Here is a 57,497-nt window from a genome sequence, read left to right as displayed (position 1 = left end):
ACCGGTACGAAAGGCAGCGACATCGCCGGCAGCTTGCCATCGATCAACAGCAGGTCCTTGAAGTTGAGCGCCACCGCACGCACCGCGACCAACAGCGCGCGCCGGCCGACCGACGGCAACGGCACCGTCTTGCGCACCAGCTTGTCGAGCCCGAACCCGGTCATGTACCAGGCTTCAGTCATGTCGCCCATCTCGCATCTCCAACCTTGTTCGGGCTGTATTACCATTGCGCACTAAGCTACAATGATGCGAATTCGTCGGAAGATCGTTGCTGAAAGCTCTACAATGGGTCTGGTACCTGGCAGCCTTGACGGTGCCCTCGCCTTCGTCCAAGTGGTCGATGCGGGCAGCTTTACCGCCGCGGCGGCGCGGTTACGCCTGACCAAATCGGCCGTCGGTCGCAAGGTACTGCAACTCGAGCAGCGGCTGGGCGCGCGCCTGCTCAACCGCACAACTCGCCGCTTGAGCCTGACGGCCGATGGCGAAATCTACTACGAGGCATGTCGGCGCGCATTTGCTGGGCTCGGCGAGGCACAGGACCTCATTGCCGCCGGACGACAGGTGCCGGCGGGCGTCGTGCGGCTCACTCTGCCGCTCGCCTTTGGCCGCCGCTGGGTGGCGCCGGTGCTGTTCGGGCTAGCCAAGGTCCATCCGGCGCTCCGGCTCGAGATCGGCTTCGATGACCGCCGCACCGACCTCGTCGACGACGGCATCGACCTCGCAGTACGGGTCGGCCCTATCGAGGACAATGCCTCACTGACCGCTCGACGGCTGGGCACGCAGCGCTCGCTGTTGTGCGCCAGTCCGGCCTACTTGGCCACGGCTGGAACGCCTGCCGATATCCCGGGGCTGAGGCAGCATGCGCTGCTGGTCTACGGCCGGCGCGATTTCACCAACCCATGGCCACTGCCCGATGGCGTTACTGGAACCATGCTTTACCAGCCGCAACCCAAGCTAATGATCGGCGACGGCGATGCGCTGCTGCAAGCGGCGGTCGCCGGCTGCGGCATTGCCTTCCTGCCCGACTGGCTCGCGGGCGACAGCCTGCGTCTCGGCGAGTTGGTGCCGGTGCTGATGAGCTCGTCTGTGGAGACAGCGCCGATCCACCTGCTGTGGAGCGCCGGCCGCGTCGTGCCGCCGCGTATGCGGGTGATCATCGACACGTTGGTTGCCCACGCTGCTTTGCTGAAGGAAGGGATACGAACCGTCGCCACGCCTTCCATGCCGGGGTCTTGAGGCGCCGCCAGCGAAAAATGAGAACGCCCGTCACCGTGAGGCAGCGGCCCCCCTGGGACGCCAAATTGGCGACACCAATGAAGCGGCGGCGCTAGGCGTGGCGACAGTCTCCCGGCTCCCAAAATGGCGTGCTGGCAGCGGGCGGTCGGCGCTTTGCTCCTGGTCCGATTCACAACCCACTTCAATAATTCCGACCAGTGCGCGAACAAATTCGACCATATCGTTTGCCGTGATTGCTGCCTTGTCGGGACTTTGCCCAACGTTCTCGGCAGCTTCGCAACATGAGCGGCGAATGAGATCGTAGTGTAAATCCCTTTCATCCTCCGGCAACGCGGCCAATTTCATTGCCCTGCGATGAATCAATCGCAGCAATTGTTCGAGAGCTGTTCCGACACTCATGCGTTTGCTCCGCATTGGTCGAGCGTCCCGCGGCTCCAAGGGCGCGCGTTGGAACGTCGATGAGGAGGGTGTTCCCCGTCCCCATGGAGGAAAGGTTGCATCACAGCCGTTAATATATCGTTGCTGGCTAATATAAGACGCTCGTTCCATCGACCCGCGTGGGGCGGAGACTGATCTTGTTGATGAAGGTAACGTTGCAAAATCCGGGCCCGTCCAAACGCAACAACTGTGGTACACGCGGCTCTCCAAGCGAACTCGGCCCTGCAACGTGAGAATCCCATGCGAACAGTGTTGCGCACCCTCTTCCTCGGCCTCGCCGCGGCCAGTCTGTCGCCCGCCTGGGCCGCCGCCGGCGATTGCGGCGATGTTGTCGCCCTGGTGCAGCAGGCCTATCCCAAGGCCAAGAGGAGCGTCGACGGCGCTTCGCTGACACTCGAACCCCATATCAGCATCCCCCTGATGCTCACGGACTACGAAACCCCAGTTGGCCTGGTCTGCAAGATCTGGCCTGCGCATGATGACCTGCTTCTGGTCGCAGTGCCGCTGATGGACAGCGTTGAAGCCAGCGAAGACAGGCATGTTGGCGATATTGAGCTTCTGGTCGTCGACAGGAAGAGCCTGGGCGTGCGCCAGCGCCTGCTCCAGCCCGGCCTGATGACCGATGACGCCATCGCCATTCGCAACGTCGAATTCGATACCGGTCGCTATCGGTTGGCACCCGATGTCTCCGCCTTTGGCTTGCGTATCGAACTGGCAACCCATTCGCAGGTCACTCCTTTCGACGAAACCGGCCTGCGACTCTATGCCGTTGCCGGCGACACCCTGCGCTTGGTGCTCGGCGGCCTAGCCGTGGCCGGCCATGGCGGCGAAGGCGACGCGAGTTGCGCCGGATCCTTTCATTCCAGCCAGGTCAGCCTGGCGATGAGCGCGGCGAGCCACCACGGCTATCACGACATCACAGCGATCGAGCAGGCGGATACCGACGAACCCTTGCCCGACAAGTACGGCGAGTGCCAGTCTCATCCAGGCAAGTCCGTGAAGCGGACCTACCGGCTACGCTACGACGGCACCCACTATCCGGTTCCGGCGGCGCTCAAGGCAATGGAGCCGTGAGAAAGCCGCTCGCGTCGAGAAGGCCTGCTTGCACGCGGAGGGCCGCCGCGCGATAGATGTGTTGGTTTGGGAGGATACATGCGGAAAATCTTGGCATCGGCATTGCTGCTGGCGGTTGCGTCGTTAGCTCACCCCGCCCTGGCGCTGGACAGCAGCGGCACACCCGTCGTCGTGACGCCGCTGGCATCGCGCACGACGACCGCTTCCGGCCAGCCGATCACGCTGCCGCAGAAGAACGTGCAGGTTCTGGTGTCGACCTATGACATCGCACCGGGTGCGACCTTGCCGGTCCATAGACACCCCTTCCCGCGCTACGCCTATGTTCAGGCCGGGACACTGAAGGTCACCAATGTCGAGACCGGCAACAGCAACACCTACAAGACCGGAGATTTCATCATCGAGATGATCGGCCAATGGCACCAGGCCACCAACATCGGCGATGGTCCGGTCAAGCTGCTGGTGATCGACCAGGTCGAGGAAGGCGCCAAGAACACGGAGTTGCGCCAGTAGCGGCCAAGGCCGACGCGCCTTTGCTACAAGGTTAGCCCCAGGCGCCGACCATCTGCCGTGTCGTGGCGTTCAGCCGGTTGAAGGCATTGGCCAGGGCGATCTGGATGACCAGGGCGGCGAGCGCCTTTTCATCGTAATGCCGGGCGGCCTCGTCCCAGACGTCGTCCGGCACCGCGTCGGGCCGGTCGGCGAGCCGTGTGCCGGCCTCGGCCAGCGCCAAGGCCGCGCGCTCGGCATCGGTGAAGTACGGCGTCTCCCGCCATGCCGCGAGGGCAAAGATGCGCTCGTCCTTTTCGCCGGCCTTCTTCAACTCGCGCGCATGCATGTCGACGCAGAGGCTGCAGGCGTTGATCTGACTGGCGCGCAGATGGATGAGCTTGCGCGTCACATAGGGCAATTCGGCCGCTTCGGTCGACTTGTACAACGCCAGCAGCGCCTGCAGGGAGCCTGGAATGAGGATCACCGGATTCTTGATCCTTGCTTGCATGGTCTTTCTCCTTTTTGAAGGGTTTCGTCAGGGCGTGTCTCGGGCCCGGATGCCGCGCATCCAGGCTTTCTGAGTTCGGATAGTGAGATTAATAACCGTCCGGTTATGATTATTCCATAACTCAACGGTTATTTGACTGTCAAGCGCGGAGTTTGCCGTCTGGCCCAAATGGCCACGCGCTGTTCACGCTTTCGCGCCAACCGGCCCGATGCTAGGGCTTGCGGCGACATCATCGATTGGATTGCCCCTTGACCAAAGAAACTCGCCTGCCGCTGATCGAAATCTGCGTCGAAGGCATTGATGGCCTGCTGGCCGCGCAGGCGGCCGGCGCCGATCGGGTCGAACTGTGCGCCAGCCTTATTGAAGGCGGCATCACGCCGAGCCTCGGCACGGTGCGCGCCGCCCTCCACCAGGCGACCGTGCCGTTCCATGTCATGGTGCGGCCACGCGGCGGCGATTTTCTCTACAGCAAAACCGAGTACGCCTCGATGCTCGCCGATGTCGCAGCGCTGCGCGAGCTCGGCGTGCCCGGCGTGGTGTTTGGCTGCCTGAACGCCGATGGCACCATCGACGAGGCGCGCATGGGTGAATTGACGCAAGCCGCCGGCTCCTTGAACGTCACCTGCCACCGTGCCTTCGACATGACCCGCGACCCCGCCGAGGCGCTCGAAGCTCTGATCCGCAGCAAGGTTGGCCGCGTGCTCACCAGCGGCCAGCGCGACACGGCGGTCGAGGGCATGTCGCTGTTGGCGGATCTGGTTCGACAGGCCGGGGACCGCATCGTCATCCTCGGCTGTGGCGGGCTTGACCTCGGCAACATCGCCGAAGTGCGCAGAAGGACCGGGTTGTCAGAAATGCATTTCGCCGCCCTCAAGGATGTGCCGAGCGCCATGGATTACCGCAACCCGCATGTCGGCATGGGCGGCTCCGACCTCGACCGCGAATACCGCAACACCTTGACCGACACGAATCTCGTGGCGGCCACTATTGCGGCTGCCAAGGCATGAGCGTAACCGCTACCCCGATCAGCCTCGTATCGGCCGAAGACGAAGCGGCGATCCTCGCGCTCAACAACGAGCACGCAGCCGAACTATCATGGCTGGAGCCCGAACGGCTGTCTTTCCTGCTCGGCGAGGCGTTTTACACGCGGCGTATTGGCGATCTCGAAGCCTTCATCATGACCTTCGACCAGGACGCACGCTACGACAGCCCGAATTTCGTCTGGTTCCGCGAACGCTACCCCCGCTTCGTTTATGTCGACCGTGTCGTCGTGGCGGCGCAAGCGCGTGGCCGCGGCCATGCGCGCCGGCTCTATCAGGATCTGTTCGGCCAAGTTGAGCGCGCCGGCCACACGCTGGTCACCTGCGAGGTCAACACCGACCCGCCGAACCCCGCCTCGGATGCCTTCCACGCCGCGCTTGGCTTCGCGGAAGCGGGCGACGCCGTCATCCACGGCGGCAAGAAGGCGGTGCGCTACTACATCAGACGGATTTCCGACTGATACATCAGGCGAATCTCCGCCTGATCCCGCTGGCGCTGGCCACGCAAAGAAGCCGCAGCTAATATCAATGTTTCCGCCAACCGGAGGAAACGCGATGCCGAGCAACGTCTTCCGCTTCGACGAAAGCTGGCACATCCCCGAGGGCACGCCGCAGGAAGTCTGGGAGGTGCTCTCGGATGCCGAATTGCTGCCGCTGTGGTGGGGCGACGTCTACAAAGAGGTGGTTCCGCTCGACAGGAAGGGCAAGGCGACCATCGGTTCGCGCGCAAGGGCACGGGCTCGCGGCGCCCTGCCCTACGAGCTGAACTTCATCATCGAGGCCGCCGAACTCGAACCCGGCAGGCTGGTGGTGGTGAAAACCCTTGGCGATTTCGACGGGCTGTGGCGGGCGGAATTGTCGCCGTCCGGCACCGGCACCCATGTGCAATTGACCTGGCAGGTCACAGTGCTGCGGCCGATCCTCAAATTTCTCGCACCGCTGCTGCGGCAGGCCTTCGCCTGGAACGATCGCTGGACGACGCCGCGCGGCGAAGCCGGCCTCAAGCGGTATCTGACGGACAAGAAGCGTCGGTCGGCTTAGCGCCAACAGCGCCACGGCATTACCAGTTGCGGTTGAGCCATTCGCGTGCCGGTCGCTCGATGACGTAGTAGCTGCAGAGCGCGCAGACAAAGACCCCGGCCAGCATCGGGATCGGGGCGCTGCCTTGCTCATAGACGAATTTGTAGAACGGCTGCTGCCACAGATAGAGCGAGTAGGACCACAGCCCAAGCGTCGCCATCGGCCAGGAGGACAGCAATCCGGTCAGATAGCGCGGGCTGAAATCGAGTGCGTTGACGGCCAGCGCCAGCAGCGGCACCGCGAAGAGATAGTGGATCGGTGTCGGCACCGGATCGAGGAACAACAGAACGGCGCAGATCGAGGCCGCCAGCGCCACATGCTTGCCGCGGAACACCGCCGGCAGCCGGCCGTCGGCCTTGAGCAGGCAGATCGAGGCCGACAGCAGGATCGACGCGATATGCACATCGGTGCGCCAGTAGGTGGTTTCGTAGTCCATCCCGAACACCCAGTACGAAACCGCGCCGTTGGCCATAGCAAGCAAGGCGAGCGCCAGGAGCAGCACGACGACGCGAGAGCGGCTTGAGACGACGACGCTGATCAGCGCCAGGATGATATAGGCATGCTCCTCGATGCAGAGCGACCAGATATGGTCGAGCGCCCCCGCCCGCGTAACGAGAATGCCGGCATAATTGTAGGTGAATGTCAGCGCCGTCAGAGCCGCCTTCCATTTGAAGGCGATGAAGGTACCGGAGAGCGCAATCATCGCGACGATCACGAAGACCAGAAGCGCCGGATAAATGCGGGAGAAGCGGCGCTTGAAGAATTTCTTCAGCGGGTAGCGCTCGATGAACAGGATCTCGCCCATCAGCCGGCCACTGAGCACGAAGAAGAATTCGACGCCCAGCACGCCCAGATTGATTCCGGGAACGGGAAAGAAATGGCCGATCAGCACCAGGGCGATCGACAGGCCGCGCCAGCCATCGAGATAGGCCAGTCTTGTCCTGGCCGCTCTCTCGGCGGTCGATCGGGGCAGAACCATGCTGGTCGCGGAAATTTCGGACATGCCGATCCCTTCGCATTGGACATGCGAAAGGGCATGGCGGTACACGCTCCAAACCCCGTTCGCATTCCCGCCCGACCACATATTGCAGTGCGAGATAAATTTGTGCAAGTGCGAGATTGCCGCCGAAGCAGGTACAGGGAAAGTATGTGCCGGAATTGCTTCAAGCAAAAATGGTGGCAGGGAATTCCCTCAGGGACTGGACCGTTTGCGGTCGCCGCACGCGAAAAAGGGGCCGCTGTGGCCCCTTTTCTTGTCCGCGACTGATGGTGTCAGGCGGTGGCGGCCGCCACCGCGCGCTTGGCCATCACCGCGATCAGATTGGCGCGGTAATCGGCCGAGGCGTGGATGTCTGTCATCAAATTCTTCGCCGGTATCTTCACGCCATCGAGCGCCGCGGCCGCGAAATTCTTGGCCAGTGCTGCCTCGATCTCCTTCGAGCGGAAGACGCCGTCATCGCCGGCGCCGGTGACGGCGACGCTGACGCCATCCTTGCCCTTGGCCACGAACACGCCGACGATCGCATAGCGCGATGCCGGGTTGCGGAATTTTTCGTAGGCCGCCTTGGCCGGCGCGGTGAAGCTTACCGCGGTGACGATCTCGCCGTCCTTCAACGACGTCTCGAACAGACCCTTGAAGAACTTGTCGGCTGATATCTCGCGCTTGTTGGTGACGATGGTGGCGCCCAGCGCCAGCAGCGCCGCCGGATAGTCGGCCGCCGGATCGTTGTTGGCGATCGAGCCGCCGATCGTCCCCCGGTGGCGCACCGCCGGATCGCCGATCAGCGACGCCAGATGGGCAAGCGCCGGGCAGGCCTTCTTCAGCTTCTCGTCATTGGCAACGTCAAAATGCGTGGTGGCGGCACCGATGGTGACCGTCTTGCCCGACACCTTGACGCCCTGCAGCTCCTTGATCTTCGACAGGTCGACAAGGTCGGAGGGCGCGGCAAGCCGCGTCTTCATCGCCGGGATCAGCGTCATGCCGCCCGAAAGCAGCTTGGCATCGCCCGTCTTGATCAGCTTGGCGGCGTCTGCGACCGAGGCGGCGCGGTGATAATTGACCGAATACATTGCTTCCTCCTCAGTGTTTCGTCGTCGCGCGGATCGCTGCCCACACGGTGGACGGCGATGCCGGCATGGCAAGATCGTTGCTGCCGATGGCGTCGGTGATGGCGTTGATCACCGCCGGCGGCGAGCCGATGGCGCCGGCCTCGCCGCAGCCCTTGATGCCGAGCGGATTGCCTGGGCATGGCGTGTTCGAGGTCGAGACCTTGAACGACGGCAGGTCGCCGGCGCGCGGCATGGTGTAGTCCATGTAGCTCGCGGTCAGCAGCTGGCCGCTGTTGTCATAGTGGGCGCCTTCGAGCAGTGCCTGGCCGATGCCTTGCGCCAGTCCGCCATGCACCTGGCCCTCGACGATCATCGGGTTGATGATGTTGCCGAAATCATCGGCGGCGACGAACTGGATGATCTCGGTCATGCCGGTCTCCGGGTCGACCTCGACCTCGCAGATGTAGCAGCCGGCCGGGAAGGTGAAGTTCGACGGATCATAGAAGGCCGTCTCCTTCAAACCGGGCTCCATGCCGCCCGGCAGATTGTGGGCGGTGTAGGCGGCGAGCGCCATCTGGAACCATGGCACGTTCTTGTCGGTGCCGGCGACCTTCAGCGCGCCGTTCTCGATGACAATGTCGCCCTCGTCCGCCTCGAGCAAATGGGCGGCGATCTTCTTGGCCTTGGCCTCGACCTTGTCGAGCGCCTTGACGATGGCCGACATGCCGACCGCGCCGGAGCGCGAGCCATAGGTGCCCATGCCCATCTGCACCTTGTCGGTGTCGCCATGGACGATGGAAACGGAATCGAGCGGCACGCCGAAGCGCTCGTTTACCAGTTGCGCGAAGGTCGTCTCATGGCCCTGGCCGTGGCTGTGCGAGCCGGTCAGCACCTCGATCGTGCCGACGGCATTGACGCGCACTTCCGCCGATTCCCACAAGCCGACGCCGGCGCCAAGACTGCCCACGGCCGCCGACGGCGCGATGCCGCAGGCCTCAATGTAGCAGCTCATGCCGATGCCGCGCAGCAGCCCCTTCTTGGCGGCGGCAGCCTTGCGCTTGGCAAAGCCGGCATAGTCCGACGCCTTCATCGCCGCGTCGAGCGAAGCGGCATAGTCGCCGGCGTCGTAGCACATGATGACCGGCGTCTGGTGCGGGAACGAGGTGATGAAGTTCTTGCGGCGCAACTCGGCAGGTGAGACGCCGAACTGGCGCGCGGCGGTCTCCATCATGCGTTCCATGACGAAGGTTGCTTCCGGCCGCCCTGCCCCGCGATAGGCATCCACGGGTGCGGTGTTGGTGTAGATCGCCTTCACATTGGCGTGGATGGCCGGGATGTTGTACTGGCCCGACAGCAGCGTCGCATAGAGGTAGGTCGGCGTCGCCGACGAGAACAGCGACATGTAGGCGCCGAGATTGGCCTTGGTTTCGACCTTCAGGCCGAGGATCTTGTGATCGTTGTCGAAAGCCATTTCGGCATGGGTGTGATGGTCACGGCCATGTGCGTCGGTGAGAAAACTCTCGGTGCGGTCGGCCACCCATTTGACCGGCACCCCGGTCTTCTTCGACGCCCACAGGCAGACGATCTCTTCGGGATAGATGTAGATCTTCGAACCGAAGCCGCCGCCGACATCAGGCGCTATGACGCGCAGCTTGTTTTCCGGCGCGACATTGTAGAAGGCGCTCATCACCAGCCGCGCCACATGCGGGTTCTGTGACGTCGTCCAGCAGGTGTAGTGGTCCTCGGCCTTGTCGTAGTGGCCAAGAGCCGCGCGCGGCTCCATGGCGTTGGGCACGAGGCGATTGTTGATGATATCCATCTTGACAACATGGGCCGCCTTCCTGAACGCCGCGGCCGTCTCGTCGGCATTGCCGATATCCCAGTCGAAGATCAGATTGTTGTCGGCCTCGGGGTGGATCTGCGGTGCGCCCTTGTCCATCGCCTTCGAGGCATCGACGACGGCCTTCAGCTCCTTGTAGGTGATCTCGACCGCCTCGGCGGCATCACGCGCCTGCCCTTTGGTCTCGGCCACGACGATGACAACGGCATCGCCGACATAACGGACCCGGTCGAAAGCGAGTGGCGACCACGCCCCCATCTTCATCGGCGAACCATCCTTGGAGTGGATCATCCAGCCGCAGATGAGGTTGCCGATGCCGTCGGCCTTGAGCTCCTTGCCGGTCAGCACGCCAATGACGCCGGGCATCGCTTGAGCCTTCTTGACGTCGATCTTCTTGATCTGCGCGTGCGCGTGCGGGCTGCGCACGAAGGCTGCGTGCTTCATGCCGGGAACCACCATGTCGTCGACATAGCGGCCGGCGCCGGTGATGAATCGTTTGTCTTCCTTGCGCGCGACCCGAGCGCCAACACCTTCAATGCCCATCAGAAATTCCTCCCGAAATGCTGAAATAGTGAGTAGCGAATAGCGAATTGTGGTGAGTTGGCGTTTTGTCAGACCGCTGACTATTCGCTACTCCCTGTTCGCTACCCACTTCCTTCTCACGCCGCTTGCCTGGCCTTGCCCTTCGACCCCTTGGACATCGTCTTCGATGCGGCAAGGATCGCCTTCACGATGTTGTGGTAGCCGGTGCAGCGGCAGATGTTGCCTTCGAGCTCGGTGCGTACCGTCGCTTCGTCGAGGCCTTCGGGGTGACGGTTGATCATGTCGGTCGCCGTCATGATCATGCCCGGCGTGCAGAACCCACACTGCAGCCCGTGATGCTCCTTGAAGGCGGCCTGCACCGGATGCAGATCGGCGCCATTGGCCAGGCCCTCGATCGTCACCACGGTCGAGCCGGAGGCCTGTACCGCGAGCATTGAGCAGGATTTGACCGCCTTGCCGTCGACATGGACGACGCAGGCGCCGCATTGCGAGGTGTCGCAACCGACATGCGTTCCGGTAAGGCCGAGATTTTCGCGCAGGAAGTGAACCAGAAGCGTTCGATCCTCGGCAGCGCCGCTGACCCGTTTTCCGTTCACCATCAACGAAACGTCCGACATGCTTCCTCCCTGGGTATCAACCTTGGTCATCACGCTTCCGACGCGGTGTTGCCGCTTCGGCCATGGTTATTCGTACACTGCACAATGGACAAAAAACAGCGCGTCGCAAACTCGTTACATTGTACTTTCGGTCATGGGCTGGGCCCAAACGCGCGGCCCCGGTCGCCCATTGCCAAAACAGGGTTTGAGGGCAACAATGTTATCAGACGCCCGCGCGCCCGACGCGCATAAAACAGCGTCGGAGGAAATGCGGAGAACACCGCTGGCCAGTTCACGGACGCGCTATGCATGCGGCCTGTCGGCGCTCACCACGGATGAGCCCGACATGGACGCATTCGCCAAGGCGATCGCGTTGGAGGCCGCGGCAATCGACGCCGGCTTCGCGCTGCTGTTCTTTTCCCAGAGCCTGGTCGAGGCCGACACCCTTTCCCAGGCGCTCATGACCCACGCGCCGGCGCTTCATCACGCGGGCTGCTCGACCGCCGGCGAGATCACGCCGCAAGGTCTCGAGGATGGCCATGTGCTCGCCATGCTCCTTCCGTCCGCCGCGTTCACCGCCGTCAGCGTGATGGTCGACAATCTGTCCTCGTCGGGCATGGACAGGATCACCGGTGAGGTCGAGGCTTTGCGGCGGTCGCTGCGCGCGCGCCTGGGTTGCGACCGCACCAAAGGCACCTTCGCGCTCTGCTTCATCGACGGGCTTTCCTATGCCGAGGAAGCAGTGAGTTCGGCCATCCATTGGGGCCTCGACGACATACCGCTGCTCGGCGGCTCGGCCGGCGACGACCTGAAGTTCGAGACGACGCGCCTCATCTCGAACGGCGACGTCACCTCCGACAGCGCCATCATCGTGCTGATCGCCACCGAAATCCCTTTCCACGTCTTCAAGACCGACAATTTCGTTCCCACCGATGAAAAGCTGGTGGTGACGGCGGCCGATCCAGATCACCGCATCGTGCGCGAGTTCAACGCCACCAATGCGGCGGAGGAATATGCCGCATCCGTCGGCATCGTCGCGCAGACACTGACGCCGCTGAGTTTTGCCTCGCATCCGGTGGTGGTGAAGGTGGGCGGCGAATACTATTGCCGGTCGATCCAGAAGATGCATCCCGATGGCTCGCTGTCGTTCTTCTGCGCCATAGACGATGGTGTCGTCCTGTCGATCGCCCAACCCAAGGATATGGTCGAATCGACGCGCGCGGCGCTCAGGGATGTCGAGGAGCGGCTTGGCGGCATCGACTTGATCCTCGGCTTCGACTGCGTGCTGCGCCGCCTGGACGCGCGCAACCGCCAGGTGTTTCGCGATATCTCGGAGCTCTACCGGGTCAACAATGTCATCGGCTTCGGCACCTATGGCGAACAATATCGGTCGATGCATTTGAACCAGACCTTCACCGGTATCGCCTTTGGCGAACGACAGGCGGCGGAATAAGATGCCGCTCAGGGACATAAACGATCTTGAAAAGCTGAAGAAGATCAATGCCGCACTGGTCAGCCGCGTCGAGCGGTCGATGGACCAGCAGGGTAATGCCTTCTCGCTGTTCCAGACCGCGATTTCGCTGGAAAATCGCGTGCGCACGCGCACCGAGGAGCTGCATTCGACCTTGCGCCGGCTGGAGCAGTCGAACATCGACCTCAGCGCCGCCAAGGAAAACGCCGAACTGGCGAACCTGTCCAAGACCCGCTTCCTCGCCGCCGCCAGTCACGACGTGTTGCAGCCGCTGAACGCGGCCCACCTCTCCGTTTCGGCGCTGGCCGAAGTACAGACCAGTGACGAGGGCAGGAAGCTGGTGCGGCAGGTCGAGCGCTCGCTGGAGACGATGGAGGACCTGCTGCGCACCCTGCTCGACATCTCCAAGCTCGACGCCGGTGTGGTGCAACCCGACATCGGCGACGTCAGCCTGGAGGCGCTGTTCTCGTCGCTGCGCTCGGATTTCCTGCCGGTGGCGGAACTGAAGGGATTGTCGCTGAAATTCCGGCCGGTCAACGCCGTGGTCCGCTCCGACCGCACGCTGCTGCGCCGCATCCTGCAGAACATTCTCTCCAATGCGCTGGGCTACACACGCTCGGGCGGCGTGCTGGTCGGCACCAGGCATCGCGGCGATACCATCCGCATCGACGTCGCCGATACCGGCTGCGGCATTCCCGAAGACCAGCGCGAAGCGGTGTTCGAGGAATTCCATCGCGGCACCTCATCGGCCAATGCGGAGCTGGACGGCGGCGGGCTCGGGCTTGGGCTTGCCATCGTGCGCCGCATGGCCAGCGCGCTCAGCCATCCCGTGACATTTTCATCCAAGGTCGGGCGCGGCACGATCTTCCACATCGACGTTCCGGTCGGCATCGGCGCCCGGGCCGACGCCATCGCCAGCAGCGCCGACATGGAACGGCCGCGCGGCTACGGCCTGTTCGGCACCAAGGTGCTGCTGATCGAGAACGATGTCGAGGTGCTGCAGGCCATGACCTTCCTGCTCGAACGCTGGCAATGCCTGGTGCGGGCCGCGACCTCGACCGACGACGCCCTCGACATGCTGGGTGATACCGACTGGGTGCCCGACATCGTCATTGCCGACCAGCATCTCGACGGCGGCGATCTCGGCACAGCCACCATCGCCGAGGTCCGTGACTATCTCGGCCGCGCCGTGCCGGCGCTGATCGTCACCGCCGACAGTTCCGAAGCCGTCGCCAAGGCAGCGCGCGCCGGCGGCATCGAACTGATGCGCAAGCCCCTGAAGCCGGCACAATTGCGCGCCCTGCTGGCGCATTTGTTGGCTTAGCCCTTCTCCCGCATTGTCGGATCGTCTGAAGGGAGCCGCGCCCCGCAATAAATCTGTGGATATTTCAATTGTGACGATCTGGTGTCGTATCGCCAAAGTGAAGGAGGAGTATCTGTAAGCAATTGGGTCGGGGGAATTCATGAACCGGTTGCTTGTTGGCGCGGCTTTTCTTGCCGCTGGTGTATTCGGCGCGGATGCATATTTCGCCTCGTACGTTAGCAGAAGTGCAGGGATAGACGCTCTTGCGCAAGAGACGCAAGTCACTTCGCCTCAACCTGGTGCGTCCACGGGCTTCGGCAATGGTGGAGCAGCACTGGGCAACGGGCAGCCGGCGGACGACGCGTCAACGTTACCCGCCTCGGCACCCGCAACGGATGCGCCGGGAGATGCGGCGACAGCCGGGGCCGATAGCCCGGACGCGGCGGCCAAGGTCGGCACCGAGCCGACGGATGCCGCCGCAACCGACAGCGCGGCAGCGCCCGAGGATCCGGCCACGGCACAAGCGGCAACCGCTACCGCTCAAGCCGAAAGTGGCGATCCCGAGGCCGTCGGCGCGCCGAAGGCGGACCTGCCGAAAGCCGGCGGCAACGGCAATCTCGGCTACTCCATCGGCATCGATGTTCCGGACTTTCATGGCATCGAGCCGCAGATCGCCTTGAACTACAACTCCTCGCGCAAGACCAAGCTTGGTGGTCTCTATCAGGGCTGGCTTGGCTATGCCTGGGGCCTTGACGGCTTCGATGTCATCGAGCGGGCAAGCCCGGGCTATGGCATGCCGGCGTTCGACGATGCGACCGATGTCTATCTGCTCGATGGCCAGGCCTTGGTCGCCTGTGTCGCTGGCATGGTGTCTCCGTCCTGCTCGACCGGCGGCACGCATGCCACCGAAAATGAATCCTATCGCCGTATCACGCGCGTCGCCGCCACCAATCAATGGAAGGTGACCGATCGCGACGGCACTGTCTCGACCTTTAGCTCGGTGGCTGCGGTGGCCAACCTGACGCCAGCTGCCGGCACGCCCTATGACCTTGCCATGCGTTATCGCTGGCTGCTGACCTCTGTCACCGACACCAACACCAACCACAACACGGTCACTTACAGCTACACTTGCCCGGCCAGCCCGACCAGCCCGGCCAGCCCGGTCTGCTATCCGCAAAGCGTCAGCTACAACGGTGTCTCCGTCCTGTTCTATTACGAGGCTCGGCCCGACCCGATCCTCATGGGCAATGGCCGTGATATCTCGGTGACCAGCCAGCGCCTCAGGACGATCGGCGTGACGGTCGACGGAGTGGTGCGCGGCGCCTACAAATTGACCTACGATCAGGCGCCATTCTCCAACACCTCGCGCCTGATCCAGGTCACCCGCTACGGCACCGACACCACCGGCACTACCGACGGCACCATCACTAGCGGCACCGCAAAAGTCCTCGGCCAGATGACCTATCAGGACACAGATGGGGCCTATGGGACGATATCGCCCGCTTCGTTCGCGGTGGGCGATGTCGAAACCCCCCAAGAGGTCGGTGATCTCGATTTCGATGGCAGGGATGAGATTTTTGGGAACGGGGTACACCACTACCAAACCGGCGGCGGCCACGATGGTAGCCCGACGGATTGGTGGGACAGGACAAAATATCTCTACAAATTCAGCTCGGCTGGAGTGCCCGCTGCAGCCGTAACGTTGCCGCTCGATTCAGTATCACAGTCGGATCCGGAGTACTTCTCGCAATCTGGAAGATTTCTTTCGACAAAGAATACGTCAGATTTTGCTGAATCGGTAACAACTGCATATACCAATGGAAACGGTAATAAAACATATACGACAACAAAATCTATTGTTCAGACAGATGGTCAATTGGCGCTTACCAAAACAGGGTGCGAGCCGACTGCGCCAACCGGTTACCAAGCAGTTTGCAACGCTCTTTTGGATGGCCCAGGGGCTAACGCCATTGCCGCGGATGCGGATGGTGATGGCGTCGATGAACTCAATTCTGGAAGCCGAACTGTCGGTGTCGGTGACTTCCTCGGCAATGGCCGTCAACAGCCTTTGTTCTGGAGCAGCGGTGGAACCGTACGGAAGGGCGCACTTTCAAACAACGTATGGCAGCCAAGCGGAACGTCGTTCTCGATCGGCTGCCCCACGGCGCCAACCTTGGGGCTTGGCACTTGCGTGCTGGGCGATATCAATGGCGACGGTGCCTCGGACATCGCCCTCTATAACAGCAACAACAACAGTGTTGCGATCTGGCTGTCGACCGGAACCGGCTTCAAGAGCTATTCGGTTTCCTCGGTAACGGGCACATCCGCCATCCTCCGCGACTTCGACAATGACGGCAAGATGGATATCATCACCGTTGGTGGAACCTTAACCAGCCAGCCGCACAGAACCGGCCCGATACAACCTTTTTCCCTGCGCTTGTCCTCCACGACGACGACGATAACGTCGGCACGGTTCGTGCTGCCGTCCACGATCAGCGCCGGCACGATTATCGGTGACTTCAACGGCGATGGTCTGCCTGATTTCACCAACTACAGCAGTATGTTCATCTCGGACGCCAACGCTGGCAACCCGAACCTGCTGCGCAGTGTTGTGACCGAGTTGGGCGGCACGGTCGCTGTCGAGTATGCGCCGTCATCGACCTGGGATAACAACTACCTGCCGCAGGTTGTGCACGCGGTGTCGAAGCTCTCTGTGGGCGATGGTCGCAGTCAGACGGCCGTGAGCACCTACACCTATGCCGGCGGCACATACGATCCGGTGGCGCGCAAGTTTTTGGGCTTTGCCTCGATCGTCGAGACCAGGCCGCTGGCCAATGGCGAGACGGCCCCCTCGAAGATCGAGACAACGTATCGCCAGGACCTGGCCAGCTACGGCCTGCCATCGCTGACGCTATGGAAGGATGGTGACGACGTCGTGCACAAGCGGGTGGCCGAGACCTATGCGGTCAACACGGCAAGCAAGCCTTATTGGGTGCAGAACTGGGCCACTGACACGACGCTGACCGAGAACGGCACGTTGACGACCAGGGTCGAGCGGGGCTTTGACACCTATAACAATATCACCGGCATCAGGGACTATGGCCGCACCGATACCAGCGGCGACGAGACCTGGACGGAACGCTTCTTCTCGCCAAACACATCAGCCTACATCGTTTCGGCCTTGATCGCGGAGCGCACCCATGACGGGCTCAATGGCACGGATCCCTATGTCGCCTACAAGCACAATTTCTACGACGGCAACACGACCAATATCTGGGCGGTGCCGACCCAGGGCAAACTTACCTGGGTACAGACCTTCACCGACCCAGGTTTGACCAAGGCGATAAGCCAGTATTTTGCCTATGACGGCTTTGGCAACAAGACTGCGGCGACTAACGACCTCGGCCACAAGACCGAGTGGGATTATGACGCCAAGCACCTCTATCCCATAACCGAGCGGGCGCCGAAATATTTCGCGACGGGCGGACAGACGGCCGACACGCGATTTGTCTCCAGGGCGACCTACAATTATACGTGCGGACAGCCGGCGACCAAGACCGACTTCAACGGCCAGGTCAAAAACTTCACCTATGACGCCTTCTGCCGGCCTCTCCAGGTCTCGCAGACCTGGCCCGGCGGCGATCTTGCCTACGTCAGGACGCAGTTCTTTAACGAAGGCGATCCGACATTACAGCGGCTGATCAAATACACACCGCTGCCCAATGGCGCGGGTGAGGACTTTACCGTCTCCCGCTATGATGGGCTTGGCCGGGTCTATCGCGTGGAAACCCCCGGCGACAAAGCCGGTGCGGCTAGGCGCTTCACCGAGACCGACTACGATCTTCGCGGCAATGTCCTGCACGCCTTCTTCCCGCATTTCGACAACGAGACGGCGCAATGGACCACCAACTTCTATGACTGGGCCGACCGGCTGGTGGAGACGATCAATCCGGATGGCAGCCACCGCACCTATGACCAGGTTCTCAACGGTTCGACCGGGATCACGAACCCTCGCTTCCAGGGCGTCCTTGCGACCGACGAACTCGGCCACAGGACCGACACCTACAATTGGGTGCATGGCGAGACGGTGGCCATCGCGCGCGATGGCACCGGCCTCACGTTGGTTGAACGGCGCAACTACGACCCGTTTGGCCGCCTGATCGGGGTCACCGATCCCGGCGGCGCGGACTGGACCTACACCTACGACATGCTTGGCAACCGGTTGTCGGCCTCGGATCCGGATCTGGGCACCTGGACCTATGTCTATGACGGCGCCAACCGGCTCATCAAACAGACCGATGCCAGGGGCGTGGTCACCAATCTCAGCTACGACCAGATGGACCGGCTGAAGGTGAAGACGGCAACGGCGCCGCTCGGCACCCCGGTGACGCTGACAAACAACACCTACGATGAGGCAGCGGCCGGCTACTACAACGTCGGCCAGTTGACGACCTCCACCAATCTTGCGGCGACGCAGAGCTACAAATATGACCGCGTCGGCAAGGTCGCGTGGCAGGATGCCACCATAGGCACGCTTACCCACACCACGACGACGGTCCGCGATGTATCCGGGCAAACACTGGCGACACAATACCTGCCGGTGCAGCTCGACTTCGGCACCACAGCTGCACCCTTGCAATACACCGCCGGCAACAGGCTCTACGCGGCACCCGGCTTCATTGCCTCGACCGTTTACGAAGCCGACGGCCAGACGAAGGAGATCACCTACGTCAACGGTGTGAGGACCACTTTCACCTATTCGACCCGCCGATGGCTGACGCGCGTCAAAACGGAAAAAGTCGTCACCGCCACCGTCCTACTCGACGATCGGTATACGCGTGACAATCTTGGCCGCATCACCGCCATCACGGGACCGACGACCGCCGACAGTTGGACTTATGGCTACGACGGCGCCGACCGGCTGACCTCATCCAACAATGCCGGCAACAACACGCTCGACGAGACCTTCGCCTATGCCGCCAACGACAATCTGACCTCCCGCACGCGTGTGGCCGGCACCTATGTCTATCCCTCGGGGGGCGCAACTCGTCCGCATGCGCCAATTTCGGTCGGCACCAAGTCGCTGGCTTATGATGCCAATGGCAACATGGTCTCCGATGGCAGCCGCACACTGGTCTGGGACGAGGCCAACCGGCTGAAGACCGTCACGCTCGCCAACAACACCACCAACCTCGCCTACGGTCCCGACGGCGCGCGGGCGAAGAAGACCTCCGCTTTCGCCACGACGCTCTATCCCGACGCGTCGGTCGAAATCAATCCGGCAACGCCGGGAGCGGAAATCTACACCCGCTATCCCCATCCCGACATCAAGGTCGTCAACGGCGTCAAATACTTCCTGCACCGCGACCACCTGGCCTCGGTGCGCATGGTCACCGATGCCTCGGGCAATATTGTCGAGCAGACCAACTACGCCAGCTATGGCGAACGCCTCAACACCGGCTTCCAGACGCAGAAGAGCTACATCGGCGAACGCTTCGATCCCGAGACCGGGCTGATGTATCTCAATGCACGGTATATGGATCCGGTGCTGGGGCGGTTTATTTCGCCGGATGATTGGGATCCGATAAAGCCCGGCGTTGGCACCAACCGATATGCGTATGCCCAGAATGATCCGGTCAATAGGAGCGATGCGAATGGACATGCTGGTCTAGGTGGGTGGGATCCTCAAGACGCATGGGATGGCGACGTTGATGACGATGGCGTCCCCAACGGCTTCGATAGGCATCCCTACACGAACGATCGTGCGTTCCAAGAAGTAAATCCCATAGGAAATGCTTTTGACACCCCAAACGTCCGGGCCGGTGGTTTTTCGAAGGCAACAACAAAAGCAATAGTCGAGCGATTCAGCCAAAAGGTCGACCCAAGCTGGGCCGGCAAAATTCGAGGGACTGCACAAAAAACTGGCAAGGACAGTTGGCATGCTGATGCCAGCTACAAGAAGGCGGTAGAATATGCCAAGGACCCGAACGTCGCATCGGTTAGCCTGAATCGAAGCATTGACGCCGCATTGGGGACCAATACGGTATCTAAACAGAGGCCCGATATCACGGTTACCTTCAAAGACGGTACGTCCGTTCACATTTGCGAATGCGTTTCCTCAACTCAAAGCAAGAGATCGCAGGACAATAAAAACAACGCAAACGCAAAAAAACTTGATGGAGCTGGCTATAAGGCATCCACTGAAACTGTAGAGCGCGGCGGCGGTAATGACCCAACTGGCGGAAAAGCTACAGGGGAAGCCCCGACAAAAGGGGACTTTGGCGGATTGTTCGGAGGTTTGTTTGGTGGATAACTCAGATAGATATAGTCAATATACAGAAAATAATATGGTCCGATCACTAGTTATATACGATTGGATCAGAGATAAAAGCACGGTTGAGTCGAGAGAGATATTTGATCAAATAATTAGTGCAGTCGGTCGCCCACCTGATATCGCAACCGTTGCAGATGAATCAGACGGAAAAGACTACCTGTACGGTTTTTTTGTAAAGCGTGACGTCATAAAAAAGAAAAAATGGCTCTCATTGGGGTATCTATGGAAGCGCAGCGAAACCGTGCTTTCAGATTTTGCAATTGATCTGAGCATTTCTCCCATTAACTTCAAATGCTTCGAGATTCATATCGATCATTCGGCTGTTGACAATATCGACGAAAAAACTAGGAAGATAGTCGGGCTCATAGCTAACAGCCTCGAGCCAATATATGGTATCGGCTATGACATGCCTTACTATTATGGGCCAAGAGCATTTGCTCAGGGGAGCTCGTCTTCCCGTTTCGCCACATCTGACAAGTCGCTTTACAGATCGCCGGCGCGGATGCGGGAACAGTCATTCGCGTTCGGACCAACATTTCGAGCCTCACCATCAAAACGAGGTTTAAACGTCTGTTTTCGCGATATTTTCGAAATAAATTTTATTTCCGAAGGTCATCTAAATCGTCAGATTCATGGTGTTACTCTACAAAAATTCATTGTTGAAAATGGATTTGGTAGCCTAAAACAACTGACAGCTGTCACTTGGATGTGGGGTGTGCCTCCTTCGGATATCCAAAGAGTCAGGAAAATCATGATCGAGGCGGAATTTACGATTGTGAAGGAATAGGGAACATATTCGCTTTGGGGATCAGCGACACTCAACGCGCATTTTCTAGATTTTCTCGGCTTGTGGCTCGATGGACTGCGAAAGACCACGCTCCTCCTCAAAACCCGGCCTGATCCCGAAACAGCTCCGCATTGTCCAGCTTCGACACCTCGATCACCGCTTGCGTACGGCTATACACATTGAGTTTGCGCAGGATTTCGGAGACGTGCGCCTTGACCGTGGTTTCGCCGACCTGCAGCTCGTAGGCGATCTGCTTGTTGAGCAGGCCCTGGCGCAGCATCTGCAGCACGCGCAATTGTTGCGGCGTCAGCGTCGACAGGCGCTGCACCATGTCGGCGCGGTCGACGCTGTCGGCGTCGGGCGTGCGGGCTTCATAGGTTTCCGGCACATAGATCGCGCCTTCCATCACCGAGCGTATGGCGGCGGCGAGGTCGCTCTTGCGCGCCGATTTCGGAATGAAGCCGGCCGCACCATAGGACAGAGCCTCGGAAATGATCTTCGGTTCCTCATAGCCCGAGACGATGACCACCGGCAGGCGCGGATAGCGGGTTCGCAGCTGCAGCAGCCCGTCGAAGCCGTGCACGTCGGGCATGCTGAGGTCGAGCAGCGCCAGATCGAACGGCTTGGCGCCGGCCAGAAGATCGAGCGCCTCGCTGATCGAGCGCGCCTCCACCGTGTCGACTTCCGGATAGGCCATCTGCACCGCGCTGTGCAGCGCCTCGCGAAACAGCGGATGGTCGTCGATGATGAGGAACCGGGCGCGATCGTGGATTGCGGTCATGGGGTTCATTTCGGTTCAGGGGCGATTAGAATAGCCTCGCGACCATGGCCAGATTATTGCCAAATAGTACATCGCTATCTCCGTCGGAAAGCGCGGCCGCGCCTTCTCGACCCATTCGCCTTGCCCGGGCGCCCAAATCGGACGAATGTTCCGGCAACCAAGCAGAGACCCACATGACCGCCTTCGTCCTACCCTCGCCCGCGACATCATCGGTGGCCGTTGCAGATTCGCCCGAGCGTTTTGCGGTGCGCCGCCTCTTCTGCGTCGGCCGCAACTACGCGGCGCATGCCCGCGAATTCGGCAATGACGAGCGCGATCCGCCCTTCTTCTTCACCAAGCCGGCCGATGCTGTGGTCGATTCCGGCGCCACCATCCCCTACCCGCCCCTGACCGGCAATCTGCACCACGAGATCGAACTGGTCGCTGCGATCGGCAGGTCGGGCTTCCGCATCGCGCGTGAGCAGGCCCTAGATCATGTCTGGGGTTATGGCGTCGGCATCGACCTCACCCGTCGCGACCTGCAGGATGAAGCCAAGAAGACGGCGCGGCCCTGGGACTGGTCGAAGGCGTTCGACCGCTCCGCGCCTTGCGGCCCGCTGATCCCTGCGGCGAAATCCGGCCATCCGCAAAAGGGCCGCATCTGGCTCGCCGTCAACGGCAAGGTCAGGCAGGACGCCGACCTCGCCGAGCTGATCTGGCCGATCGCCGATATCGTGTCGATCTGCAGCGAGGCGGTGGAACTGGAACCCGGCGACCTGATCTTCACCGGCACGCCTGCCGGTGTCGGCGCGGTTCGTGCCGGCGACACGATGACTGGCGGCGTCGACGGCATCGGCACGATCGAAATCACCATCGGCCAACCGAAGTGAGCGCATGAGCGACATCGTCCTGCACAACTACTATCGCTCCTCCACCTCCTATCGGGTGCGGATCGCACTGGAGATGAAGGGGCTGAGCTATGACTATGTCCCGCATCACCTGCGCCATGGCGAGCATCTGGAGCCCGCCTATCTCGCGGTCAATCCGCAGGGTCTGGTGCCGGCGCTGATCCTGGACGACGGAACGCTCTTGACGCAATCGCTGGCGATCATCGAATTCCTCGACGAGACCACCCCAGAACCACCGCTGCTGCCGAAGGACGCGGCTGGCCGGGCGCGGGTCAGGATGCTGGCGCAGATGATCGCCTGCGACATCCATCCGGTGAACAATCTGCGCGTGCTGACTTCGCTGCGCACTTTGTTCAGCGCCGGCGACCAGGACATCACCAACTGGTTCCGCCACTGGGTGAACGAAGGCTTCCAGCCGCTGGAAAAGATCCTGGCTGCCTCGGCCGAGACCGGAGCATTCTGCCATGGCGACATGCCGGGCCTGGCCGACATCTGCCTGGCTGCGCAGGTCACCAGCAATGCCCGCTTCGGCGTCGACATGACGCCCTACCCGACGATCGCGCGCATCAACGCCGCCTGCATGGCACTACCCGCCTTCCAGAGAGCGGCGCCACAGAACCAGATCGATGCCGAGTAAGGCCGCCGACGCGTAGCCTGCCTTGGCGGAATCGATTTCCGCTTGACCGCACAGGGAATCGGCTATCGTTTCCTGCAGGCCGTTTGAAGGTTGGGAGTTGCCAATGAAAGCCGTCGTCTTCGAGAAATTCGGCGAAGCGCCGACGATCCAGACCGTTCCCGATCCGAAACCGGCTGCCGATGGCGTCGTCATCAAGGTCGAGGCGACCGGGCTGTGCCGCAGCGACTGGCATGGCTGGATGGGTCACGACGACGGCATCCGCCTGCCGCATGTGCCGGGTCATGAGCTGGCCGGTGTCGTTGTCGCCGCCGGCAAGCAGGTGACCCGCTGGAAGGCCGGCGAGCGCGTCACGGTGCCGTTCGCCGTCGGTTGCGGCCATTGCTTCGAATGCACCTCGGGCAATCACCAGGTCTGCGAACATCAGACGCAGCCCGGCTTCACTGGCTGGGGCTCGTTCGCCGAATATGTCGCCATCGAACACGCCGACACCAATCTCGTACGCTTGCCCGACGAGATGGAATTCGCCACCGCCGCCAGCCTCGGCTGCCGCTTCGTCACCTCGTTTCGCGCCATCGTCGACCAGGGTCGGGTGACGCCGGGCGAATGGGTGGCCGTGCATGGCTGCGGCGGCGTCGGTCTGTCGGCGATCATGATCGCCAGCGCCATGGGCGCCAATGTCATCGCCATCGACCTTACCGACGAGAAGCTCGATTTCGCCACGAAGATCGGCGCCGTCGCCACCATCAACGCGTCGAAAACGCCGAATGTGATCAAGGCGGTCAAGCAGATCACCAATGGCGGCGCGCACATGTCGATGGACGCGCTCGGCCATCCTACCACCTCGTTCAACTCGATTGCCAACCTTCGCCGTCGCGGCCGCCATGTGCAGGTCGGCCTGATGTTGGGCGAGCACGCCCGCCCGCAGGTGCCGATGGACAAGGTGATCGCCTTCGAGCTGGAAATCCTCGGCAGCCACGGCATGCAGGCCTATCGCTACCAGGCAATGATGGAGATGATCCGCAACGGCAAGCTCAAGCCCGAACTTCTGGTCGGCAAGAAGATCAGCCTCGACGAGGCGCCCGCGGCCTTGATGGCCATGGGCGGCTTCGAAGGCATCGGCATCGGGGTGGTGACGAAGTTCTAGGGACAGGAGCCGCCGCCCCGAGACTATCTCGCGAATTTCTTCGCCCCGAACACGCATAGCACCACGCCGAGCGTGACGACGACCATCAGCGAACTGACCTGCTCGTGCAGCAGCGTCGCCGCCAGCGCCAGGCCAAAGAACGGCTGCAGCAACTGCAACTGTCCGACGGCGGCGATGCCGCCTTGAGCAAGGCCGCGATACCAGAACACGAACCCGATCAGCATGCTGAACAGCGAGACATAGGCGAGCCCGATCCAGGCGTTGGAGCCGACGGCCGCAAAGGATGGTGGCAGCGTCGCGAAAGTCAGCACCAGCATGATCGGCAGCGACAGCACCAACGCCCAGCAGATCACTTGCCAGCCGCCGAGCTTGCGCGACAGCGCGGCACCCTCGGCGTAGCCCAGGCCGCAGACGACGATGGCGGCCAGCATCAGACCATCGCCGACCGGCGAGGCGGTCACGCCCTGCATCAGGGCAAAGCCCGCGACCAGCGCGCTGCCCACGCACGAGAACAACCAGAACGCAGGGCGAGGACGTTCACCGCCGCGCAGCACGCCGAAAATTGCCGTCGCCAGCGGCAGCAGGCCGACGAAGATGATGGAGTGGGCCGAGGTGACGTGCTTGAGCGCCAGTGCCGTCAGCAACGGAAAACCGACCACCACGCCGAGCGCAACGATTACCAGCGACAGCAGATCCCCCCGCTCCGGGCGCTTTTGGCGGAACACCAGCAGCAGCGCGAGAGCAAGCAGTCCGGCAATCGCCGCGCGGGCTGATGTCACGAAGGTTGGATCGAAATCCATCACGGCGACGCGCGTTGCCGGAAGCGAACCGCTGAAGATCAGCACGCCAACGAATCCGTTCACCCAGCCGCTCGCCATCTTGTCCATCAAAGGCTCCGTTTGTTTCGCCCTCTATCGGGCCTGCGCCTATGGCGTCGCCAGAGACAAAAGGGTACAATTTCGCAAAACTGTAATGGTCAAATAGGCAGTACAGATGACGGTAGCAGCGCTGGAGACTGAAGACGCGGTCACTTTGGTCGAGAGCGTGATGGCGACTGTCCGCCAGCGGATCGCCGCGCGCAGCCTGACGCCGGGAGCGCGATTGCCGTCGATCCGCGCCTTCGCCAAATCCATGCAGGTTTCCAAATCCACCGTGGTCGAGGCCTATGAGCGGCTCGCCGCCGAAGGCGCGATCCGTTCCCGGCCGGGCTCAGGCTTCTATGCCGCCGGCTCGCTGGCTCCGCTGTCTCTGGCCGAGATCGGTCCCCGGCTCGACCGCGCCGTCGATCCGCTCTGGATCTCGCGCCAGTCTTTGGAAGCAGGCGATGACAGTCTGAAACCCGGCTGCGGCTGGCTGCCGGCCGCGTGGATGCCCCAGGCAGCGTTGCGCCGTGCGCTGCGCACGGTGGCGCGTGCAGATGATGTCGCGCTCGCCGACTACGGCACGCCGCTCGGCCTGCCACCGCTGCGGAACCTACTGGCGCGGCGCATGGCCGAACATGGCATCGAAGCCTCTCCCGAACAGATCATGCTGACGGAATCGGGCACGCAGGCCATCGATCTCCTGTGCCGGTTCCTGATCGAGCCCGGTGATACGGTTCTGGTCGACGATCCCTGCTACTTCAATTTCCACGCTTTGCTGCGCGCCCACCGCGCCAAGGTCGTCAGCGTTCCCTATACGCAGTCAGGGCCGGACATCGACCTGTTCGCGCAGGCGTTGGCGGAGCACCGGCCTCGCCTCTACATCACCAATTCGGCCATCCACAACCCGACCGGCGCGATCCTGTCGCCAGTCACGGCCCACCGGCTGCTCAAGCTCGCCGATCAATCCGACCTGACCATCGTCGAGGACGACATCTTTGCCGATTTCGAACATGCGCCCGCCCCCAGACTGGCGGCGTTCGATGGCCTGAGCCGGGTCGTCCAGATCGGCAGTTTCTCCAAGACGCTGTCGGCGTCGGTTCGCTGCGGCTTCATCGCGGCGCCCCGCGACTGGATCGAGCGCCTGACCGATCTCAAGATCGCCACCACTTTCGGCGGCGGGCGGCTTGCGGCCGAACTGGTGCTGACGCTGCTGAAGGACGGCAGCTACCGCAAGCACATGGATCTGCTGCGGGCGCGGCTTTCGCGCGCCATGGGCGAGACGAGCACCCGCCTGAAGGCAATCGGCATCACGCCCTGGATCGAGCAGCCGGCCGGGCTGTTCCTGTGGTGCAGCCTGCCGGATGGCGTCGATGCCGCCGAAGTCGCCCGCCGGGCTCTCGCCGACAACATCGTGCTGGCGCCTGGCAATGCGTTCAGCCTGTCCCAGACAGCCAGCCGCTTCCTGCGCTTCAACGTTGCCCAGTGCGCGGACGAACGGATTTTCAAGGTGCTAGAAACGGCAATGGCGCGTTGATAGCCGGTCAGCGAGATGCCGCACAGACCTCCCGCACGCAGTCGCGCAACCATCGCTGTGCCGGATCGGCATCGAGACGCGGATGCCAGAGCATGGAGATGGTGACCTCGACGGTGGCGACCGGTAGCGGAAAGCTGTGCATGCCAGCGCGTGCGCCTTCCGTGTGCCGCTCGGGCACGCTGGCGATCAGGTCCGATGCACGCGCCAGGGCAAGCGTGGCCGAAAAGCCGGAAACCATGCACACGACCGTCCGCTGGAGTCCAAGCCGTTCCAGGGATTCATCGATCGGCCCTTTCTCGCGGCCACGCCGCGAAACACTGATGTGGCGGCCGGCCGCGTAGCGCTCGGGCGTCACGACGCCCTCGCTCAAGGGATGGCCGGCGCGCACGGCGCCGATGAAGCGGTCGCGAAACAGAGCCTGAATGCGCATCTCCGGTCCGGTTTCACCGGCGACGCCGATTTCCAGGTCAACCGCCGCCTCGCGCAGCGGCGTGACATCCTTGTCGGACTTCGGCGCGAAACGCAGTCGCACGCAAGGCGCCTCCGCTTCGATGCGAGCGACAAGACGCGGCGCGAACTCTTCCACGAAGCTTTCATTGGTGCGCAGCGTGAAAGTCCTGGCGAGATCCGAAAGGTTGAGGAGCGTGGCAGGGCGCAGGAGAGCTTCCGCATCCTGAACGACGCGACCAGCCTGCTGCCGCAACTCCTGCGCACGCGGTGTCGGAACAAGGCCGCGGCCGGCGCGAACCAGCAGCGGGTCGCCCGTCGCCTCGCGCAGCCGCCCGAGCGTCCGGCTCATCGCCGAGGGGCTGAGACCAAGACGATTGGCGGCGCGCGCCACGCTGCCTTCGGTCAGCAGAACGTCGAGAGCGACGAGCAAATTGAGATCGGGCGATGCCATCGGTGGATCATAGCACGTGATATGGCGTTTGATGCACGAATAACATGCAAATGCTGCGCCTTCCGCCATATCGGTCATGAGACTAGGTCTCCGATAGCTCCGGTTCTGGAGCAGATGGAAAGGAGATCGCCTTGGCAATCGCAGAGCAAAATGAGCGCGTATCGGCGCCGCCCCAGGTCCAATCCGCCCGCTGGGCGCTGGCAAGCCTTTCGCTCGCCACCCTGCTGTCGTCGCTGGGAACCAGCATTGCCAGCGTCGGCCTGCCGTCGCTGATGCAGGCGTTCGGCGCTTCGTTCCAGTCGGTGCAGTGGGTTGTTCTCGCCTATCTGCTCGCCATCACCACATTGATCGTCAGCGCCGGAAGGTTGGCCGACATGTTCGGGCGCCGGCCGTTGCTGCTTGGCGGCATCGCGCTGTTCACGCTGGCATCCATACTCTGCGGCCTGGCGCCAACACTCTGGCTGCTGATCGCCGCGCGGGCGGTGCAAGGACTTGGCGCGGCGCTGATGATGGCGCTTACGCTGGCTTTCGTCGCCGAAACGGTGAGCAAGGCCAAAACCGGCAGCGCCATGGGCCTGCTCGGCGCCATGTCCGCCATCGGCACGACACTTGGGCCGTCGCTCGGCGGTCTTCTGATCGCGGGCTTCGGCTGGCCGGCGATATTCCTCGTCAACGTGCCGCTCGGCGTACTGACCTTCGCTCTCGCCTATCGTGCCTTGCCGGCGCGCGGCAAGCCAGCGCAGGCTGATCGGGGCAAGTTCGACGCCGCAGGCACCGCCCTGCTCGCCCTGACGCTGGCCGCCTATGCGCTAGCCATGACGCTTGGCAGGGGCAATTTCGGCGCACTCAACCTCGGCCTGCTGATAGCTGCCGGCCTCGGCGTCGCCCTGTTCGCCGCCGCGCAGGCGAACGTGAAGAACCCATTGATCAAGCTTGCCAGCTTTTGTGACCTCCAGTTGAGCGCCAGCCTGGCCATGAGCCTCGTCGTCGCAACGGTGATGATGGCGACCCTGGTGGTTGCCCCGTTCTACCTGTCGCGCGGGCTCGGGCTCGATGCCGCAAGGGTCGGCCTCGTGCTGTCGACCGGCCCGCTAGTCTCAGCCCTGTCGGCGCTGCTGGCCGGACGCCTGACCGATCGCTTCGGGGCCTACAGGATGATGGTTGCCGGCTTGGCCAGCCTCGCCACCGGCACCTTCCTGCTGTCGCTCGCCATGACGATACTCGGAATTGCCAGCTATGTCGTGCCGATCACCATCACCTGCATCGGCTACGCGCTGTTCCAGACGTCCAACAATTCAGCCATCATGACCCGTGTCGGCGCCGGCGAGCGCGGTGTCGTCTCTGGCCTGCTCAATCTGTCGCGCAATCTCGGCCTCGTCACCGGCGCATCGTTGATGGGCGCTGTCTTCGCCGTCGCATCGGCCGGGGAACAAGACATCCTGAGTTCCGCGGCTGCCGCCCGGGGAATGCAGGTCACCTTTCAGACCGCGACAGCGCTAGCGTTGGTCGCGCTGTCCCTTGCGCTGCTCTCGACCCGCGCCGCTAGCCGCGCGGAAGCCAGCGTTTCGTGAGGCGCAACTTGATTGGCGGTCGTTTAGGCCCCAGCCCGCTTGCGGCGCTCGTAGAGCATGACCAGCGTTTCAGCGGTGAGCGCCGGCTTCTCCTCGCCTTCGATCTCGACCGTGTTGGCCGCCTTCATCAGATACTGGCCGGGGCCTCTGTCCTCCATGGACAGCAGCGTGGTCCGCAGCCGGATGCGCGCGCCGACCTTGACCGGCGCCAGGAAACGCACCTTGTCGAAGCCGTAGTTGAAGGCGGCCTGGGTGTTTTCGGGAACGATGCCCATGCCGAGCGCCAGCGCGCCGATGATCGACAGCGTCAGGTAGCCGTGCGCGATCGTCGTGCGGAACGGGCTTTGCCGCCGCGCCCTCACGGGGTCGACATGGATCCATTGATGGTCGCCTGTGCATTCGGCGAACTGATTGATACGATTCTGGTCGACCGTCGTCCACTCCGACACGCCAAGCTCCTGCCCGGCCATCGTCCTCAATTGCTCATAGGTCGGCGGCGTCTTGGGCCGTATTTCAGTCATTCCTGGTATCCCGATAGCTTCCAACGCCTCCGGACCACGAACTGGCGGCTCCTGTCAATTCGTTCTGCACGAATCCGTTCCGCAGATTCCAGCTGCAATCGGCCCATGCCGCCCGTCGCAACGGCAGGGCAAATCGGGATTTCTTGGGGCTTTCGGGCTGCCGGCGGCAACAACCACCTTGGCCGGAGACCGCTACTTCCTGTCGTAACCGGCGCGGATTTCCTCCATCGCCTCCTTGATGCGCGTACGCAGGATGTCGACCGATTCGGTGCCGGATTTCTTGACCAGTTCAGCCACTTCGCCGGCGTTCTTCAACGCAGCCTCGAAGGATTTGCGGGCGAATTCCGTCTGTTTGGCCATCAATTCCTGCGGATTGCCCGGCGCTCTGTAGCTTTGTGCCATCTCGGTGACTTCGCGCAGCGTGTCCTGCAGCATTTCGCGCTGCCTGGACAACAGCGAGGTCGCGCCGGCGGCACTGGCTCGGGCCGATTTTTCCAGCGCTTCGAGGTTCTTGCGATGATGCGCAAGAATTGCCTCTACATCGACGTTGGGCACTTTCAGGTCGCGGCCGAACTTGCCGAACATGTCCATGAAGGAATCGGATTCCGGTTGCTTGGCCATGATGGTCTTCTCCCCTGTCGCCGCCGATTGGGCTCCCGGATGGGAGAATAGCACCGAAGTGCCGCGTGTCCATTCGGACGCAGTGGAATCGGTCCAGGGCCGAATGGGCGTCAGCCGACGAGGAACAGCCGCTCGGCGACATAAAGGACGACGCCGGCAAGCCCACCGATGATCATGCCGTTGAAGCGGATGTATTGCAGGTCCCTGCCGATGTTCATCTCGATCAGCCGTGTCAGCTGCGCCAGGTCCCAGCGCTTGACCTGGTCGGCGATGAATTTCGACACGCCGCTCTTTTGGCTCTCCACGAACGAAGCGAGCGCCACCACGAACCCCTGGTTCATGTCGGCTCGGATCTGCGCATCGCCGGCAAGATGGCGGCCGACCTCGACGAACATGTTGGCGAGATGCGTGCGAATGATCGACTCGGGCGCCTTGGCGTCCTGCTCGATGAACTGGCTGAGGCTTGCCCACATGTCGCCGGCCAATCCCCTGACCTCCGGCCGGGCGAGGAAATCGCGTTTCAGCTTCTCGGCGCGCTTTGCATACTGCTTCGATGTCCTGAGCTTTTCGATGAAGGCTTGAGCAAAACGGTCGAATTCGGCGCGCATCGGATGCTCTGGGTCAGCCCGCACCTCGTCGAGCAGCGAACCAGCCGAGGCGACGATCTTCTTCAGCAGGTAGGCGTCGGCGCGGAACAGGTTGAACAGCGACGGCAACTCCTCGCGGATCTTTTCGCGCATTGTCGCCAATGCCTGCTCGTCGTTGAGGAACCTGCCGATCACCTTGGTGAATTCGTCGAACAGTTTCTGGTGGCGACGGTCGTCGGTGAGCGCCGACAACAGCTCGGCAGCCAGCGGCGCCAGCGGCACCTTTTCGATCTGCTCCAGCATGCGGCTGGTGACGAAACCACGCAGGCCGGATTGCTCGACGGCGGCAAGCGTCTGCGGCACCAGCCGCACGACGAAGCGCGACAGGCCTGCCGCACGTTCGGAATCGGCGAGCCAGTCGGCGACCAGCGCCGAGAAATCAACCTCGGCAAGCTTTTCACGCACTGGTTCGGGCGCCAGGAAATTGACCTCGATGAAGCGGCCGAGATTGTCGGCAATGCGGTTCTGGTTCTCGGGGATGATGGCGGTGTGCGGGATCGGCAGCCCCAGCGGCCGCCTGAACAACGCCACCACCGCGTACCAGTCGGCCAGGCCGCCGATGGTCGCGGCCTCGGCAAAGGCAGCGACGAAGCCGAGCCACGGATAGATATGCTCGAACGACTTGGCGAGGGCAAACACCAGCACGCATAGCGCCAGCGCCGCCGCCGCGATGAATTTTGTCCAGCGCAAGGCGGAGAGCTTGGCCTCCGCGTCGGCATCGAAACGGACAGGCGCCAGGGACTGGGCCGATTGTGACATGGATGAGCCGCTCCTCGTCAATCTCGGGCCTATTTAGTGCTTCACCAGGCGAAATGCCCGTAGCAGCCGGTTTCGCTCGCACCTTGCTCGGATGCACACACAAAGTTGACGAGAATGTTCATCTATTGTGCCCGGCTAGTCTGGAATTGTTCCAAGGTATAGGCCATATTCCGCCCAGGCCAATGTGGCGAATCCGAAATTTCGGGGTCAAAGCCGCATCAGTAAAGTTTTGAAATCTGGCGTGGTTCTACCGCACCAGCGCGTTGTGAGGACAAAATGCGGCTTACGCGCCAGACCAACTATGCCATGCGCATCCTGATGTATTGCGCCGCCAACAATGACCGATTGAGCCGCATACCCGAGATCGCGGCCGCCTACTCGGTGTCGGAGCTGTTCCTGTTCAAGATCCTGCAGCCGCTGGTCGAGCACGGCCTGGTCGAGACCGTGCGTGGCAGGAATGGCGGCGTCCGGCTTGGCCGCGCCGCGGAATCCATCAGCCTTTTCGATGTCGTGCGCGTGACCGAAGAGAGCTTCGCCATGGCCGAATGCTTCGATAACGATGCCGCCGAATGCCCGCTGGTCGACAGCTGCGCGCTGAACTCGGCATTGCGCGAGGCGCTGAACGCGTTCTTCGCGGTTCTGGAGCGCTACACGATCGCCGATCTCGTGGCGGCGCGGCCGAATGTGCGCAACCTGCTCGGCATCGACATGCTGGTGGAGCGCCGCGCACCTGCTGCCTGAGCAAGTCTCCCGAGTCTGAGTAGGTCCGTTGAGATTCAGGTCACGCTGCGTCGAGAATGAACGGAGCGTACCCGGGTACGTGAGTACCGGAAGCGCAGGAAACCGCCATTCGCAGGCCGGCCTCACCTGAATGTCAATAGACCGTCGACTGCGGCAATACGAATGGCATGTCGCCGGCAGGCAGCACGCCGACCCTGAGCCTGCACTCGAACACTTTTTCGATCAGGTCGTCGCTCAGCACGTCCTGGGGCGAGCCGGTAGCAGCAAGCCTGCCGCGATGCATGACAAAAATCCGGTCGGCAAACATGGCCGTCAGATTGAGGTCGTGAAGGATGGCGACCACGCCGCCGCCCCTCCTGGCGAAGTCGCGGGCGATGCTCATGATGATCAGCTGGTGCTTGATGTCGAGGCTGGAAACCGGCTCATCGAGAAACAGGTAGCGCGGCTTGCCGTCGAGCACCGGCGCCCAGACCTGGCACAGCACGCGCGCAAGCTGGACACGCTGTTGCTCTCCGCCCGAGAGCTCCTGGTAGAAACGCCCGGCAAATCCATCAAGGTCGACGCGCGCCAGCGCCCGTTCCGGCAGCCGCGCGTCCTCGCCCGGCAGGACACCAGAGCGGCCGCCAACAAGGCCAAGCTTGACGACCTCTCGCACCGTGAACGGAAACGACAGCGTCGTCGCCTGCGGCAGCACGGCCCGATGGACGGCGATCTCGACCGGCTTCATCGCCGAGAGATCGCCGCCGTTGAGGACGACATGTCCGGTGTAGGCAAGTTCGCCGGACAGCGCCTTGAGGAAGGTCGTCTTGCCGGATCCGTTGGGGCCGACGATTGCCGTCACTTCGCCGGGGTGTGCGGCGAAATCGACACCGGCAACGATCCGCTTGCCGGCGATCGTCACGGAAACATCCCTTGCCTCGATCATCCCAGCCTTACAGGTCACAAGTCCCAAATCACAAATCAACGACGCCGCGCTTGCGCAGCAGTATCCACAGGAAGAACGGCGCACCGGCGATCGCGGTGACGATGCCGATCGGCAATTCAGCGGGCGCCACGATGGTGCGCGCGACGGCGTCGGCCAACAGCAGCAGCGAGGCGCCGAGCAGCGCCGATGCCGGCAGCAGATAGCGATTGTCGGGACCGATCAGCAGCCGCAGCAGATGCGGCACGACGATGCCGACGAAACCGATGCCGCCGCTGACGGCGACGGATGCGCCGACCGCCGCCGAGACACCGATGATGGCCGTGTACTTCAGCCGTTGCACCGGAATCCCGAGATGGCCGGCGGTCGCCTCGCCCAGCGCCAGTGCGTTGAGGCCGCGCGCCAGGAACGGCATCGCCGCCAGCGCAAGCACGATGATCGGCCCGACCGAGGCGATCTTCGCCCAGGTCGCGCCACCGAGCGATCCGAGTTGCCAGAAGGTCAGGTCGCGCAACTGGCGGTCGTCGGCCGTGAAGATCAGGATGCCGGTGAGCGCCATGGCAAGCGCCGCCAGCGCGATGCCGGCGAGCAGCATGGTGGCGACCGAGGTTTGTCCCCGTCGCGTGGCAACCTGGTAGAGCACCAGCGTCGTGGCGAGCCCACCGCAAAATGCCGCCAGCGGCAGCGCAAGCGTGCCGAGCATGGCCGTCACCGGCGCCAGCACCGTGGCGCCGAGCACGATGACGGCAACCGCGCCGAGGCTGGATCCGGCCGAAACGCCGATCAGGCCGGGATCGGCGAGCGGATTGCGGAACAGCCCCTGCATGACAGCGCCGGAGACGGCAAGTGCTGCGCCGACCAGCATGCCGAGGATGATGCGCGGCAGGCGGATGTCGTAGACGATCAGCCTGTCGCGGGCGCTCAACGCGGCGTCGCGGGGCACGGTCCCGAACAGCCAGTCGCTGATGACGTTGGCGGCCGATGCGTCCGACGCCCCCGACGTGAGCGACAAAAGCACGGCAATGACGAGCCCCAGGCACAGCAGAAGGATGACGATGCGGGCGCGATCCGAGCGATCGCCGTCGGATGCACCCGCCATCACCTTCACCGGGCCGGCGATTGATTGATCGACCATGATCTGCCCGCTCAATCCGTGACCTGCCCGCCATAAAGCGAGACGGCGAGATCGTGGATAGCATCGGCCGTGCGCGGCCCGAAGCCGAGCAGATAGGCGCCGTCGATGCGGATCAGCTTGCGTGCAGTGCCCGCCGGCGTCGAGGCGATAGACGGACTGGAGAACAATTCGTCGTCCGAGACCGGAGGCCCGGCATTGCTCATCATCAGGATCGCGTCCGGCCTGGCGGTGATGATCGCCTCGTCGGACATTTGCTTGTAGCCGGAAAAGGCTTCCACGGCATTGATCCCGCCGGCGAGCTTGACCATGCCGTCGGCGGCGGTCTCGCTGCCGGCCGCCAGGATCTTGCCGCCCTGTATCGACAGCACGAACAGGATGCGCTTGCGCTGCTTGATCGAAGCCGTCTGCTTTTCGGCGGCAAAGAGCTTGACATCAAGCTCCCTGGCCAGCACCTCGGCCTTGGCGTCGACGCCGAGCGCCTTGCCGACGATGCGGACCTTCTCCAGTATGCCTTCGTGGCTATAGTGTTCGGGCACCTCGATGAACGGGACGCTCGCCTTCTTCAGCACATCGACGGCTTCCCTGGGACCGCTGCCGTGCAGCGCCAGGATGCCGGTCGGGTTGACCGACAACACACCTTCCGGCGACAGCTGGCGCATGTAGCCGACATCAGGCAGATCAAGTGCGGCTTTCGGATACCGGCTGGTGGAATCGCGAGCCACCAGATGCTTCTCCTCGCTGAGCGCGTAGACGATCTCGGTGATGGAGCCGCCAATGGCAACTATCTTCGAGCGATCGACAAAGACGGTCGCACCCTTGGCGGCGTTGCCGGGTTGCAAGGCGACAAAAGCCAGGCAGAGACAGATTGTCGGTCCAAGCGCCAGCCTGAGAACAGGCGCCAGTCTGGAAAAGGGAACCATAGGTTTCGTCCTCAGGCTGCGGTCGGGCTTGGGATGCGCGGCAGGTGTTCCGCCAGGAATCGCCAGTCGTCGCGTTCACTCTCGCCTTCATGGCGTTTGCCGAAGAACTGGATGATCATCTTGCCGTCGGCGTCATAGACTTCGAGCGAGGTGACGTGACCGTCCTTGGTCGGCTTGCGCACTGCCCAGACCTCATGGATGTGGTCGGTTCGCAAGTGCAGGTGGAAGGTCTCGTCCAGTACGTTGATCCATGGCCCCATCAGCTTGATGGATTTGACCGGACCGGAATGAATCTGGATGCAGCCGCGATTGCCGACAAAGCACATGATCGGCATCTCGCCCTCGGCGGCATGATGGAACATGGGGCGGACGGCGTCATTGTCGAGCAGCCAGGCATAGTCCTGGCCGACCATGCGCACCGCCTGCCGGCGGCTGAGCTTCAGCGTTTTCAGCATGCCGAAGAACTGGTGCACGTCGGTCAGCCGGCTCCAGCGGTCGCGCAGATCGTCGAGATTGGCGGTGGTTTCCCCGCCATGGACCTCGTCGTCGGGGATGTGTCCAGAAATGTCGATCGTCGGCTCCTGGTTCGACGATTCGAGCGCGGCGACCAGCTTTTGGTAGGCATAAAGACTGGAGGCAGGCCGCAGATGCACCTTGTGCACCGCCTCGCCTGCCGCGTCGAAAAACTGCAGGCTGCGGCGGATGTCGTCGCCATCGCGCTTTTCCACGGCAAAGCCGTGCGCCCAGACTTTCGGGAAGATGCGCAGATCGATGTTTTCACCGAGCACCATGGCATTGTGGTTGCCGGTGACGATCTTGTCGTAGACGCCGATCTTCTCGTGCACCGCACTTTCGTTGCGGGTCAAGGCCATGACTTCGCCGACGGCTTCGAGGCCGGTCAGGAGATCGTTGACGCGCGGCTCGATGCAGACGACCCCGTCGCCGCAATGCGCGGCGATGAGCTCGGCCTCAGAAATGCCGAGCTGGGCAGCCAGATCACGCTCGCGCGTCTTCGGATTCTCTGTCCGTGCCCGCCGGATTTCATGCGGGGCGGGTTTTACGCGCTGATCCATGTTTCGTCCCTACTGCCTTGCCTTACTTGTTGAGAATGAGCTTGCCCTGGCGGGTGATCTTGAGCCGGTAGAGCGCGCCATGATGCTCGATGCCGATCTCGTGCTCGCCCTGGAACAGGGTGTTGCTGGACAGCGTTCGCACCGCCAGCGGAACCCGGTCGAAACGGGCGGAGGTGCCGTCGGAACGGCGGACGCGATAGCGAAAGTCATTGGGATTGTGTGTGTTCATCTGGATCGATCCCTTTCCTGTGCCGGGCGCCTGGCAAGGCGTTGCATAAATGCCGATTCATTTCTTGACTTGAATAATCATGTTTACTAGTCAGTGCAATACCGGAGTAAATGAGTCAACATTTAAGACGCCGGACACGATCAAAAACGCCAGCGAGCCCCAGGCCAGCCAGCACCGAACCTGGACTTTGGAGTTGGGGCATGGGGTTGATGAATTGGGAATGGCGTGGCCGGTTTGACACCTGCCCGTCTAATGAGGGTCTTGGCGGGCGATCCACGGCAAGAGGGATGGCGGCCTTGCTGGCAAGCGTCGCGGCAGTCGCTTTGCTGGCGCCACCAGCCAGCGCCCAGCAAGCGGCGCAATCGCCGAAGGCTGAAGAGGCAAAGCCCGCCCCGGCGGGCGCAACACTGCTCGACAAGATCCTGGTGCTGAGCCGCACCGGCGAGACAGCGATCGAATCGCTGGCTTCGGCCAGCCATATCGACCAGGAACAGCTCGACCGCCGCATGGCGACGACGCCGAACGAGATGCTGCTCGGCGTGCCCGGTATCGCGGCGCAGGCCGACGCCAGGCGTGTCAGCACCAGCATCAACATCCGTGGCCTACAGGATTTCGATCGCGTCGCGGTTATCGTCGACGGCGCCCGCCAGAATTTCCAGCGTTCCGACCACGGCACGCAGTCGACCTTCTACATCGATCCTGAACTCGTCAAATCCGTCGACGTGATCCGCGGTCCTGTCGCCAACACCTATGGCTCGGGCGCCATCGGCGGCGTGGTCTTCTTCGACACCAAGGATGCCGAGGATTTCCTCAAGCCGAACGAGACATGGGCTGGTTCCGTCACCGGGCGCTACGAGAGCAACGGCAAGGGCTGGACCACCAGCGCATCCGGTGCCTATCGCTTCAACGAGAACTGGGACGCGCTCGGCAACATCGTCTACCGCAACTACGATGACTACAAGGATGGCGATGGCGACGCCGTCAAGGGCACTGGCTTCGACGTGCTCAGCGGCCTGCTCAAGACCACAATCCGGCCGACGGACAACAGTGAGCTGAAGCTCGGCTGGGTCGGCTCAAGCGATGGCTGGAACGAGATCAGCGGTGGCGCGCCGGTGAATGATGTCGACCTGAAGTCGAACACCTTCACAGCCCGCTACAACGTCACCGACGAAGACAAGAGCTGGCTCGATCTCCACATCAACACCTCCTACAACAAGACCAACCTCGACCTGACGAGCCTCGTCCCGCTAAAACGCTTTGATCCGGTCACCGGCCTGCCTGTGGTGCTGCCGACAGGTTCGACCTCGACCTTCGATGTCGGCACGACCAGCATCGACATCTGGAACACGTCCAGATTCGAGACCGCCGGCGTCGCGCACGAACTGACCTATGGCGGTGACTGGGCGGGCGACAACGTCAAGACCGGCGGCACGGCCGGTGGCGACAGTTTCTACACGCCTTCGGGCAAGCGCAACGTTTCCGGTGCCTATGTCCAGGACAAGCTCACCTGGGAGTGGCTCGAAGTCATCGCCGGTCTGCGTTACGACAATTACAGCCTGAAGGATGATACCCACGAAACTTCCGGCGACAGAGTGTCGCCGCGCATCACCGTCGGCGTCTCGCCCTTCGAAAGCGCTGGCCTTGCCGGCCTGCAATTCTATGGCACCTATGCGGAAGGCTACCGTTCGCCCTCGTTGACGGAGACGCTGATCAGCGGCAACCATCCGGCCGGCGTTTCCTTCCCGTTCCTGCCCAATCCCAATTTGCGGCCTGAAACCGGCAAGACGACGGAATTCGGCGTCAACTACAAGCAAGATGACATCCTGGAGGCCGGCGACGCGCTTCGCATCAAGGCGGCCTATTTCAACAACAATGTCGATGATTATATCGACGGCGTGACGCTGTCGCCGTTCGACCCGACCAGCGGCTGCCCGTTCGGCCCGGGCATCCCGATCTGCTTCCAGTATCAAAATTTTGCCAAGGCCAAGATCAACGGCTTCGAGATGGAGGGCGTTTACGATGCGGCATGGGGCTATGCCGGACTTTCCGCCTCCATCATCAATGGTCACACCATATCCTATGAAGGCGACCGGGCAGACCTTGCCACCATCCCGTCCTCTCAGGTCACCGCCCAGCTCGGCCTGCGCTTCCTCGAGGACAAGCTGACCGTCGGTGGCGAAGTGCAGTACAATGGCAAGCCGAAGGGCAATGCGGTGGCCAAGAACTATACGCTGGTCAACGCCTTCGCCAGCTATCAGGCGACCGACAATCTGAAGGTCGATTTCCGCGCCGACAATCTGTTCGATGTCAAATACGCCAACCCGTTGAACGGCAGCACGACGGTCGCGGTCTATGAACCGGGCATAACGCTGAAGCTGGCGGCAACGATGCGATTTGGAGGCTGACGGCAATGACGAGCTTGAGGACATCCCTTCGTTTGCTGACCTCGACGTTGGCGATGTCGCTTGCGATGGTTCCGGCGTGGGCTGAGCAGTCCGCGCCGGTTCCCGCGCTGGCCCTCGAACTCAACGGCGCGCAAGCCTCCGACAAGGGCTGCCGCCTGACCTTCGTGGTCAGCAACAACCTCGGCGCCGACCTCTCCAAGGCGGCGTTCGAGATCGCCCTGTTCAACGAGACAGGCGTCGTCGACCGGCTGACCGTGCTCGACTTCAAGGAATTGCCTGCGGGCAAGACCAAGGTGACACGCTTCGATCTGGCCGGCACCGACTGCGCCAAGGTCAGCCGTGTGCTGATCAACAGCGCGACGGAATGCGCCGGCACAGCCGTCGAACCGAACGCCTGCATGCGCAAACTGAAGACCGACACCAAGACCGGTATCGCCTTCGGCGTCTGAGATGGGACTGCGTCCCGCATTCCTGCAAAGCACGGTGGCACGGCCCCTGGCCGGCTTGTCGTTTGGACCAAGCGATCTTGATTTGACAAGTCCGCACGGGTCGCTGCAGGTCTCGTCCCGCGACATGCGTGACATCAGTCCCCTCCCCGAACCCGCCGCCGAACTGGCGATCGTGCCAACCGAGCCGCTTGCGCCGCCGCGGCCATCTGCCTGGAACCGCAAATGGACGGCGGCGATCATCGTCTCCTGCTTGCTCCATGCGGCGGTGGCGGCGGGTTTTCTGATTTCGCCCTCGGGGACATTCGATTCCCAGGACGCCATCCGGTCGGAAGGCAGTGATCAGTCCGGAGACAAGGTGGTCGGCAGCGCACTGGACCAGGATCCGGCGGCTGTGAATGTCAAGCTGGTGCCCAATCCACGGCCGACCAAATCAGAGCCTTCAAAGGCGGCCAGGCCGACGCCACCAACAGAGCCGTCTCAACCTGCTCAAGAAACCGCCAAACAGCCGGTCGAGCCTTTGTCAGCGCCTGTCAAACAGCCTTCCGTCACGCCGGACATTCTGGTGGCGAGAGCCCCGCGCGCCGATGACAAGAGCATCGTTGCAAAGACTGAAACCCCTGCACAGCCGACCGTTCAGGCCGAGCCTGCCGCCGTCCCAGAGCAGCCACCGATTCCCAGCGCCAGACCAACTCCGGCAGCCGCCCCGCCCAGCACCAGCCAAGCGGATGAGAAGCGTGGCACGGCGAATGGCCAGGACCGATTGGCGCAGGCGGCCAGCAAGGGCAAAAAACAGAAGGAGGCAGGCAGCGCGGCGGAAGACAATTACCGCGGCGACGTCTTCCGAAAGCTGAGCGGTGTCAATCGCGGCGTCCCGCCTTCGGTACAGTTGGCTGCTCGCAACAATGCCGTTGTGACATTCGTCATCGGCAGCCGCGGCGGCATTGATGACCTGCGCATTCTGCAAAGCTCCGGATCGCCGAACTTCGACAAGGTCGCGCTCGGCATCGTGCGCAAGGCAGCTCCTTTTCCTCCAATTCCACCACAGGCCGCGAGCAAGAGTCTAGCGTTCGAGGCCGAAATCGGCCCATTTTGAAACTGTCGCGGCGTCAACCATCAACACCCGAATGAAAGGAACCTCCATGTACATCGCCATGAACCGCTTCAAGGTGCAGACCGGCTCGGAAGCCGATTTCGAAGCCGTCTGGAAGAACCGCGATTCCAGCCTTGCACAGATGAAAGGCTTCCGGGAGTTCCATCTGCTGCGTGGCCCGGTCAACGAGGCCGAAGGCTACACGCTGTTTGCCTCGCACACGGTGTGGGCGAGCCACGATGATTTCGTCGCCTGGACCAAGTCGGAGAATTTCCGCGCTGCCCACAGAAATGTCGGCACGACGAAAGTCCACTATCTCGGCCATCCGCAATTCGAGGGCTTTTCCGTCGTGGAAGGGGCCTGAGATGGCAACGCTTGCCGAAGACCCCGCGCGCAGCATTCCGATCCTGCCCTCGCCCGACATCGAGGCAACGCGCGATTTCTACCGCGATGAGCTCGGCTTCGGTGTCGTCGGGCCGGAGATGAACGACTATCTGATCGTGCGCCGGGGCGACATCGAAATCCATTTCTGGAAGAGCGATGACCGCAAACTTCCCGAAGTCTCGTCCTGCTATATCAGGGGCGGCGAGGTGCCGGCACTGCATGCCGAATTTTCGGCGCGCCAGGTGAGGCAACTCAGTCCGTTCACCGTGCGGCCGTGGAACATGAAGGAATTCTATATCCGGGACCCGCACGGCAATCTGCTGAAGTTCGGCTGCGCACCCGAAGAGGTGTGAGCAGCCGGCTATCAGGAGCCGGCCAGCAGGCTGGCATTGCCGCCTGCCGCCGTGGTGTCGACGCAGACGGCGCGTTCATGCGCATAGGCCGCCGGGTTGAGCACTTCGCTGACCAGCGGCACGATCGGCCCGGTGCGGTCGGCGATAACCCTGCGCACGATGCGCGCAGCCTCGGGCGTGCCCGAAAAAGCGACGACATCGACGCGCAGCGAGCGCGCTTCGATCGGATCAGGCCGGCCATCTATGGCGGCCAGCGGCAGGCCTTTGCCGGTCAGCGCGGAGAGTGCCGCCGGTGCACCCGGTGCAACGGCCAGCACCGCATTGCCGGCAGCGAGCGCCTGGATCGTCTGCGCGAGCAGCGTGTCGCCATCGGGGCCAAGGCACAGCACCCGCCCACGCGGCGACAGCGACAGCGTGTTGGCCTCCCCGGTCGGCCCGGGCAGATCGACCTGGCCGAAGTCGATGCCGGCGGCGGCACCAATGGCCGCCGCACCCTTGCCGCGCAGATGCTTCCTCAGGATGGCGACCCGGTCGGGCCGCGTCGACCAGCCGCCCAACGTCGGGTCGGGCAGATTGTCGGCAAGTTCGGTCGCCGTAACCTTGTGGCCATCGGCAACGTGGGTGCCGGCCTCCGGTCCCTTGCGGAAGCGGCGGAGATAGTGCGGACCGCCCGCCTTCGGTCCGGTGCCTGACAGCCCCTCGCCGCCGAAAGGCTGCGAACCGACGACGGCGCCGATCTGGTTGCGGTTGACATAGATGTTGCCGGCATGGATGCCGTCGACGAAATGCTGGACACGGCCCTCGATGCGGGTGTGCAGGCCGAAGGTCAGGCCATAGCCCTTGCGGTTGATGGCGGCGATGACCGCGTCGATTTCGTCGGCATCGAAACTGGCGACATGCAGCACCGGCCCGAACACCTCGCGCTCCATGTCCTCGATGCCCTTGACCCGGAAGACGTGCGGCGCGACGAAGCGGCCATCCTTCGGTGCTTCGAGCTTGGCGATCAGCCGGCCCTGCAGTCCCATCTTCGTGCAGTAGTCGCGGATCGAAGCCTGCGCTTCGTCGTCGATGACCGGGCCGACATCGGTCGAAATCCGCCAGGGGTCGCCGATGCTGAGAGCCTCCATGGCGCCCTTCAACATCTCCAGCATCTTCTTCTCGACGTCTTTCTGCACATAGAGCACGCGCAGCGCCGAGCAGCGCTGGCCGGCGCTCTGGAAGGCCGAGGCCAGGATGTCGCGCACCGCCTGTTCGGGCAGCGCGGTGGAATCGACGATCATCGCATTCAGCCCGCCGGTCTCTGCGATCAGCATGGCGTCTGGCGCGGCCGTCTCGGCCAGCTGCTTCTCGATCAGCTTGGCGACCTCGGTCGAACCGGTAAAGCAGACACCGGCGATGCGCGGATCAGCGGTCAGCGGGCCGCCGACCGAGGGGCCGTCGCCGGGCAGAAGCTGGATGACATCTTCCGGCACGCCGGCCTCGCGCAGCAGTTCGACGGCGCGGAAGGCGATCAGCGGCGTCTGCTCGGCCGGCTTGGCGACCACCGAATTGCCCGTGACGAGTGCCGCCGCGATCTGGCCGGTGAAGATGGCGAGCGGGAAATTCCACGGCGAAATGCAGACGATGGCGCCGCGCGCCTGCGTGCCCGGTTCGGCATTGGCCGCCTCGGCAGCATAATAGCGCAGGAAGTCGACCGCCTCGCGCACCTCGGCCACACCGTCGGCCAGCGATTTGCCGGCTTCCCGGGTGGCCAGTGCGAAGAACTCGACGGCATTGGCCTCATAGAGATCGGCGGCGCGGTTGAGGATGGCGGAACGTTCGGAAACCGGACGCTTGGCCCAGGCCGGCTGTGCCTCGACGGCAATGCGCACGGCGGTCGCCACCTGCTTGGCGGTGGCTTCGCTGACCGTGCCCACCACTTCGGAAGGCTTGGCCGGATTGACGATCGGGCGCTGCTTGCCATAGCCGGCGGCCCGCGTGATCGGCTTGGCATGCCAGCGGTCGGGGCCCGAGAACGCCGCCTTGGCCTTGTCGATCGCCGCCAGCGTCACCGTGTCGGTGATGTCAAAACCCTTCGAATTGCGGCGCCCAGCGCCGAAGATCTGGGAAGGCCGGGCAATCGCCGGATTGGCGGCGGGGCCCTGGTCCTCGACCGTTTCGAGCGGATCGCGGGCGATGTCCTCCGGCTCGACCTCCTCGTCGGTCAGCTGATGCACGAAGGAGGAGTTGGCGCCGTTCTCCAGCAGCCGGCGGACCAGATAGGCAAGCAGATCGGAATGCGCGCCGACCGGCGCATAGATGCGGCAGCGCGTGCCTTCGGACCGGCGTACTGTTTCATGCAGCGCCTCGCCCATGCCATGCAGGCGCTGGAACTCGAAGGAATCACGGTCCCCTGCCATCGAAAGGATAGCGGCGACGGTGTGGGCGTTGTGGGTGGCGAATTGCGGATAGATGCGGTCGGTCATCGACAGCAGCTTTTTGGCGCAAGCTATGTAGGACACGTCGGTGTTGGCCTTGCGGGTGAAGACGGGATAGCCGGTGAGCCCCAGCGTCTGCGCCCGTTTTATCTCGGTGTCCCAATAGGCGCCCTTGACCAGCCGCACCATGATGGTGCGGTCGTATTTCTTGGCCAGCGCATAGAGCCAGTCGATGGCAAAGGCGGCGCGCGGGCCATAGGCCTGGACGACGACGCCAAAGCCGTTCCAGCCGGCGAGTTCCGGCTCGGCGAGTACGCGCTCGATCACATCGAGCGACAGATCTAGGCGGTCGGCCTCTTCGGCATCGATGTTGAGGCCCATGCGCGAATGCCGCGCGGCGAGAGCCAGCGACAACAGCCGCTCGGCCATGACTGGCAGCATCTCGTCCTTCTGCGCCACCTCGTAGCGCGGATGCAGCGCCGAAAGCTTGACCGAGATGCCGTGGTTCTGGCGGATATCAGGGCCGTTGGAACCGGCATCCAGCGAGGAAATCGCGTCGGCGTAGGCCTTGTGATAGCGCAACGCGTCGGCCTCGGTGCGGGCGGCCTCGCCCAGCATGTCGAAGGAATAGAGATAGCCCTTCTGCGTCATCGGCCGGCCGCGCTTGACGGCCTCGGTGATGGTGCGTCCGAGCACGAACTGCTCGCCCATCTCACGCATGGCCGCGGCTACCGCCTTGCGGATGACCGGCTCGCCCAGCCGGCGCACCATGGAGCGCAGCGTGCCTTCGATGCCGCCCTCGCCTTCATCGAGGACGCGGCCGGTCAGCATCAGCGCCCAGGTCGAGGCGTTGACGAAGATGGAGCTCGAACCGCCCGAATGCGCCGACCAGTCGTGCGGCGCGATCTTGTCGGCGATGAGATCGTCCATGGTCTCGGTGTCGGGCACGCGCAGCAGCGCCTCGGCCAGGCACATCAGCGCCACGCCTTCCTTGGTGGAAAGTCCGTAAGCGGAGAGGAACACCTCCATCAGCCGGGGGTCCGACGAGCCGCGCACGGCCCGCACCAGATCGGCGGCCCGGGCCGAGATCGCCTTGCGGTCTTTCGCGGAAAGCCCCGTCGCCTCGGCCAGTCGCTGCACCGCCTCGTCTTCGTCGGGCAGATAGTTGGCGCGGATCTGCTGGCGGATGGAATCAAGCGGCATGGCGGTCCTGCGGAGCGAGCATCGGGGAGCGGACCGGCGGTCACCGGACCGAATGGCGCAAGCTAGCACAAGGTGCGAATTTCAGTCGGTCCGAAGAAATCGACATTTTAGGTCATCTGATCTAATATTGCGGTACAAAACTGGCATATGGACTGCGCTTTCGATGACAGAAGACCAATTGGACCGCATCGACCGGAATATCCTGTCGGCTCTGGCAAGCGATGGGCGGCTTTCTATGTCCGAACTGGCGGCAAAGGTCGGCCTGTCGAAGACGCCGGTGCAGGCGCGGGTCAAGCGGCTGGAGAAGGACGGCTACATCAGGGGCTACCAGGCGATCATCGACCGCGAGCGGTTGGGCGAAGGTCATGTCGCCTTCGTCCAGGTGAAACTGTCCGACACCCGATCCGCCGCCTTAGATGCCTTCAACCGATCCGTGCAGGGGGTGCCGGAGATCGAGCAATGCCACATGATGGCGTCCAGCTTCGACTATCTGCTGAAGGTCCGCACCCGAGACATCGCCGCCTATCGCCGCGTGCTGGGCGAACGCATCTCCGCCCTGCCCCACGTCGCCCAGACCTCAACCTTCGTGGCGATGGAGACGGTCAAGGATCGGTAGATCACTCCGCCAGCGTCTTCAGGAAGGCCACCAGCGCCCCACGTTCGTGGTCCGAAAGCTGCAGCGGATGGATTTCGGATGTTCCTTCAACGCTGGGCGCAGCCTTGGCGTAGTGCGCGACCACCTCGTCGAGCGACGAAAACTGCCCGGCATGCATATAGGGTGGGCGCGTGGCGGCGCCGCGCAACGAGGGCGTCTTGTAGGCCCGGATCAACTGCGGCCCATCCTTGACCATGAAGCGCAGTTCGCCGCAGGCACTGGCGTCGCCGTCACGATAGGCGCCGAGGCAGTTGAACGGGTCGGCCTCGACTTGGCGTACCGCATCGATGCGGCCGCGGTCGGGCGGCAGATCCGCGACAGGTGGCACGCCGGTGTTGTGAAAACTGTTGTCGGTGAAGCGTGGCCCATTGTGGCATGTCACGCAATTGGCCTTGCCGATGAACAATTTCAGCCCGAGGATTTCCTCCTGGGAAAAGGCGGCATCGCCTTTCGCCTCGGCGCCGGTGGCGAGATCCAGTGCAAAGCGGTCGAAGCGCGTCGGCGCCGGCTCGATCGACCGTTCGAAGGCGGCAATCGCCTTGCCGATATTGGCATAGACGCCGTTGATGGCGTCGCGCTGCGCGCCGCTCATCGCGTTCCAGGCGGCCTTCTCGGCATCGGTTCCGAGTGGGCTTGCATTCAACGGCATGCCGGAAAAATCGGGCAGCTGTCCGAAGATGCGCTCGTAGCGTTCGCCGAAGCGCGCCTTCATGTAATGCGCATAGGCGGTACGGTTTCCCGCCTGCTCCAGCGGATTTTCGAGCGGTGTCAGCGCCTGCGCCCACAGGCTGTCGCGGCGGCCATCCCAGAAGAACCAGGGATCGCGCGCCACGCCCGCCAGCGGCATGGTGCGCCGGTTTGTGTGGCCGACGCCGACCGCTTGCGGCAGGTCGTCCTGGAACTGGCGGTCGATCTTGTGGCAGGTCGAGCAGGACACCGTGCCGTCGCGGCTCATCCCCTGATCGAAGAACAGCGTCGAGCCGAGTGCGGCGGCCGCCGGCACATCGGCAAAGCGGTTGGTGGTGTCGGGCTTCAGAGACGGCAGCGTTGACAGTGCCAGCGAGGCGACGGTCTTCTTCTCGGCGTCGGAGAAATCCGGCTTGCCGCAACCGGCGAGGACGATGGCCGCCAACAGCGCCAGAAACCGCGGAAAGTGCCTCATCGGTCGCTCACAGCACCACGTTGAACAGCACCGTGTCGGAGCCGGCCGTGGCCGAGATGGCGAAGTGCAGTTGCCACCAGCCACTCATCGTGAATTTCACCCCTTCGATCCGATAGCGCCCGTCGCCGAGATAGTCGGTCGCCTGCGGGCTGGTCGGCAGGCCGTGATTGTGCTGCGGCATGCCGCCGGAAATCGCGATCGCGGCCCCCTCCACCGGCGCGCCGGCCTTTGTCTTCAGGGTCAGCAGCCAGGATTCCAGTTCGCCTTGCCGCACGACGCCCCGCTCCGGCAAAAAACTTGCCACGAAAAGCCCGTTGTCGGTGTTCTTCGTCCGCGAGACATCCGGACCGGCAGGCTGCGACGATCGCGGCGCCGTCAGATAGACGACCGCGAGAATGCCGACCAGCAAGGCAGCCAGACCAAGACCCGCCAGAAGATAACGCCATAACGATGCCAAACCGGTTCCTCTTCTGCAGACAACGTTTTGCCGGACGGATCGCATCCCGCCAGCCTGTGGGAAAACGCTGTGGCGGAAAAAACCCTGCTTGCCAAGCATGGCGCTGCCCGTGGCAAAAAGCTACAGCACCAGGATCACTGGAGGATTGTAGATGGCGGGAAACGGCGTCGCCTCGATCGGCGAATGCATGCTCGAATTGTCGGGCCAGTCGGGCCCGAACTGGCGCATGGGTTTTGCCGGCGACACGTTCAACACGCTGTGGGCGCTGCACGCGTTGAGCACTGAGCGGCCAGCAACCTATGTCTCAGCCTTTGGTGACGATCCCTTCTCGCAAGGCCAGATCGCTTTCTTCGCTGAAAACGGCATCCGCATCGGTTCCAGCCCGGTCATAGCAGGGGCGCGGCCCGGCCTCTATGCGATCACGCTCACCGGCGCCGAGCGTTCCTTTACCTACTGGCGCGGCGACGCCGCCGCCCGGCAGCTCGCTTCCGATCCGGCTGCATTGTCGAAAAACCTGGAAAATCAGGCGCTTGTCTACTTCAGCGGAATCACTTTGGCAATTCTGGACGATGCCCCGCGGGCTGCGCTGCTGGCGGCCGTAGCCGGGGCGCGGGCCGCAGGCTCGACTGTCGCCTTTGACCCCAACTACCGGCCGCGGCTCTGGCGCCGGCGCGAGGATGCGCAGGCAGCGATCGCCGAGGCGCTTGCCGTCACCGACATCGCCTTGCCGACCTTTCCCGATGAGCAGATGCTGTTCGGCGATGCAACGCCGCAAGCGACCGCCGCGCGGCTTGGGCAAGTGGTCCGCGAGGTTGTTGTCAAGAACGGCGAGGCGCCGGCACTGATTGCCGACAACGGAACATTGCACGACGTGCCGGCGATCCATGTCGCCGCACCTGTCGACACCACCGGCGCCGGCGATTCCTTCAATGGGGCCTATCTGGCCGCACGCCTCGTCGGTCACGCCCCGGCGGATGCCGTATTGCGCGCGCACCGCGTCGCCGCCGCCGTGGTACAGGTGAGCGGCGCGCTGGCGCCATTCGAGGTTCTACGAACCGCTTTCGACGGCTAAGGTCCGTTGAGATTCAGGCCAGGCCGAGTCGAAAATGACGGGTTCCGAGTACCGGAGCGGAGCGTACGTTTGGGTACGTGAGCACCGGAAGCACAGGTATCAGCCATTTGCAGGCCGGCCTCATCTGAATATCAACAGACCTTAGGGCAGCCGGAAGCGGTATTCGGTGACGTGATGGTAGATCGCGCCGGGCCACAGCGTCGCCTGCGGGAAATACGGGCGGTTCGGCGCATCCGGCCACACCTGCGGTTCCAGGCAGAACCCGCAGAAGGCCTTGTAGTCTCGCCCTTCCAACCCCTTGCGCGGCGTCACGTACTGGCCGGTGTAGAGCTGGACGCCGGGCTCCGTGGTCCACACCTCCATCTCGACCCGGGAACTCGCCCCTTGCGTCCAAGCTGCCTGTTTGAGCGGCCCGCGCGTTGGAGCGAGGCAGAAATTCTGGTCGTAGGGCAGTTGTTCGCCCTCGGTCTCCATGCGCAGCGGCCGCGCCTGGCGGAAATCGAAGGGCGTCCCGTCAACCGGCTTGACCACGCCGGTCGGGATCATGTCGCCATCGACGGGCAGATAGGCGCCGGCATTCAGCATCATCCTGTGGTCGAGAATGTCGCCGGCGCCACCATCATCCAGGTTGAAATAGGAATGCTGGGTGAGATTGCACAGCGTCGGCTCCTCGCAGGTCGCGGTCAGTTCGACGCTGAGCGTGCCGGGGATCTTCAGCCGGTAGGTGCAGGTGACGTCGAGCGCACCGGGAAAGCCCATCGTGCCGTCGGGATCATGCAGCGTCAGAGTGACGAAATCCCTGCCATGCAGCGAAACCGTCCACGGCCGGTGGAAATAGCCTTGCGAGCCGCCATGCAGCGTGTGCTTGTCGAGGAAGTTGCGTTCGGTCTGGTAGCGCTGGCCGGCGATGGTGAAGCGGCCATCCCGGATGCGATTGGCGTAGCGGCCGACGACCGCACCGAAGAAGGCGGTGTCGGTCTTATAGGCCTCCAGATTGTTGTAGCCGAGCACCAGCGGCGCATCGTGTCCGGTGAGGCGCAAATCCTGGATGATTGCGCCCAGCCCGATGATGTTGGCGGTGAGACCGCCACCCCTGATCGCGAAGCGACGCACCGGCTCTCCCGCCTGCGTCGTGCCGAAAACCTCACCGTCCTTCATTCGCCATGCCCGCAAACGCCAGTTGATTCAGAGAATTTCGGCTGGTTTTCTCGACTCATGCGGGCAGGTCACAGACCTGCCCGCATAGAGCCAGTCTATCAGAGGCCGAGGCCACCGATGCAGACATATTTGGTGTCGAGGTAGTCCTCGATGCCCTGATGTCCGCCTTCCTTGCCGAGGCCGGATTCCTTGACGCCGCCGAACGGCGCCTCGGGGGTGGTGATGAGGCCTTCATTAACGCCGACCATGCCGTATTTCAGCCCTTCCATGACGCGGAAGGCGCGGCCGAGATCGCCGGTGTAGAAATAGCAGGCGAGGCCGAATTCGGTGTCGTTGGCAAGCGCGATTGCCTCTTCCTCGGTCTCGAACTTGAACACCGGTGCGACCGGGCCAAAGATTTCTTCCTTCATGAAGCGCATCTTGGGCGTCGCATTGGCGATGACCGTCGGCTGGAAGAACGAACCGCCGAGCGCGTGACGCTTGCCGCCGGCGACGATCTTGCCGCCCTTGGCAGTGGCGTCGGCAATCAGCTCCTCGACCTTCTCGACAGCCTTTTCGTCGATCAGCGGTCCCTGCTGCACGCCGTCCTCGAGGCCGGAACCGACCTTCAACCCGTTGCTTGCGGCAGCGAGCTTTTCGACGAACTTGTCATAGACGCCGGCCTGAACCAGGAAGCGGTTGGTGCAGACGCAGGTCTGGCCTGAATTGCGGTATTTGGCGGTGATCGCGCCAGCAACGGCACGCTCGAGATCGGCGTCGTCGAAGACGATGAACGGCGCGTTGCCGCCAAGCTCCATCGACACTTTCTTGACGGTGACCGAGGACTTCTGGATGAGAAGCTTGCCGACCTCCGTCGACCCGGTGAAGGTGATCTTCGACACCAGCGGATTGGCGCAGATCTCGTCGCCGATCTCGCTGGCCGAACCGGTCAGGATGTTGATGACGCCCTTGGGGAAACCGACTTCCTCGGCGAGCGCGCCCCAGGCCAGACCCGAGTACGGGGTCTGCGAGGCCGGCTTGACGACCGCGGTGCAGCCGGCGGCAAGCGCCGGTCCGAGCTTGCGGGCAAGCATCGAGGACGGGAAATTCCACGGCGTTATGGCCGCGATGACACCAACCGGTTCCTTGGTCACCAGGATACGGCGGTCCGCCCATGGCGAAGGCACCACGTCGCCATAGGTGCGGCGGCCTTCCTCGGCGAACCACAGGATGTAGGAAGCGGCCGAGCCGATCTCGCCCTTGGACTCGAACAGCGACTTGCCCTGCTCGATGGTGAGCAATTCGGCCAGCACGTCCTGATTGTCCATCATCGCGTCGTGCAGCTTGCGCAGCAGCTTCGAGCGCTCGAGCGCGGTCGTCTTGCGCCACAACTTGAAGGCAGCTTCGGCGGCCTCGATGGCACGGCGGGTCTCGGCCTTGCCCGACTTCGGCACAGTGCCGATCTTGAGACCGGTGGCCGGGTTGTTGACGTCGACCGTCTGGCCGCTGTCGGCCTGCACCCATTCGCCGTTGATGAGATTGGCCTGCCGCATGAAATGGCTGGTTTTCTGAAGCATGGTCTATCCTCCGTTCGGCGCACTGACGGGCCGGTCTATGAAGTCTTCGGTGAGCGTGCGCCATGGAACTGAAGCCGGCACGCCGGAGCCACTGCTCTTTACCTAGGGCAAGGCCCGCGAGCAATCGCTACATGGCATATAGGGGTTGGGCCAGCCCGAGGCGAGAGCAGGCCGACATATGGCATGAATATCGCAGGCCGGCATTGTCTGAATATCAGCATAACCTGTCAGAAAACGTGGAGCACCACCGTCAGCCAGAAAGCAGTCGTCACGGCGGCGCAGGCCGTGGCGATGGTCATCTGGTTCGATGCCAGCGCCTGGCCGGTGTTGAACTGCACGGCGATGAGATAGGAATTGATGCCGGATGGCAGCGCCGCGATCACGACCGCCACCTTCGCCGTCAAGGGCGGCAGGCCGAGCAGCCAGACGAAGGCAAGAACCAGCGCCGGCATCAGGAACAGCTTCAGCACCGAAAGCGCCAGCGCCGGCCGGACGTTACCGGAAATGCCGAAGCGGCGCAGGCTGAGCCCCATGGCAAACAGCGCCACCGGCCCGGCCGTATCGGCCAGCGCATCGACCAGCCGCATGGCAAGGTCGGGCAGCGGCACGCCGGTGAGGCGCCATGCCAGCCCCGCCAGAATGCCGATGATCAGTGGATTGATGAACAGCCGTCTCAGGAAACTGCGGATGATGCGCAAGGGATGCATGGGCTCGCCGCCGCCCCGGCCGAACATCTCGAACAGGACGATCGACGCCATCATCATGATTGGCAGATGCACGGAGACGAGCAGCGACAGCACTTCGAAGCCGCTCGGGCCGAATATGCCAAGAATGAAGGGAGCACCGAGCAGCACGACATTGGAGTAGGCCGACGACACGCCCCCGACGACCCCGGCACGTGCATCCCGTCCGAAGATCCGCGTGGTGACGAGATGACCGGCGCCCCAGGTGATCGCCACTGCCGCGAAATAGGCGCCCCACAGGGACCATGGCGCGACACCGTGGAAATCGGCGTTCACCATGGTCTGGAACAACAGCAGCGGCATCGCCACGCTGACCGCGAAATCGGATATCCCCTCGCCGCTCGCCGGTCTGAGATAGCCTGTGAACCCGGCGAGATAGCCGAGCGCGACAAGGCTGAAGACGAAGAGGACGGTTTCGGTGAGCGGAGACATTTTTCCCGTGATAGGCGAGCCACGGTCGTGGCGCAATCGCGCCTGAATTGGATCATGCCTGAATTTGATCATGGTCGGCTGGCAGCATTATAGAGGGTTTGGATCATCGGGGCGGGCGCGAACGACAAATGGCCTTTGTCGAAACTTCGAAGCGTAATCTTTTCCGGCAGGCGTGGCTGACAGCTTTCGCCACTGCCCTGTTTTGCCTTGCCGCGACAGCGCTTCAGGCCGCCGAAACGAAAAGCCTGAAGGGCGTGGCGCTGATCATCGGCCAGTCGAAATACGAACATATCGCCGCCCTCCCCAACCCGGCCAACGACGCCCGCGACATGGCCAAGATGCTGACCGACCTCGGTTTCGACGCCCGTAACGTCACCGACCGCGACGCCGCCAAGCTGAAGCGCGACCTGGAGCGATTCAGCGAGGATGCCGAAGGCGCCGATGTCGCTTTCATTTACTATTCCGGTCATGGCATCGAGGCCGGCGGCGAGAACTATCTGGTACCGGTCGATGCCGACATATCGTCCCTGAAGGATGCGGACGCGGCCCTGGTGCCGATTTCCGCCGTCATGGATGCGTTTAAGAAGACCGTGCCGGTGACGATCGTGCTGCTCGATGCATGCCGCACAAATCCGTTTCCGGCGGACGCCGTGGTGCGGCGCGCCCCGACTGCCTCCGCCTCGCCGATTGGCGCCGGCGGGCTGGAACCGGTGCGCGGCGCCAAGGCCCTCGGCAACGCGGCGGCGACAGACGCGAGCCTGGGCACCGTGGTCGGCTTTGCCGCCGAACCCGGTCGCCCGGCACTCGATGGCGCGGCTGGCGAAAATAGCCCTTACGCGGCCGCCCTGCTGCGCCACCTCGCGGCGATGAAAGGCACCGAGTTCGGCTCGGTCATGCGCATGGTGGCCGAGGAGGTCTATCTCGGCACCAAGGCCAAGCAGCGTCCTTGGGTCAATGAAAGCCTGCGCCGCCTGCTCTATTTCGGCATTGCACCGCCGGAGCCGACCGGCGACGACGGGTTGATCACCGGCGAGCGGCGGCAGTTGCTGTTGACCATTTCCGACCTGCCCGACCCGAAGCGGGCACAGGTGGAACTGGCCTCGCTGCAGGAAGGCGTGCCGCTCGACGCGCTCTATGGCGTGCTGAAGGCACTCGGCACGGAAAAAATCCCCGAGGATCCGACGGATCTGCAAAAGGTGCTCGACGCCCAGGCCGAGCGCCTGAAGAAGATGATGTCCGAGCGCGCGGCGTTGCGCACCGACGATCCCGAGATCAAACGCCTCGTTGCTTCCGCCGACGCGGCCATCGCCCAGGGCGCCATCGTGACGGCGCACAAATTCCTCGATGAGGCGGTCGGCCGGGTCGAGCAGACAGGCGCTGCGGTCGATGATGCAGAAGATCTCGTCAAGCAGAAGCGCCTCGCCGATGCCGCGATCTACGTCAGGCGCGCCGATGCCTCGGCGCTGGTCTTCGATTACAAGTCCGCTGCCGGCGACTACGCCAAGGCGTTTTCGCTGGCCGAAAAATGGGACGACAAGCTGCGCTGGAACTACAAGAACCAGGAAGCCGAGGCGTTGAATGCTTATGGCTATGCCTCCGGCGATCTCGATGCGCTGCAGCGCTCCATCGAGGCCTATCGCATCATCCTGAACTTCATCCCCAATGGCGAACAGAATCGCGACTGGGCGATCACCCGCAACAACATGGCGGTGGTGCTGCAGACCATCGGCGAGCGCGAGACCGAAACCGCGCATCTCGACGAAGCGGCACAGATCTTTCGCGATTCCCTCATCGTGTTCGAGCGCGAGAAGGACGACCTCAACTGGGCCGCCGCGCAGAACAACCTGGCCAATGTGCTCTTGAAGATCGGCGAACGCGAGAGCGACCCAAGGCGCCTGAATGAAGCGGTGGCGGCAATGCGCGCCACCCTCGACAAGCGCCCGCGCGACAAGGTGCCGCTCGACTGGGCAGCTTCGCAGAACAACCTCGGCCTGGCGCTCTACGCACTGTCCGAACGCGAGGCCGCCGGCGAGCATCTGACGCAAGCAGAGGCGGCCTACCGGCTTGCGCTTGAGGAATACACCCGCGAAAGGGCGCCGGTGGAATGGGCAATGGTCGAGAACAATCTCGGCAACACGCTTGTGTCGCTTGGCATCCAGCTCAACGACAAGGGAAAGATCAACGCGGCGGCCGACGCCTTCCGCGCCGCTCTTGAGGTGCGAACCCGTGAAACCTTCCCGGTCTCCTGGGCCACCAGCCGGCTCAACCTCGGCAATGCGCTGAGTGGCGTCGCCCGCTTCGACTTGGGCACCAGCGCGCTCGAGGAGGCTGCGGCGGCCTATGACGATGCGCTGACGGTGTTTACCCGGCAGCGTTTTCCAATGGACTGGGCGTCGGCGCAGAACAATCTCGGTTCGATCTACCAGACGCTTGGCCAGCGCACCCGCGACACGGCCAGGCTCGAACAGTCGGCGGCGGCGTTCCAAGCCGCCCGACAGGTCTATGTCAGACGGAAATTCCCGCTCGACTGGGCAATGAGCCACTACAATCTCGGCAACACGCTGCAGCTGCTTGGCGGCGTGACCGACAAGCCGGAACACTATGGCGAGGCCATCGCCGCCTACCGCGATGCGTTGCGCGAATACAAGCGCGAGACGAACCCGCGGCAATGGGCAATGGCCCAGGCCGGCCTTGGCTCGACGCTGCACTGGCTGAGCATGAGCAATGCCGACCCGAAGCCCCTGCTTGAGTCCATCGCCGCACGGCGGGCGGCACTTGAAGTGTTGACCGTCGAAGCCGCACCCGTGGACTGGGCCAATGCGCAGAACGGCATCGGCATGAGCCTTCTCAACCTCGGAAATCTCCAGCGGACCGACAAATATCTCGGCGATGCCGAGGCCGCCTTCACGGCAACGTTGAAGGTGTTCACCCGCGAAAGCCAGCCGATGCAGTGGGCCTTCGAACAGAACAATCTCGGCGACATCCACTGGAACCGCGCCAGCTATGGTGGCGGCAAGGCCGAATATCGAAAGGCGATCGAATTCTTCGAGAACGCCAAGCAGGGCTTTACCGAAGCCGGCTACATTTTGCCCATCCCGCTGACCGACCAGAAGATCGATCTGGTGAAGAAACAGCTGGCGAAGAAGTAGCGCTCTGGCCGACCGCGCCTTGTCTTTCGGCTGGCTTTACCGTCCCTATATGTCCAGTCACCGGAGCCCATGCCGGGAACCGGAGAAGGATAGCCTATGATTCGATTTGTACTGGCTTTGCTTCTGTTCGCCATCCCGGCCGCGGCCCACGCAACGGACGCCGGCTGGGCGCTGTTGCGCGATGGCGGCCATGTCGTGCTGCTTCGCCATGCCATGGTCACCGGCACCACCGATCCGGCCAATTTCGACATCGACAGCTGTGCCACCCAGGTCAACCTGTCGGCACGCGGCAAGCAGCAGGCGAGCAAGATCGGCGCCTTGTTTGCCGCCCGCGCTGCACCCATCGAGCGCGTGCTGTCCAGCCGCTATTGCCGCTGCCTCGACACCGCGCGCATTGCCTTCGAGGCTGAGCCTGAAATGTTTGCGCCGCTCGATCTCCTGAAGGGCGACGAGACGCAGAAGGCGGCGCAGATCGCGGCGATCATGAAGGAAATCCGCGCCTATTCCGGCTCCGACAATCTGGTCATGGTCACCCATCTGGAAGACATCGTGGCGCTGACCGGCGTCTCGCCGCGCGAAGGCGAGGCCGTGGTCGTCGAGCCGCAGGGCGACGGCCTGCGCGTGCTCGGCCGGGTCACGTTCTGACAGGCTGGCGCTTCGTCGTCGACGTTGGGACGCGGTGTTGCCGAAATGCCACCACAGAAAGAAGCCGCGAATTGGCCACGACAATGCCGCTTGCGACAACCCGTCGCAGGGTCTATAGGCGCGCACCCGGTCACGAAAACCGAAGTGAGCACAACGGTTGGAGCTTTCGTCTCCGCCCGTGCAGGCGGCTTTGACCGCCCTGTATACGGCGCCGCTTTGGGGATTGGGATCGCGGATATAGCTCAGCGGGAGAGCGCCGGATTTGGGTCCGGAGGTCGCAGGTTCGATTCCTGCTGTCTGCACCACGGATAGCTCAGTTTGGTAGAGCATCAGATTTAGGTTCTGATTGTCGAAGGTTCGAATCCTTCTCCATTGGCCTGATAAGCCAACACCCTGCCAGGTGTTATCTGAAACGGTCCGGGGACTGGAATGCTGAAGATCGGACGGACGGCCCAAGCCTTCGGGCGCGGGCCATCCTGAAAGTCTGACGCCATCGGCTCGCGGCCAGGCCCGCGGTGACGATCAAGGCGCAACGTCGCCGGCAAGGGAGGCTTCGGCCTCCGGCGTCCGCTTCGCTGCCCCGCGATCCGCTCCCGAAGGCCCGCCACGGATTGATGCCACCAGTCCCCGGATCATTCGTGCCCGGACCATGACGCAAGAGACGATGTGAAACGAGAAACGAAGGGAAGATCGACGCATGACTTGACGCCTCGCATGGGGCCATGCCCGACAGGAGTAAGACAATGACCATTCTCGACAAGGTTCTTGGACGCGAGCGCGTCCTCGTAAGGGAAAACGAGCGTGCCCTCACCCTCTACAAGGGTGAGATCAAGGCTGTCCTGCTGCCAGGCGAACATTGGCTCGCCAACCGGCGCGGAAGCCTCGAGGTGTCGCGGCACGACCTGAAGAACCCGGAATTCGTTTCGGCATACGAGAAGGCGTTGTTCGACAAGCTGCCGGACGTGGCCGCGCGCCACTTCACCGTCGTTCGCACCGGGCGCACGGAGGTCGCCGTCATCGAGCGTGACGGCAACCTGCATGCCGTGCTGGCGCCGGATCGCAAACTCGTGCTGTGGACGGATGCCGGTCCGTGGAAGGTGACGCTGATCGACACGTCGGTCGATCTCGCCATCGACGCGGCGATCATGCGCCGGCTCGGCCAGGCCCGGAAGGCGGAGTTGATGTCCCTCCATCCGGTCGTCGACGGCCAGGCCGGACTGTTGTTCATCGACGGTGTCCTTGTGCGGACGCTGACGGCGGGCGTGCATGCTTTCTGGAATGTCGGACGCATGGTGCAGATCAAGGTCGTCGACCTCAAGCGCCAGTCGCTCGACGTTGCCGGGCAGGAAGTGCTGACCAAGGATCGCGTCACGATCCGCGTCAACATCGCCGCCGAATACCGGGTCGTCGATCCGGTCAAGGCGGTGAGCGCTGTGAAGGACTTCTCCGAAGCCCTCTACCGTGCCCAGCAGTACGCCTTCCGCAAGACGCTT

The 57,497-nt window shown here is 63.0% G+C and carries 50 protein-coding genes and 2 tRNA genes (2 of these 52 cut by a window edge); 28 read left to right on the top strand and 24 right to left on the bottom strand.

The genetic code is table 11. From position 1 onward, the window contains the following. A protein-coding gene (locus tag AC1DZU_RS21525) for a zinc-dependent alcohol dehydrogenase family protein (RefSeq protein ID WP_477288113.1) crosses the window boundary here: on the bottom strand, positions 1-191 show its 5' end (the start). It extends 826 nt beyond the left edge of the window; 191 of the gene's 1,017 nt are visible here — the first part of the coding sequence; its start codon is at positions 189-191; its stop codon lies off the left edge, out of view. Between the two features lie 94 nt (positions 192-285). On the opposite strand from AC1DZU_RS21525, the gene AC1DZU_RS21520 reads away from it, so the two are divergent. Beyond that, positions 286-1,236, top strand: coding sequence for a LysR family transcriptional regulator (locus tag AC1DZU_RS21520; RefSeq protein WP_477288111.1), 951 nt, complete (start codon positions 286-288; stop codon positions 1,234-1,236). Between the two features lie 30 nt (positions 1,237-1,266). Here AC1DZU_RS21520 and AC1DZU_RS21515 read toward each other — a convergent pair whose 3' ends face one another. Continuing rightward, positions 1,267-1,635, bottom strand: a complete 369-nt coding sequence (locus tag AC1DZU_RS21515; protein ID WP_477288109.1) for a hypothetical protein — start codon at positions 1,633-1,635, stop codon at positions 1,267-1,269. Between the two features lie 279 nt (positions 1,636-1,914). Between AC1DZU_RS21515 and AC1DZU_RS21510 the strand changes: the two genes are divergently transcribed. Then, entirely contained in the window at positions 1,915-2,748 is an 834-nt protein-coding gene (locus AC1DZU_RS21510) for a PA3715 family protein (RefSeq protein WP_477288107.1), read from the top strand. Between the two features lie 78 nt (positions 2,749-2,826). Next, positions 2,827-3,258, top strand: coding sequence for a cupin domain-containing protein (locus AC1DZU_RS21505; protein WP_477288105.1), 432 nt, complete (start codon positions 2,827-2,829; stop codon positions 3,256-3,258). 31 nt (positions 3,259-3,289) lie between these two features. Here the strand turns inward: AC1DZU_RS21505 and AC1DZU_RS21500 are convergent, their stop codons facing one another. Then, on the bottom strand, positions 3,290-3,745 hold the full coding sequence (locus AC1DZU_RS21500) for a carboxymuconolactone decarboxylase family protein (protein ID WP_477288104.1): 456 nt from the start codon (positions 3,743-3,745) through the stop codon (positions 3,290-3,292). 248 nt (positions 3,746-3,993) lie between these two features. Here AC1DZU_RS21500 and AC1DZU_RS21495 point away from each other — a divergent pair, with 248 nt between their 5' ends. The 3 genes from AC1DZU_RS21495 to AC1DZU_RS21485 all read left to right on the top strand — a co-directional run bounded on the left by AC1DZU_RS21495 (position 3,994) and on the right by AC1DZU_RS21485 (position 5,826). Continuing rightward, the gene (locus tag AC1DZU_RS21495; RefSeq protein WP_477288102.1) at positions 3,994-4,752 is read left to right on the top strand and encodes a copper homeostasis protein CutC; all 759 of its coding nucleotides are present in this window, start codon (positions 3,994-3,996) and stop codon (positions 4,750-4,752) included. After that, positions 4,749-5,246: a GNAT family N-acetyltransferase gene (locus AC1DZU_RS21490; protein ID WP_477288100.1), complete on the top strand. Its 498-nt coding sequence runs from the start codon at positions 4,749-4,751 to the stop codon at positions 5,244-5,246. Before AC1DZU_RS21495 ends, AC1DZU_RS21490 begins: the two co-directional genes overlap by 4 nt. Positions 5,247-5,340: 94 nt before the next feature. After that, positions 5,341-5,826, top strand: a complete 486-nt coding sequence (locus AC1DZU_RS21485) for an SRPBCC family protein (protein WP_477288098.1) — start codon at positions 5,341-5,343, stop codon at positions 5,824-5,826. A 19-nt stretch (positions 5,827-5,845) separates the two neighbouring features. Here the strand turns inward: AC1DZU_RS21485 and AC1DZU_RS21480 are convergent, their stop codons facing one another. The 4 genes from AC1DZU_RS21480 to AC1DZU_RS21465 form a co-directional block, all read right to left on the bottom strand. Then, entirely contained in the window at positions 5,846-6,868 is a 1,023-nt protein-coding gene (locus AC1DZU_RS21480) for an acyltransferase family protein (RefSeq protein WP_477288096.1), read from the bottom strand. A 269-nt stretch (positions 6,869-7,137) separates the two neighbouring features. Further along, a complete protein-coding gene (locus AC1DZU_RS21475) occupies positions 7,138-7,935 on the bottom strand; it encodes an FAD binding domain-containing protein (RefSeq protein WP_477288094.1) in 798 nt (265 codons plus the stop codon). A 10-nt stretch (positions 7,936-7,945) separates the two neighbouring features. Then, a complete protein-coding gene (locus AC1DZU_RS21470) occupies positions 7,946-10,297 on the bottom strand; it encodes a xanthine dehydrogenase family protein molybdopterin-binding subunit (protein ID WP_477288092.1) in 2,352 nt (783 codons plus the stop codon). A 116-nt stretch (positions 10,298-10,413) separates the two neighbouring features. Further along, positions 10,414-10,914 carry a (2Fe-2S)-binding protein gene (locus AC1DZU_RS21465; protein ID WP_095088065.1) on the bottom strand — a complete coding sequence of 167 codons (501 nt, stop codon included), beginning with the start codon at positions 10,912-10,914 and terminating at the stop codon, positions 10,414-10,416. Between the two features lie 247 nt (positions 10,915-11,161). Here AC1DZU_RS21465 and AC1DZU_RS21460 point away from each other — a divergent pair, with 247 nt between their 5' ends. The 4 genes from AC1DZU_RS21460 to AC1DZU_RS21445 all read left to right on the top strand — a co-directional run bounded on the left by AC1DZU_RS21460 (position 11,162) and on the right by AC1DZU_RS21445 (position 20,788). Then, positions 11,162-12,346 carry an FIST N-terminal domain-containing protein gene (locus tag AC1DZU_RS21460; RefSeq protein WP_477288090.1) on the top strand — a complete coding sequence of 395 codons (1,185 nt, stop codon included), beginning with the start codon at positions 11,162-11,164 and terminating at the stop codon, positions 12,344-12,346. 1 nt (position 12,347) lies between these two features. Further along, on the top strand, positions 12,348-13,688 hold the full coding sequence (locus AC1DZU_RS21455) for a hybrid sensor histidine kinase/response regulator (RefSeq protein ID WP_477288088.1): 1,341 nt from the start codon (positions 12,348-12,350) through the stop codon (positions 13,686-13,688). Between the two features lie 772 nt (positions 13,689-14,460). Continuing rightward, positions 14,461-19,980: an RHS repeat-associated core domain-containing protein gene (locus tag AC1DZU_RS21450; RefSeq protein ID WP_477288086.1), complete on the top strand. Its 5,520-nt coding sequence runs from the start codon at positions 14,461-14,463 to the stop codon at positions 19,978-19,980. Next, positions 19,973-20,788 carry a hypothetical protein gene (locus tag AC1DZU_RS21445; protein ID WP_477288084.1) on the top strand — a complete coding sequence of 272 codons (816 nt, stop codon included), beginning with the start codon at positions 19,973-19,975 and terminating at the stop codon, positions 20,786-20,788. The genes AC1DZU_RS21450 and AC1DZU_RS21445 overlap by 8 nt, the downstream gene beginning before the upstream one ends. A 97-nt stretch (positions 20,789-20,885) precedes the next feature. Here AC1DZU_RS21445 and AC1DZU_RS21440 read toward each other — a convergent pair whose 3' ends face one another. Next, complete coding sequence (locus AC1DZU_RS21440) at positions 20,886-21,569, bottom strand: response regulator (protein WP_184873666.1); 684 nt, start codon at positions 21,567-21,569, stop codon at positions 20,886-20,888. A gap of 173 nt (positions 21,570-21,742) precedes the next feature. On the opposite strand from AC1DZU_RS21440, the gene AC1DZU_RS21435 reads away from it, so the two are divergent. The 3 genes from AC1DZU_RS21435 to AC1DZU_RS21425 all read left to right on the top strand — a co-directional run bounded on the left by AC1DZU_RS21435 (position 21,743) and on the right by AC1DZU_RS21425 (position 24,237). Then, positions 21,743-22,438, top strand: a complete 696-nt coding sequence (locus AC1DZU_RS21435; RefSeq protein WP_477288081.1) for a fumarylacetoacetate hydrolase family protein — start codon at positions 21,743-21,745, stop codon at positions 22,436-22,438. Between the two features lie 4 nt (positions 22,439-22,442). Then, positions 22,443-23,093 (top strand): maleylacetoacetate isomerase, encoded by a 651-nt coding sequence (gene maiA, locus AC1DZU_RS21430; protein WP_184873664.1) that lies wholly within the window; start codon positions 22,443-22,445, stop codon positions 23,091-23,093. 103 nt (positions 23,094-23,196) lie between these two features. Next, a complete protein-coding gene (locus AC1DZU_RS21425; protein ID WP_477288079.1) occupies positions 23,197-24,237 on the top strand; it encodes a zinc-dependent alcohol dehydrogenase family protein in 1,041 nt (346 codons plus the stop codon). Positions 24,238-24,260: 23 nt separating this feature from the next. Here the strand turns inward: AC1DZU_RS21425 and AC1DZU_RS21420 are convergent, their stop codons facing one another. Then, complete coding sequence (locus AC1DZU_RS21420; RefSeq protein WP_477288077.1) at positions 24,261-25,124, bottom strand: DMT family transporter; 864 nt, start codon at positions 25,122-25,124, stop codon at positions 24,261-24,263. Positions 25,125-25,230: 106 nt separating this feature from the next. Between AC1DZU_RS21420 and AC1DZU_RS21415 the strand changes: the two genes are divergently transcribed. Continuing rightward, on the top strand, positions 25,231-26,634 hold the full coding sequence (locus AC1DZU_RS21415; RefSeq protein WP_477288075.1) for an aminotransferase-like domain-containing protein: 1,404 nt from the start codon (positions 25,231-25,233) through the stop codon (positions 26,632-26,634). Positions 26,635-26,641: 7 nt separating this feature from the next. Here AC1DZU_RS21415 and AC1DZU_RS21410 read toward each other — a convergent pair whose 3' ends face one another. Continuing rightward, entirely contained in the window at positions 26,642-27,535 is an 894-nt protein-coding gene (locus AC1DZU_RS21410) for a LysR family transcriptional regulator (protein ID WP_477288073.1), read from the bottom strand. A gap of 131 nt (positions 27,536-27,666) precedes the next feature. On the opposite strand from AC1DZU_RS21410, the gene AC1DZU_RS21405 reads away from it, so the two are divergent. Then, positions 27,667-29,106 (top strand): MFS transporter, encoded by a 1,440-nt coding sequence (locus AC1DZU_RS21405; RefSeq protein ID WP_477288071.1) that lies wholly within the window; start codon positions 27,667-27,669, stop codon positions 29,104-29,106. Between the two features lie 23 nt (positions 29,107-29,129). Here AC1DZU_RS21405 and AC1DZU_RS21400 read toward each other — a convergent pair whose 3' ends face one another. The 3 genes from AC1DZU_RS21400 to AC1DZU_RS21390 form a co-directional block, all read right to left on the bottom strand. Further along, on the bottom strand, positions 29,130-29,627 hold the full coding sequence (locus AC1DZU_RS21400; RefSeq protein WP_095087497.1) for a MaoC family dehydratase: 498 nt from the start codon (positions 29,625-29,627) through the stop codon (positions 29,130-29,132). A 192-nt stretch (positions 29,628-29,819) separates the two neighbouring features. After that, positions 29,820-30,248, bottom strand: coding sequence for a phasin family protein (locus tag AC1DZU_RS21395; protein ID WP_095087495.1), 429 nt, complete (start codon positions 30,246-30,248; stop codon positions 29,820-29,822). Positions 30,249-30,358: 110 nt separating this feature from the next. Further along, positions 30,359-31,654, bottom strand: coding sequence for a DUF445 domain-containing protein (locus tag AC1DZU_RS21390; RefSeq protein ID WP_477288069.1), 1,296 nt, complete (start codon positions 31,652-31,654; stop codon positions 30,359-30,361). Between the two features lie 276 nt (positions 31,655-31,930). On the opposite strand from AC1DZU_RS21390, the gene rirA reads away from it, so the two are divergent. Beyond that, on the top strand, positions 31,931-32,395 hold the full coding sequence (rirA, locus tag AC1DZU_RS21385; RefSeq protein WP_477288067.1) for an iron-responsive transcriptional regulator RirA: 465 nt from the start codon (positions 31,931-31,933) through the stop codon (positions 32,393-32,395). 133 nt (positions 32,396-32,528) lie between these two features. Here the strand turns inward: rirA and AC1DZU_RS21380 are convergent, their stop codons facing one another. Genes AC1DZU_RS21380 through hemP form a run of 5 tightly spaced genes read right to left on the bottom strand, consistent with a single transcriptional unit; the run spans position 32,529 to position 36,674 of the window. Beyond that, the gene (locus AC1DZU_RS21380) at positions 32,529-33,320 is read right to left on the bottom strand and encodes a heme ABC transporter ATP-binding protein (protein ID WP_477288065.1); all 792 of its coding nucleotides are present in this window, start codon (positions 33,318-33,320) and stop codon (positions 32,529-32,531) included. A 28-nt stretch (positions 33,321-33,348) separates the two neighbouring features. Then, a complete protein-coding gene (locus tag AC1DZU_RS21375; protein ID WP_477288063.1) occupies positions 33,349-34,452 on the bottom strand; it encodes a FecCD family ABC transporter permease in 1,104 nt (367 codons plus the stop codon). A gap of 11 nt (positions 34,453-34,463) precedes the next feature. Continuing rightward, on the bottom strand, positions 34,464-35,372 hold the full coding sequence (locus tag AC1DZU_RS21370) for a heme/hemin ABC transporter substrate-binding protein (RefSeq protein WP_477288061.1): 909 nt from the start codon (positions 35,370-35,372) through the stop codon (positions 34,464-34,466). An 11-nt stretch (positions 35,373-35,383) separates the two neighbouring features. Beyond that, positions 35,384-36,445, bottom strand: coding sequence for a hemin-degrading factor (locus AC1DZU_RS21365; protein WP_477288059.1), 1,062 nt, complete (start codon positions 36,443-36,445; stop codon positions 35,384-35,386). Positions 36,446-36,467: 22 nt separating this feature from the next. Next, positions 36,468-36,674, bottom strand: coding sequence for a hemin uptake protein HemP (gene hemP / locus AC1DZU_RS21360; RefSeq protein WP_477288057.1), 207 nt, complete (start codon positions 36,672-36,674; stop codon positions 36,468-36,470). Positions 36,675-36,874: 200 nt separating this feature from the next. On the opposite strand from hemP, the gene AC1DZU_RS21355 reads away from it, so the two are divergent. Genes AC1DZU_RS21355 through AC1DZU_RS21335 form a run of 5 tightly spaced genes read left to right on the top strand, consistent with a single transcriptional unit; the run spans position 36,875 to position 41,355 of the window. Beyond that, positions 36,875-39,079 (top strand): TonB-dependent hemoglobin/transferrin/lactoferrin family receptor, encoded by a 2,205-nt coding sequence (locus AC1DZU_RS21355; protein ID WP_477288055.1) that lies wholly within the window; start codon positions 36,875-36,877, stop codon positions 39,077-39,079. A gap of 5 nt (positions 39,080-39,084) precedes the next feature. After that, positions 39,085-39,528, top strand: a complete 444-nt coding sequence (locus AC1DZU_RS21350; protein ID WP_477288053.1) for a hypothetical protein — start codon at positions 39,085-39,087, stop codon at positions 39,526-39,528. 1 nt (position 39,529) lies between these two features. Next, on the top strand, positions 39,530-40,621 hold the full coding sequence (locus AC1DZU_RS21345; RefSeq protein WP_477288051.1) for an energy transducer TonB family protein: 1,092 nt from the start codon (positions 39,530-39,532) through the stop codon (positions 40,619-40,621). A 46-nt stretch (positions 40,622-40,667) separates the two neighbouring features. Then, positions 40,668-40,982, top strand: a complete 315-nt coding sequence (gene hmuQ / locus AC1DZU_RS21340) for a heme-degrading protein HmuQ (protein WP_477288049.1) — start codon at positions 40,668-40,670, stop codon at positions 40,980-40,982. Position 40,983: 1 nt separating this feature from the next. After that, entirely contained in the window at positions 40,984-41,355 is a 372-nt protein-coding gene (locus AC1DZU_RS21335; RefSeq protein ID WP_477288047.1) for a bleomycin resistance protein, read from the top strand. 11 nt (positions 41,356-41,366) lie between these two features. Here AC1DZU_RS21335 and putA read toward each other — a convergent pair whose 3' ends face one another. After that, positions 41,367-44,975: a bifunctional proline dehydrogenase/L-glutamate gamma-semialdehyde dehydrogenase PutA gene (putA, locus tag AC1DZU_RS21330; RefSeq protein WP_477288045.1), complete on the bottom strand. Its 3,609-nt coding sequence runs from the start codon at positions 44,973-44,975 to the stop codon at positions 41,367-41,369. 163 nt (positions 44,976-45,138) lie between these two features. On the opposite strand from putA, the gene AC1DZU_RS21325 reads away from it, so the two are divergent. Further along, positions 45,139-45,591, top strand: coding sequence for an Lrp/AsnC family transcriptional regulator (locus AC1DZU_RS21325; RefSeq protein WP_477288043.1), 453 nt, complete (start codon positions 45,139-45,141; stop codon positions 45,589-45,591). 1 nt (position 45,592) lies between these two features. Here AC1DZU_RS21325 and AC1DZU_RS21320 read toward each other — a convergent pair whose 3' ends face one another. Both AC1DZU_RS21320 and AC1DZU_RS21315 read right to left on the bottom strand, forming a co-directional pair. Further along, positions 45,593-46,792 carry a cytochrome-c peroxidase gene (locus tag AC1DZU_RS21320; protein ID WP_477288041.1) on the bottom strand — a complete coding sequence of 400 codons (1,200 nt, stop codon included), beginning with the start codon at positions 46,790-46,792 and terminating at the stop codon, positions 45,593-45,595. A 7-nt stretch (positions 46,793-46,799) separates the two neighbouring features. Continuing rightward, the gene (locus tag AC1DZU_RS21315) at positions 46,800-47,249 is read right to left on the bottom strand and encodes a FixH family protein (protein WP_095088046.1); all 450 of its coding nucleotides are present in this window, start codon (positions 47,247-47,249) and stop codon (positions 46,800-46,802) included. Positions 47,250-47,400: 151 nt separating this feature from the next. Here AC1DZU_RS21315 and AC1DZU_RS21310 point away from each other — a divergent pair, with 151 nt between their 5' ends. Next, positions 47,401-48,321: a sugar kinase gene (locus AC1DZU_RS21310; RefSeq protein WP_477288039.1), complete on the top strand. Its 921-nt coding sequence runs from the start codon at positions 47,401-47,403 to the stop codon at positions 48,319-48,321. Positions 48,322-48,462: 141 nt separating this feature from the next. Here AC1DZU_RS21310 and AC1DZU_RS21305 read toward each other — a convergent pair whose 3' ends face one another. The 3 genes from AC1DZU_RS21305 to AC1DZU_RS21295 form a co-directional block, all read right to left on the bottom strand. Continuing rightward, entirely contained in the window at positions 48,463-49,479 is a 1,017-nt protein-coding gene (locus tag AC1DZU_RS21305; protein WP_477288037.1) for an aldose epimerase family protein, read from the bottom strand. Positions 49,480-49,577: 98 nt separating this feature from the next. Further along, a complete protein-coding gene (locus tag AC1DZU_RS21300) occupies positions 49,578-51,035 on the bottom strand; it encodes an NAD-dependent succinate-semialdehyde dehydrogenase (RefSeq protein WP_477288035.1) in 1,458 nt (485 codons plus the stop codon). Between the two features lie 227 nt (positions 51,036-51,262). Next, entirely contained in the window at positions 51,263-52,210 is a 948-nt protein-coding gene (locus AC1DZU_RS21295; protein ID WP_477288033.1) for an AEC family transporter, read from the bottom strand. A gap of 128 nt (positions 52,211-52,338) precedes the next feature. Here AC1DZU_RS21295 and AC1DZU_RS21290 point away from each other — a divergent pair, with 128 nt between their 5' ends. From AC1DZU_RS21290 to AC1DZU_RS21270, 5 genes are all read left to right on the top strand, one after another. Beyond that, positions 52,339-55,359, top strand: coding sequence for a caspase family protein (locus AC1DZU_RS21290; protein ID WP_477288031.1), 3,021 nt, complete (start codon positions 52,339-52,341; stop codon positions 55,357-55,359). A gap of 96 nt (positions 55,360-55,455) precedes the next feature. Then, positions 55,456-56,004: a histidine phosphatase family protein gene (locus AC1DZU_RS21285; protein WP_477288029.1), complete on the top strand. Its 549-nt coding sequence runs from the start codon at positions 55,456-55,458 to the stop codon at positions 56,002-56,004. A gap of 231 nt (positions 56,005-56,235) precedes the next feature. Continuing rightward, a tRNA-OTHER gene (locus tag AC1DZU_RS21280) sits at positions 56,236-56,309 on the top strand. Positions 56,310-56,311: 2 nt separating this feature from the next. Next, a tRNA-Leu gene (locus AC1DZU_RS21275) sits at positions 56,312-56,380 on the top strand. 367 nt (positions 56,381-56,747) lie between these two features. Continuing rightward, positions 56,748-57,497: the 5' portion of a slipin family protein gene (locus AC1DZU_RS21270; RefSeq protein ID WP_477288027.1), read on the top strand. Its footprint extends 393 nt past the window's final position; only the first 750 of its 1,143 coding nucleotides appear in the window; the start codon lies at positions 56,748-56,750; its stop codon lies off the right edge, out of view.

The organism is Mesorhizobium sp. P2_A12, from assembly GCF_056405075.1.
This window is presented reverse-complemented; position numbering and strand designations above follow the sequence as displayed.

Coding starts and splice junctions, on each gene's coding strand:
- AC1DZU_RS21320 (WP_477288041.1), bottom strand. CDS start 46,792: ATGAGGCACTTTCCGCGGTTTCTGGCGCTGTTGGCGGCCATCGTCCTC.
- AC1DZU_RS21470 (WP_477288092.1), bottom strand. CDS start 10,297: ATGGGCATTGAAGGTGTTGGCGCTCGGGTCGCGCGCAAGGAAGACAAA.
- hmuQ (WP_477288049.1), top strand. CDS start 40,668: ATGTACATCGCCATGAACCGCTTCAAGGTGCAGACCGGCTCGGAAGCC.
- AC1DZU_RS21450 (WP_477288086.1), top strand. CDS start 14,461: ATGCCGGCGTTCGACGATGCGACCGATGTCTATCTGCTCGATGGCCAG.
- AC1DZU_RS21290 (WP_477288031.1), top strand. CDS start 52,339: ATGGCCTTTGTCGAAACTTCGAAGCGTAATCTTTTCCGGCAGGCGTGG.
- AC1DZU_RS21420 (WP_477288077.1), bottom strand. CDS start 25,124: ATGGACAAGATGGCGAGCGGCTGGGTGAACGGATTCGTTGGCGTGCTG.
- AC1DZU_RS21505 (WP_477288105.1), top strand. CDS start 2,827: ATGCGGAAAATCTTGGCATCGGCATTGCTGCTGGCGGTTGCGTCGTTA.
- AC1DZU_RS21485 (WP_477288098.1), top strand. CDS start 5,341: ATGCCGAGCAACGTCTTCCGCTTCGACGAAAGCTGGCACATCCCCGAG.
- AC1DZU_RS21510 (WP_477288107.1), top strand. CDS start 1,915: ATGCGAACAGTGTTGCGCACCCTCTTCCTCGGCCTCGCCGCGGCCAGT.
- AC1DZU_RS21500 (WP_477288104.1), bottom strand. CDS start 3,745: ATGCAAGCAAGGATCAAGAATCCGGTGATCCTCATTCCAGGCTCCCTG.
- AC1DZU_RS21455 (WP_477288088.1), top strand. CDS start 12,348: ATGCCGCTCAGGGACATAAACGATCTTGAAAAGCTGAAGAAGATCAAT.
- rirA (WP_477288067.1), top strand. CDS start 31,931: ATGCGGCTTACGCGCCAGACCAACTATGCCATGCGCATCCTGATGTAT.
- AC1DZU_RS21480 (WP_477288096.1), bottom strand. CDS start 6,868: ATGTCCGAAATTTCCGCGACCAGCATGGTTCTGCCCCGATCGACCGCC.
- AC1DZU_RS21435 (WP_477288081.1), top strand. CDS start 21,743: ATGACCGCCTTCGTCCTACCCTCGCCCGCGACATCATCGGTGGCCGTT.
- AC1DZU_RS21375 (WP_477288063.1), bottom strand. CDS start 34,452: ATGGTCGATCAATCAATCGCCGGCCCGGTGAAGGTGATGGCGGGTGCA.
- AC1DZU_RS21515 (WP_477288109.1), bottom strand. CDS start 1,635: ATGAGTGTCGGAACAGCTCTCGAACAATTGCTGCGATTGATTCATCGC.
- AC1DZU_RS21410 (WP_477288073.1), bottom strand. CDS start 27,535: ATGGCATCGCCCGATCTCAATTTGCTCGTCGCTCTCGACGTTCTGCTG.
- AC1DZU_RS21325 (WP_477288043.1), top strand. CDS start 45,139: ATGACAGAAGACCAATTGGACCGCATCGACCGGAATATCCTGTCGGCT.
- AC1DZU_RS21490 (WP_477288100.1), top strand. CDS start 4,749: ATGAGCGTAACCGCTACCCCGATCAGCCTCGTATCGGCCGAAGACGAA.
- AC1DZU_RS21395 (WP_095087495.1), bottom strand. CDS start 30,248: ATGGCCAAGCAACCGGAATCCGATTCCTTCATGGACATGTTCGGCAAG.
- AC1DZU_RS21370 (WP_477288061.1), bottom strand. CDS start 35,372: ATGGTTCCCTTTTCCAGACTGGCGCCTGTTCTCAGGCTGGCGCTTGGA.
- AC1DZU_RS21400 (WP_095087497.1), bottom strand. CDS start 29,627: ATGACTGAAATACGGCCCAAGACGCCGCCGACCTATGAGCAATTGAGG.
- hemP (WP_477288057.1), bottom strand. CDS start 36,674: ATGAACACACACAATCCCAATGACTTTCGCTATCGCGTCCGCCGTTCC.
- AC1DZU_RS21520 (WP_477288111.1), top strand. CDS start 286: ATGGGTCTGGTACCTGGCAGCCTTGACGGTGCCCTCGCCTTCGTCCAA.
- AC1DZU_RS21295 (WP_477288033.1), bottom strand. CDS start 52,210: ATGTCTCCGCTCACCGAAACCGTCCTCTTCGTCTTCAGCCTTGTCGCG.
- AC1DZU_RS21300 (WP_477288035.1), bottom strand. CDS start 51,035: ATGCTTCAGAAAACCAGCCATTTCATGCGGCAGGCCAATCTCATCAAC.
- AC1DZU_RS21365 (WP_477288059.1), bottom strand. CDS start 36,445: ATGGATCAGCGCGTAAAACCCGCCCCGCATGAAATCCGGCGGGCACGG.
- AC1DZU_RS21390 (WP_477288069.1), bottom strand. CDS start 31,654: ATGTCACAATCGGCCCAGTCCCTGGCGCCTGTCCGTTTCGATGCCGAC.
- AC1DZU_RS21440 (WP_184873666.1), bottom strand. CDS start 21,569: ATGACCGCAATCCACGATCGCGCCCGGTTCCTCATCATCGACGACCAT.
- AC1DZU_RS21355 (WP_477288055.1), top strand. CDS start 36,875: ATGGGGTTGATGAATTGGGAATGGCGTGGCCGGTTTGACACCTGCCCG.
- AC1DZU_RS21285 (WP_477288029.1), top strand. CDS start 55,456: ATGATTCGATTTGTACTGGCTTTGCTTCTGTTCGCCATCCCGGCCGCG.
- maiA (WP_184873664.1), top strand. CDS start 22,443: ATGAGCGACATCGTCCTGCACAACTACTATCGCTCCTCCACCTCCTAT.
- putA (WP_477288045.1), bottom strand. CDS start 44,975: ATGCCGCTTGATTCCATCCGCCAGCAGATCCGCGCCAACTATCTGCCC.
- AC1DZU_RS21380 (WP_477288065.1), bottom strand. CDS start 33,320: ATGATCGAGGCAAGGGATGTTTCCGTGACGATCGCCGGCAAGCGGATC.
- AC1DZU_RS21415 (WP_477288075.1), top strand. CDS start 25,231: ATGACGGTAGCAGCGCTGGAGACTGAAGACGCGGTCACTTTGGTCGAG.
- AC1DZU_RS21465 (WP_095088065.1), bottom strand. CDS start 10,914: ATGTCGGACGTTTCGTTGATGGTGAACGGAAAACGGGTCAGCGGCGCT.
- AC1DZU_RS21305 (WP_477288037.1), bottom strand. CDS start 49,479: ATGAAGGACGGTGAGGTTTTCGGCACGACGCAGGCGGGAGAGCCGGTG.
- AC1DZU_RS21310 (WP_477288039.1), top strand. CDS start 47,401: ATGGCGGGAAACGGCGTCGCCTCGATCGGCGAATGCATGCTCGAATTG.
- AC1DZU_RS21425 (WP_477288079.1), top strand. CDS start 23,197: ATGAAAGCCGTCGTCTTCGAGAAATTCGGCGAAGCGCCGACGATCCAG.
- AC1DZU_RS21460 (WP_477288090.1), top strand. CDS start 11,162: ATGCGGAGAACACCGCTGGCCAGTTCACGGACGCGCTATGCATGCGGC.
- AC1DZU_RS21350 (WP_477288053.1), top strand. CDS start 39,085: ATGACGAGCTTGAGGACATCCCTTCGTTTGCTGACCTCGACGTTGGCG.
- AC1DZU_RS21345 (WP_477288051.1), top strand. CDS start 39,530: ATGGGACTGCGTCCCGCATTCCTGCAAAGCACGGTGGCACGGCCCCTG.
- AC1DZU_RS21475 (WP_477288094.1), bottom strand. CDS start 7,935: ATGTATTCGGTCAATTATCACCGCGCCGCCTCGGTCGCAGACGCCGCC.
- AC1DZU_RS21335 (WP_477288047.1), top strand. CDS start 40,984: ATGGCAACGCTTGCCGAAGACCCCGCGCGCAGCATTCCGATCCTGCCC.